Here is a 57,671-nt window from a genome sequence, read left to right on the forward strand (position 1 = left end):
ATGCGGCGAAGGGTCGCCAGGCAGGATCAGAAGGTTGCGGCTCTTTTAGAACCGTCCGTGATATCGGGGTAGAACCCCAGCTGCTTCAGGGCCAAGTAGCCTTCATTGAGGAGAACTACCGTTTCCTGGAAGGTAAGCTGGGCGCCTTCAGCGAATCTTTCAGCTTCGCTCTTCTCTGATATGTACGATTGCAGCATCAGACCGCCCCCCAGAGTCAGGACAGAGCTGAGCACGGAAGAAACAACTGCAACAATTATGCTGGACCTTAGCGATACGTCGGACATCCTTGACTCCTGAAGCGGTGATTCTGTGCGGATGAATCGCTTACACGATTGTCGATGATATCGACTGACCAGCGCCGGCTGAACGCCGCCCTACGCTCACCCTCACCGAACCCGGTTCCGACTGCACTCCGACGCCGCCCGCCACAGCATCACCCGCAGGCTCCCCAGACGACCTTCGATGACTGCTTCAGACGCAGAGTCCCTGCACAGCAAAGTGGCGGCGGTCACCCTCGGCTTCTGGGTGATGAAGATCGCCGCCACCACCCTCGGCGAGACCGCTGGCGATCTGCTGTCGATGACGCTCAACCTGGGCTACGTGGCCAGCTCGGCCATCCTGCTCACGGTCTTCGCCGGCCTGCTGGCCGTGCAGCTGTCGGCGCGGCGCTTTCACCCCGTGCTGTTCTGGTCGGTGGTGTTGGCCACCAGCACCGCCGGCACCACCCTGTCCGACCTGCTCGACCGCACGCTCGGCCTGGGCTACGCCACCGGCGCCAGCCTGCTGGCCGGCTGCCTGGCGCTGGTGCTGTTGGCGTGGCGCCTGTCGGAAAAGTCGATCTCGGTCAGCAACATCGCATCGCGCCGCGCCGAAGGTTTCTACTGGACCGCCGTGCTGTTCTCCAACACGCTCGGCACCGCCCTGGGCGATTTCCTCGCCGACGATTCCGGGCTCGGCTTCACCGGCGGCGCGCTATTGATCGGCAGCCTCATCGCGCTCACCGCACTGGCCACCCGCATCAAGGGCATCAACCGGGTCATCCTGTTCTGGATCGCCTTCGTGCTCACCCGCCCGTTCGGTGCCACCTTCGGCGACCTCCTCACCAAGCCACTGGAAAAGGGCGGCTTGGGCTTCGGCACGGTGGGTGCGTCGTTGGTGCTGTTCACCATTCTCGCCACGCTGGTGGCGCTGCCGATGCTGCAACGACGGGCACAGCCCGCCAGCTAGCGCGCCGTCCAGCCCCCGTCCACCGGCAGCGCCGTGCCGGTAATCTGCGCCGCAGCGTCCGAGGCCAGGAACACCACCATCTCGCCGAGCTGCTCGGGCGTCACGAACTGCAACGAAGGCTGCTTCTCAGCCAGCAGCGCGCGCGCGGCGGATTCCTGATCCGTGCCTTCGCGCTCGGCCAACGCGGTGATCTGCCGCTCGACCAGCGCCGTCCGCACCCAGCCCGGGCAGATCGCATTGGCGGTGATGCCGGTGCCCGCGTTCTCCAGCGCGGTCACCTTGGTGAACCCCACCACGCCATGCTTGGCCGCCACATAGGCCGACTTGTTCACCGAGCCCACCAGCCCATGTACCGACGCAATGTTGATGATGCGGCCGGCGCCCCGCTGCTTCATATGGGGCAAGGCGGCCGCCGTTGCATGGAACACCGCCGAGAGATTCAGCGCGAGGATCGCATCCCACTTCTCGATGGGAAATTCCTCGATCGACGCGGTGTGCTGGATACCTGCATTGTTCACCAGGATGTCGATGCGCCCCATCTTCGCAACGGCGTGGTCAATCATTCCGCGCACCGCCTCGCCACGGGAAAGATCGGCGCCATCATGCGCCACCCGTATGCCGAACTCAGCTTCCAGGTTGGAACGGATGCGTTCGATCTCCGACGCATCGCCGAATCCGTTCAACACGATATCGGCGCCTCGCCGCGCCAGCGCGGTGGCAATGCCAAGACCGATACCGCTGGTGGATCCGGTAACCACCGCGACCTTTCCACTGAACATGGGCGTGACTCCATCGAGCGTAGGCCGCCAGTGTAGCGGTTAACACGGTCTTTGCTGAATCAGCAACGGAATGTGACTTTTGTCCACCTGCCAACGCGTTTAGCATGCGCGCCGCTGAATCTATGGAAGCATCCATGCCGTCTGTACTACTGCGCGCACGAATCCACGGCTACCACGCCAGATGCAGATATGAATGCACCATCACCCAATCCTATCCCGGCATATTCGAGATACTCGAAGTGGTGATCGAGGGCCACCCACCTTTCGCTGGAACAGGACGCCGCTTCCCGACATTGGACTCTGCCGTGGAGGCGGGACGCGCACTGGCGCACCTGCTGATCGACGACTGATCTTCACGGCCCGTGCCATTTCATCGAATCACCCCGGCGATCGACCCGTTTCCTGCTCAACCTGCTCCCACCCGCACTCCGGCACGATCTCGCCATCCCGGTCGGACACCGCAACCCAGTGCGCCACCACTGCTTCTCCTGCCCAGGCTCCTCCGCCAATGCGTATACCGGGAGTCAGTGTCACGTTTGCGCGCGCGAAGTGTCCGGCACCCGCACAGAGAATCGCACGGGTCGGAGCAGATTCCGTTACCAGCGCCAACAGCGCAGGGCTCACCAACGCCGGATCCAGTGCTATCAACTGATCATCGGAAAGCACGCCGGACGTCATCGAGGTAGCCGCCGTGGGCGCCAGCGCGTTGACCCGGATGCCATATCTCGCGCCTTCGATGGCAAGCGTCTGCATCAGACCCACCAGTGCCATCTTGGCCGCGCCATAGTTCGCCTGGCCAAAGTTCCCGAACAATCCCGACGATGATGTCGTCATCACGATCCGCCCATAGTTCTGCGCCCGCATGATGTCCCAGACCGCCTTGCTGCAGATCACCGCACCCATCAGATGCACGTCCATCACCTGACGGAAATCATCCAGGCTCATCTTCGCAAAGCTCCTGTCGCGCAGGATTCCGGCATTGTTGACGAGGATGTCGATCCTGCCCCAGCGCGCGAGCGCATCGGCCACCATCGACTGCACGGATGCTTCGTCCGTGACTGAGCCGCTGCAGGCAATGGCTTCCCCCCCGGCCGCTACCACCGCCTCCTGCACCGCTTCGGCAGCGTGTACGTCCAGATCGTTGATCACCAGACGCGCCCCTTTCCCGGCAAGGTAAAGAGCGTGACTACGGCCCAGGCCCTGTCCTGCTCCCGTCACGATGGCAACGCGTTCATCCAATCTCATTGTGCTGGTCTCCTCCCGCCCTGTTCCGTTCCCGGGCCGATGCGTACTCTGCCCGCAGCCGGTTCTTGTCGATCTTTCCAGTGACAGCCAATGGCATGCGCTCAAGCCGGTACACCGCGTCGGGAATCCACCATGACGCGACGTGGTCGCGCAGCGCGGCCAGCAATGCGTTGTCGTCCAGCGACGCTTCTCCGGAAACCTCTACAATCAGTATCGGCCGCTCGCCCCACCTGGGGTCCGGACGTCCAATGACGGCGGCCAGGGCCACGCCCGGAACTGCGCCCACCAGTGCTTCGATCTCGGCCGGATTGATCCACTCGCCGCCCGATTTGATCAGGTCCTTGGCGCGGCCGGTAATGGAAAGATTGCCCTTGGCGTCGAGGCGTGCAAGGTCACCGGTGGCAAACCAGCCCTCCGCATCCACCGCATCCTCCTTTTCACCAAAGTAGCGCTGGAGCACAGCCGCACCGCGTACCTGCAGGTGTCCCTCCACGCCACGCTGCGTTGGCAAAGGCTGCCCAAACTCATCAACCATCCGAAGATCCAGACCGAGCGCCGGTCGCCCGGACTGTGCCGCCGAACCCGCCCCCTCCGGCGGCGCCAACGTGCCACAGGGAGAAAGTTCGGTCATGCCCCAGCTGGTCTGTACCACCACATCCAGGCGCCGCTCCAGCCGCTCCATCAGCGCGGGCGCCAGCGGCGCACCACCTACGATGATGCGCTGCAGAGAGTGAAGGGCGAGATCTTCTGCTTCCACATGCTCAAGCAGCGCCAACCAGACAGTCGGCACCCCTACCCCCACTGTTACCGCCTCCGACTGGATCAGGCGCGCAAGACGCGCACCCTCAAGATGACGACCAGGCAAGACCAGGCGTGCGCCAACCGCCGCAGCGGCGAACGGCAGCCCCCAGGCATTGGCATGGAACATCGGCACGGCCAGCAGCACGCTGTCCTCACCCGTGATCGCCATCATCTCGGCCTGCAGCACGCGCAACGTGTGCAGGTAGCTGGAACGATGGGTGTACGTCACGCCCTTGGGCGCTCCCGTCGTCCCGGAGGTGAAACACAGCCCGCTCGGTGAAGTCTCGGGAAAGTCCCCCCACTCCGCCGGCTCAGTGACATCACCCAACAGACGCTCGAGCGCCTGCAGGTCCACCGGTCCGGCCGCAGCAGCCGGATGACTGGCCTGATCCAGCATCCAGATACAACGGATGTCGGGAGCCAGCGCCGCAATCTGCTGCGCCTGCGCGAGCAGATCCGCACTCGCCAGCAGGATACGTGCCCCCGACTGGATCACCATCGCCGCCAGCTGCTCTGCCGTCAGGCGGGGATTCAGTGTGTGGCACACCGCGCCGATGCCCATGATCGCGAACCAGGCTTCAAGGTGTCCCTGGGTATTCCATGCAAGCGTAGCCACCCGTTCACCACGATTTACCCCATGCAGCTGCAGCAGCCTCGATACCCGCCGGCTGCGAGTGCACAGGTCCGCATAACTGGTACGGCTGACCGTCCCATCCTCATGCGCCGTCGATACCTCGACCGTACCGCGCCACCTGGCTGCATGCAGCAGGAACTTGTCCAGGGTCAGCGCAAAGGGCTGCATGTCTCCGTCACACGTCCAGGGCGTCGTCACGGAACCTCCGGGGAACGCTCACGGCGCAGGCGGTGGGCCAGCACCAGGAACAGCACTGATGCCAGGACAAAGAAGGGCGCCAGCGTATAGAACGCCATCTGCAACGAGTTCCCAGGGCTGGTCCCCGAAAATGCATCGCTGGCATGTCCCAGGTAGGTCGGTCCCAGCCCCAGGCCGATCAGGTTCATGATCAGCAGCAGGATCGCTCCGGAGAGTACGCGCTGGTTGGGCTGCACCTCCTCCTGGACCAGAGCCACACATGGGGTGAGATAGAAGAAGCCGAGAAACATCGGTGGGGCCAGCATCAGCAGTGAAAGCTGCCAGGTAGGGGCCCAGACGAAGCCGATGAAGAAGGGCAATGCCAGGATCATGGCCACACCCGGCAGCACGCCATAGACCGCCCTGGATCGCTTCTTGAAGGCATCCAGCAGGCGGCCGGAGGCATACATGCCGCCACAGACCGTCACGCCCACCACCAGTGCGTAGAAGATCGCCACCTGCTGAAGCGTCATGCCCTTCTCGCGCATCAGGAACAAGGTCGCAAACCCCATGATGGCGTAGGTTACGAACTGGTTTGCGGCCGCGCCCAGTGCGGCAATCATCAGGTTGGGCGTGGTCAGGAACATCCTGCACGTGGACCAGAAGCGGGCGGGCTCGGCGCGTTGCACAGGTGCATTCGCAGCCACTGCAGGCCTGGCATCAAGCCCGCCCCGCTCGGGTTCCTTGACGACCACGTACACGAACACAGCCGCGACCACCCCCACCACGCCCAGCACGATGAACGCCAGCCGCCAGTCGTATGCGGCAGCGATCCATGCACCGAGTGCTACACCCAGCGACTGGCCGATCGCGGGCCCCAGGTTGAACAACCCAAGTGCCCGACCGCGCAGGTGTGGTGGGAAATAGTCGGTGATGATCGCGTAAGAAGGCGGCACGCCACCGGCCTCGCCCACACCGACCATCATCCGTGCCATCACCAGTTGCGGATAGCTCGATGCCATGCCGCATGCCGCAGTGGCAGCGCTCCAGAGGCCGCAGGAGAACGCGAGCACCTTGACCCGATTGGTCCGGTCCGCCAACCATCCGACCGGAATGGCAAGGATGCAGTAGAACAGCGCAAAGTAGAGGCCACCGATCAGACCGAGCTGGCCATCACTGACTCCCAGCTCGTCCTGGATGGGCTTGGCCAGGATCGAAAGAAGCTGACGATCCAGGAAGTTCAGCATGTACACGAAACACAGGATACCCAGAACCCACCATGCCCCTTTTCGGGGCGCAGCATGAGCTCCCTGCTGCAACGCGATCGACGGATCCTTCATGTCATCTCCACTGTCCGCTACCCACGATTGGATCCGGTTGCCGGGCAGCTGGCCCGGTCCCCGTCATAGTTCAACGTTCAACTGCAGGCCCAGGATCGTGGCGCTGCTCACGTCGCGGCCGCCCGGGTGCCTCACGTGCTGGATGTTCGGCATGAGCTCGATACCGCGGGCCACGGCAATCCCGTAGTTCACTTCAATGGGAATCTCATGCCGCTGCACGCCAACGGCGCCCACCCGCTCCGGCAGATCAAGGGCGAGCCGCCGCTGGGCCGATGTCAGCTCGGAACTGATCGACGCGCGCCCGATCGCCACGCCGATACGATCGTTCGGCCGTGATGCGAACGGTGCGCGATATGTCGCACCGAGACTGATCACCTCACCGATCCGGGTTACCCGCTGATCGCCGCGGATCACGCTACCAAACAGGCGCAGTCCTCCTCCCGCATCATTGCGCGTGAGCTGCTGCTCGAAGCTGGCGTAGAGCGCGCGATCGGTATCGTGTGATCCGACCGCATCTGCAGTAGTGCCGGCGGGATACCCCGCTCGATTGACGAGCAGTGCCAGGTCGCTGCTGTTGCGGGCAACGCCAAGGCGGTACGAGCCTTCCTTTCCGCTTCCGGATGCGGGCCTGAACTCGACTTCGGCCACCAGCAGCGTCCCGTTGTCATCGCCGGAGGTGCCCAGCCTCAAGCCCTGCTCCTTCGACAGGTTCTGCGGATTGGCGTCGTACCCTCCAACCCTGAAGAACCATCGGGCGTCAGGACTGAATGTCACCTGCGCACCCAGCGCACTCAGCGGCGCGCCAAACCAACGGTCGCTGATGCGATTGGACACACCGGCATTGCAGAACGTCAGATTCTGGAAGGTGCAGCTGGCACCGAAGAAATCCGCTCCCGGGTGGATCCGGCCCACCTTCAGGCTCAACCGATCATCCAGCCAGCGCTGGGTGATCGAAAACTGGCGCAGGCGTGTCACGGTGCCGCGGCCGTAGATGAACTGCGGTCCCATCAACGCGCCAATGCCGGCCTCGCTGCTCACCGAAGCGCCGTTGCGGTTGGCCACTTCAATCTGGAACTCCGCCCCCTTCCAGCCCCACAAAGCTTCCAGGTCGAAGATGCCGGCAGCGAATATCTGATCGGCATAGGCCGTTGCGCGACGATCACCACCGCTCACGTTATGCGCGCTTTGATTGATGTACTGCAGCCGGAGCTGTACGCCAGTCTCCGCCAGCGATTTCCGGGCCCCGTTCCAGTCGCCGCTGAGGTATCTGCGTGCGTCGAACTCCGCGGCCATCGCAGGCGCTGCCAGCGAGCCGAGCGAGGCCATGACGATTGCAGACGCCCTGGATCTGATCTTCATCGGATGGTCCATCGTTTCTGGTGGATGAGTCGCGGTAGGGCCGCCGGTATCGGCAAGCCGCTGTCGTCCGTACCGAAGGCGTGGCTAGCGCTTCGTGCACTCCCCGGCATCACGCCAGTTGAAGGCGTTGACCGCGAGCGTGGAAGTCGATGGGTACTGGCAGACCGTCTTCCTCTCCTGCGCATGCACGTTCCATGGCAGGCGGATGCCATGGAAGAGCCCCTCCCAGAGCACCCCGGGAACCGTCGCAAGCGCGTACCGGTAGCCAAGCTGCTGCACCTCCGGCGCCTGTGCGTGGTCATCCACCCAGCGATCCAGCACACCAATCAGATCGAAATCAGGGACGTAGCCATAACCGTGATCGAAGCCCGGGATCTGGTAATAGCGAGCAAACTCATCCCATTCCGGCGTCAGCGCCGCGAAACGGTTCCAGTACAGATCCGTCTTGCTCGCAGGCACGATCTTGTCACTCGTACCCTGCACGATCAGCAGCTTGCCGCCGGCTGCGCCGAACGCCATCAGATCGTCCGCGGGCTGCCAGGCCAGATCCACCATTTGGCAGAAGTTGTCCAGCTTCTCATCCAACGTCGCGCCGGGTGCGGTTGGCTTGACCAGATCGCGGAAACCCTTTGACCGGACAGTCAGTCCATTGCAGCGCTCGCCCGTTGTGGTACCTGCGGTCACGTCCCAGGCTGGCGCCACGGAAATCGCACCGTTGTAGTCAGCGCCAAACCGGGAAACCGCTTTGAGCGCCTCCCTGCCGCCTGTCGAGATGCCCACAAAGTAGGTTCGTGCCGGCCGGGCAAGCGACAGCTGCTGGAGAATGGCCGTGGTGGTATCGCGGACGCGCTTGATGTGCTCACCGGCGTAGTTCTTCACTGCTACTTGCTGAGCCACTGTGTAGCCAGGTGCGGGGAGCTTCGCAAAGGCCAGGGAACTGCTCTTGCCTCGATGTCCCGAATCGCTGGTCACCAGCGCATAGCCTTTGCCGAGCGGCGCAACACCTCCAGACCAGAAATTGAAGTTCTGCAGAACCGATCCCGGATCTCCAACCTCACCATTGAACAGTCCGCCACCGAACTGGATGAGCTTTCCTTTCAACAGCCCATTCCAGTCGAGGGGCACAAGCAGCCTGAAGCTGATGCTGGGCACTTCGTGCCGGGGACTGGCAACCGCTGGATCGCGAACACTCTCCGGCAGAATGACGCCGACGATGTCACACGCTGCAATCGAGCCCACATCCGCCTTTCTGGCAGAGGTGACATAGGTACCACCGGTCCTGAGTTCCCGCGATGGAGAGGTATCCATCCGGGCAATCATCGCCTCGGTCAGAAATGCGGATTGACCACCTACCGCCACCCCGGTCCCTCCCCGGATGTCCTTGGCATTGAACACCACCTTGTTGGGATCATCGTTGAGGTGACGATGAATCTGGATCGATCCCGCGCGTGCTGATGCGCCCAGATCGTCGCACGCCCTTGCCAGGTCCGACGCCGCCGATCGATCACTCCAGCAGGCAATTCCCACCAGAAGTGCAATCCCAAGCGACCGGGAGATCACGTGTGTTGGACGCGCGCCAACGTGCACTTCAAGGATCATCCTGCTGTCCTCCGCAACGAACCGCATGGCAACCCCGCGGTGGTGGAAGAACGCTAGCCGGGCCCCAGGCGCTGCGCAATTGTGCAGATGTTGCGATTCATTTCAGTGCGCTCCCGTACAGCCCAATGCCGCATCGCGCGCCGTCACTGCGAGCCGCCACCATCCTCGAACGCTTGGCACAGGCCAATGCGCTGCGTACCGGTGCAACGACACACTTTTTCACGATCTTTCGATTGGCGGCAGATTCGAACTGACATACACAGGCACTTCCGCAGATATCGGATGCATGCACGTGAAGCAGTGGGCAAGCGCGTTGTTGCTGTCGGTTCAGCGCAGGGACGCCGTCACCGGCGCTCGGCGATTCCCGTCTGCTCCGAGGCAGTGCTGAATGAGCACGCACGATCGCAACGAAGCACGCATCCGGGAGGAGATCTGCCGGGTCGGCACTCAACTTTTTGATCGAGGCTATACCGTAGGCGTGGCCGGCAACATCAGCGCGCGGTTGGACGACGGTTGGTTGATCACCCCCACCGACGCCTGCCTTGGCCAACTTGATCCGGCGGCACTTTCCAAGGTTGACCGCTCAGGCAACTGGCTCTCCGGGGAAAGGCCTTCCAAGACCCTGGTCCTGCACCAGGGCATCTATCTCGGCAATCCCAACGCCGGCGGCGTCGTGCACACCCACTCCACACATCTGGTGGCCCTCACCCTCGCCGAGGTATGGCGCGAGCACGAAGTGCTGCCGCCCGTCACGCCCTACCAGGTCATGAAGGTCGGCCGCATACCGCTGATCCGCTACCAACGCCCCGGACACCCTGCCGTTGCCCAGGAGGTTGCTGCGCTGGCCAGACTGGTTCGTGGCGTACTGCTCGAGCGCCTGGGACCCGTGCTGTGGGGCCCCAGCGTGAGTCATGCCGCGTATGCGCTGGAAGAGTTCGAGGAAACCGCGCGGCTGTGGCTGATGACGCGTCCAAGGCCAGAGCCACTGGATGCCATCGCGCTGGCCGATCTACACGCCACGTTCGGGGTGCGATGGTGATCTCCGCCTCGCTCGGCCCACGCCATCCAATACAGCCCAGAGCCATGCTGCCCTTCGGAGACACTCGATGAGCCATCCGGTCACCGCCACTCCATCCTCGGATGCGGACATCCACATCGCCACACGCGCCTACGCGAAGGTCTTCTGGCGGTTGGTTCCGTTCCTGATGCTCTGCTACGTGATCGCCTATCTGGACCGGGTCAACGTGGGCTTTGCCAAGCTGCAGATGTCGCAGGACCTGGGGTTCAGTGAGGCGGTGTTCGGCCTCGGCGCAGGCGTCTTCTTCCTCGGCTACTTCCTGTTCGAGGTACCCAGCAACCTGCTGCTGCAACGTGTCGGAGCACGCCTGTGGATCGCCCGGATCATGGTGACCTGGGGCATCCTGTCGGCGATGTTCATGTTCGTTGAAACGCCAACGGGCTTCTATATCCTGCGTTTCCTGCTGGGTGTCGCAGAAGCGGGCTTCTACCCCGGCGTGATCCTGTACCTGACGTACTGGTACCCGGCGCAGCGTCGAGCGCGCATCATCGCACTTTTCATGTCAGCCATTCCGGTGGCCGGCATCTTCGGCAATCCGCTGTCCGGTTGGATAATGGAAGCCTTCCAGGGCGTCCACGGCCTGCAGGGCTGGCAATGGATGTTCGTGATCGAAGCAATACCCGCCATTGCCATCGGCTTCGTGACCGTGGCCTATCTGGACAACGGCATTGGCAGTGCAAAGTGGCTGAAAGAAGATGAGAAGCGCGTACTGGCCCACGCAATCGAAGTCGATCAATCGCTTTCGGGTACCCAGCAGCATTCATTGCGCGGGATCTTCACCGACAAGCGTGTCTGGTGGATGTGCCTCATCTACTTCACCTTTGTTGCCGGGCAGTATGGCCTGACGTTCTGGATGCCCACCCTGATCAGGTCCACTGGTGTGAGCAGCGCGCTGCACATCGGCCTGCTCAGTGCCATTCCTTTCCTCTGCGCCATTGTGGTGATGAACTTGCTGGGCCACAGCGCCGACCGTCATCGTGAACGTCGCTGGCACCTTATCGTGCCTGCACTGGCCGGTGCGGTTGGATTCACCGCCGCCGCTTCCTTCGCCGACAACACGGCCCTGTCGCTGGTCTTCCTGTCGCTGGCAGCGGCCGGCGTGCTCAGCTGCGCCCCACTGTTCTGGTCGCTGCCCACGGCCTTCCTCTCTGGGACCGCAGCCGCCGCAGGCATTGCCCTGGTCAATTCGGTGGGCAATCTGGCGGGCTTCGTCAGCCCTTACATGATCGGCTACCTGAAGGACGTGACCCACTCCACGCAGACCGGCATGCACGTGCTGGCCGGGCTGCTGGTGCTCGGCGCGATCGCCGTCTGGCTGACACCGGCACGTCTGGTTAATCGTTGACCTCTCCCGCTGGACAAGGAACACGTATGCCACGCCTGGCCGCGAACCTCAGCACCCTGTTCACCGAGCACCCATTCCTGCAGCGCTTCTCCGCTGCGGCAAGCGAAGGGTTCCAGGGCGTGGAGTTCCTGTTTCCCTACGAGCACGCGGTGGCCGAGATCCAATCACGATTGCAGGAGCATGGACTGCACCTGGTGCTGTTCAACACACCTCCCGGCGACTGGCACGCCGGTGAGCGCGGACTGGCGTCCCTACCAGGCCGCGGAGACGATTTCCGCCGGGGCGTGCAGCAGGCGCTCGAGTATGCCGTCAGGCTCGGCAATCGCAATCTGCACGTCATGGCGGGCCTGCTGCGCAGCGACCAAGACCCGGACGCGCACCGGGCCATCTATCTGGAAAATCTCGCACATGCCGCGTCAGAAGCCGCAAGCGCCGGCATCACCGTACTGATCGAGCCGATCAACCCGCGCGACATGCCCGGCTACTTCCTCTCCCGGCAGGCCGAGGCCCACGCCATCCGCCGCGAACTCAATGTCGACAACCTGAAGGTGCAATTCGACAGCTACCACTGCCAGATCGTCGAAGGCGACCTGACCATGTCCCTGCGCCGGGATATTGCCGGCATCGGCCACATCCAGATCGCTGGCGTCCCGGATCGCCACGAACCCGACCTGGGCGAAGTGAACTACGCCTACCTGTTCGAGCAGCTCGACACGCTCGGCTACCCGGGCTGGGTCGGGTGCGAGTACCACCCCAGAGCCGGAACGCGCCAGGGCTTGGGGTGGGCGCGCCCGTATCTGCGGCTCACGGGTACAAGCCCGGCGGCGGATACCCCATTGCCATCCCATCGAGGTTCCATCACATGAAAGTACTCATCACCGGCGGGGCCGGCTTCCTCGGCCAGCGCCTGGCTCGCAGGTTGCTCGCGAAAGGACACCTCCGGATCGACGGCACGCAAGTGCCCATAACCCGCATCGACCTGCTCGATGTCGTCCCGGCCGATACTCTCGGCGAACTCCGCGTCCGGGCTCGCGTCGGCGACATCGCCGACCAATCAACACTGCGCGACGCCATCGATGGCAATACACGGATCATCTTCCACCTGGCCGCCGTGGTCAGCGGCCAGGCCGAAGCAGACTTCGATCTGGGCATGCGCATCAATCTGGATGCATCGCGCCACCTGCTGGACGCCTGCCGCGACGCGGGCCATCGACCCCGGGTGATCTTCACCAGCTCGGTGGCCGTCTATGGTGGCGCCTTGCCCGATACCGTGCGTGACGACACCGCACTGCGCCCACAGTCGTCCTACGGTACGCAGAAGGCCGTCGCCGAACTGCTACTGGCCGACTACACCCGGCGCGGCTTCGTCGATGGCCGCGTACTGCGCCTACCCACCATCAGCGTCCGCCCCGGCAGGGCCAATGCAGCGGCGTCCTCGTTCGCCAGCGGCATGATCCGCGAACCGCTCAACGGAGAGCCCGCCGCCTGCCCGGTCCATCCCCAAACCCGCCTCTGGCTGCTGTCCCCCCGCAGTGCCGTCGCCGCATTGATTGCAGGCAGCGAACTGGATGCGGCGCGGCTCGACAACGGATCGCCCATCAATCTTCCGGGCGTCAGTGTCACCGCGTGCGAAATGGCGCAGGCGCTCCGCATCGTAGCGGGCGACGCCACCGCCGACCGTATCCGTTGGCAACCGGACGAGCGCATCGAACGGATCGTCGGCAGCTGGCCCGGACGCTGGGACACCACGCGCGCCCAAGCACTGGGATTGCGCGCCGACCCAGACTTCGAGTCCATCATCCGCGCCTACATGGATGACGACTTCATGCGTTGATTGCCTGTCTGCTGCCCAGAAGGTCCCTCCTCTGCCGAGTCCCATTCAACATGCGCCACGCCCCTTCCAATCGCACCGACGGAATCTCCGGCGGTGCGGCCATGCCACGCATCAAACTCGGCGGAATCGCCGACGATTTCACCGGTGCCACCGACCTGGCCAACAACCTCGTACGTGCCGGCATGCGGGTGGTGCTTGCACTCGGCGTGCCCGACAGTCCCCTCCGGGAAGCTACCGACGCAGTCATCATCGCGCTCAAGACGCGCAGTGTACCCGCCAGCGACGCCGTCCAGCAGTCGCTTGACGCTGCACAGTGGCTGCGCACCCAGGGTGCAGATCAGCTCTACTTCAAGTACTGCTCCACGTTCGACAGCACACCGCAGGGCAACATCGGGCCCGTCATCGACGCATTGATGCAGTACCTGGGTGCGGAGTTCACCATCGCTGCACCCGCGTTTCCGGACAACCAGCGCACGGTGTTCAAAGGGCATCTGTTCGTGGGTGACGCGCTGCTGAGCGAGTCCGGCATGCAGCATCACCCGCTTACGCCGATGACCGATGCCAACCTCGTGCGCGTGCTCGGTGCGCAGACCCAGCGGCGGGTTGGGCTGCTACCGCATTCGATCATCGCCGGTGGCAGCGCAGCCATACGCGAGGCGCTGTGCAGACTGCAGGCAGAGGGCGTGGAGATCGCCATCGTCGATACCCTGGACAACCAGGATCTTGAACGGCTGGCACCGGCACTGAAGGATCTTCCACTCATCACCGCGGCGTCCGGAATTGCCCTTCACCTGCCCGCGAACTGGAACCTGCAGCCCGAAGGTACCGCACTGCCCGCGCGCGCAACGGGACCGTGCGCCCTGCTGGCCGGAAGCTGCTCCAAAGCCACACGTGGGCAGATCGCCACGTTCATCGCCGCCGGGCATCCTGCGCTTGCGCTGGATCCACTGCGCATTGCCACAGGCGAAGACGTCGCGAGTGAAGCCCTGCGCTGGGCCATGCAGCATGCCGGCCACACGCCTGCTCTGATCTATTCAACCGCATCTCCCGAGGATGTACGCCGCGTACAGGCCCAGGACGGCACAGGACAGCTTGGCGCCCTGATCGAAGCCGAGATCGCCCGGATCGCCTGCGGCCTGGTCAAGCGCGGCGTGCGTCGGCTGGTGGTGGCTGGCGGCGAGACGTCCGGCGCCGTCGTACAGGCGCTTCGGCTTGAACAGTTCCAGGTCGGCGAGCAGATCGACCCCGGAGTTCCCTGGTGCACCGGCTATTCGGCAATCGCGGGAACGTCGATCAGCATCGCGCTCAAATCCGGCAATTTCGGCTCACCGGAGTTCTTCCTAAAAGCGTTGGGCTGCGAGCCCATTCTTCCGGCTGCCAGATGAATACCCGCAGCGGGCCTCGGGCCAGGGCAATGTTCCGACAATGTTGAGTCACCAGCGTCATACCTGCAGGAACCGGGTGCCTGCGTACTCCCCATCCAACGTGGCACACACCTCCCAGGAGATCCGAACATGACCAGTACTTCCGCGCCCCGCTTCCGTGGTCTGGCGATAACGTTGGCACTGCTTGCTGGCATCGCGGCAGCCGGCAATGCCAGCGCACTGTCAAAGAAGGACAAGCACACCATCGCCGGTGCGGTGGTAGGCGGCATTGCGGGCCACATGCTCTCCAACGGCGACCCTGCAGCCACCGTCGGCGGCGCCGTAGCGGGCGGTGCCATCGGCAACCTGTCCACGTCGCATGGCAATGATCGTCGCCATGACCGCTACGATCGCCGCGACTACCGCAGTAGCCAGCATGACCGTGGCCATGATCGCCGTTGGCAGCGCGATCGCCACTACGGCAACCGCCACCATGGCCGGGGCCACAGCCAGCGGCAACGCAACCACGGGCGCTAGTGGTGTTCCTGGCCGACGTGAAAGGTGTAACAGACGGCCGGGGAGATTCCTGGCCGTCTCTGCAAGCAACATCGTGCCAAAGATTACAAATGTGATTTTTTTGAATGCAGCGCACATTCACGCTAGCCTGCCTGCGCCGTCAGAACAATCAACACCGGCGGGAAATCAGGCAGACACGATGCTAGGCAGCTGTCCACGCCCGACCTCCTGCGAGCAGGACAACCACTCCGTCAGGCGTCTGTGCCGACGATGAAGCGCGCCACACCTCTGTCACCGGGCATCACGACCATCACATGACAAGAAAGAACAGTGCCAAGGCACATCACCCCATATCTTCGCTTCTCCCACCACGCAGCATCGCCCTGCTGCTTGGCGCATGGAGTGTCGTGGTCGTGTTCACGCTCTGGGGGCCGGGCTGGATGGGAGCAGGACTCACACCGGCCATCGCGGGCGGAATCTTCCTCGCACTATTCGCCACGATCCTGGCCGCATCGTTCGGCGTGGTCGGCGAGGCCGATCATCTTGCCGAGGCACTTGGTGAGCCCTACGGAACGTTGATCCTCACACTTGCCATCGTGCTCATTGAAGTCGTACTCATCGTCTCGGTGCTGCTGGGTCCCGGCGACAACCCGACTATTGGCCGCGACTCCATCTTCGCGGTCATGATGATCATCATGAACCTGGTACTGGGCGCCTGCCTCATCGGTGGCGCCCGCAATGGTGATCAGGAGTACAACGCACAGGGTGCCATTACCTACCTGTCGATGATCATGGTACTGACCGGCATGACGCTGATTCTGCCGAAGTACACCGGCACCGGGAACACCTTCACCAATGCTCAGGCGATAGGCATCACGGCCATTACCGTATTTGTCTACGTCGTCTTCCTCTGGATGCAGATGAGGAGCCGAAGGCACTACTTCATCCAACCGCCCATTGGGCAGATGATGGTCATGCCGGCAATGCGTGGAGAGCTCCGCGGACCGGCCACGCCGAAGGCTCCGGTGAGCGCGGCTACCCGGCGTACCCTGCTGGCGCGTTCCATCCTTCTGGTCAGTCTGATCCTGCCTATCGTGTTGCTGGCGCACCACCTGGCAGTGGTCACCGACTACGGCATCGCCGCGCTTAACGCACCGGCCGCAGCGGGTGGCGTGCTTATCGCCATCATTGTCTTCACTCCGGAGTCGATCACCGCCATCAAGGCAGCGATGAACAATGAAATGCAAAGGGCCATCAATCTCTGCCTGGGCGCCTTCGTATCGACCGTGGGGCTTACCGTGCCCGCCATCCTGGTCATTGGCCTGCTCACCGGAAAGCAGGTCATCATGGGCATATCGGACATGGAAGTTGCGCTGCTGGCGATCACCTTGTTCCTGACTGCACAGACACTCAACGGCCAGCGCACGTCTCCCATCCAAGGCTTCCTGCACATCTCCGTGTTCTGCCTGTTCGGCCTACTGCTGTTCCATTCGTAACCGCATCGCACGTGCTCCATAGGGAGCACATACCGTTCGAGCCCCCTGCCCAAGGCCACGGCATTCCGCCAGAGCCACATGTCCGGGTGGCTAGCCGGCATTCGGGTGGGTTTGCGTTGGCGCTATAGTCAACGCACTCCACCATGGATGGCCCGATGAACCCTTGGAAGGCCCTGCTGCCCGCCGTTGTTGCCGCACTGCTCGCCCCTGCCACCAGCCTGGCTGCGCCGCCCGCGCAACCGGCCACACCACTCACCACCGGCAGCGTGCGGGTGGATATAGCGACCGGCCGCGTGGAAGGCGATGTCTGCGTGTCCAATCGACCTGCCGATTCGCTCGGCACCTTCGTGCTCAACTCCGGCCTGAACGTCGCGCGGGTGACCGATGCCGATGGCACGCCGCTGGACTTCGAAGGCTGGTACGCCCCCGGCGTGGATGGCGAGGCACGCGTGTACACCGTGGCCAAGCCACCCGTCACGCTCTGCGTGCAGTATGTGGGCGCCTTCCCGGTCTACGCCCGGCACGATGCCCCAACCGACTTCAAGGGCCTGATGGCCTTCAACGGCGACAGCGCGCGCTTCACCGAACAGTCCGCATGGCTGCCGCAGGCGTTCGACCCCAAGGCCCGCGTGCGCAGCAGCGAAAGCCGCTACGACCTGCAGGTGGATTGCGCCGGCTGCCGCTTCCTGTATCTCAACGGCAGCCCGGCCATCGAAGGTGCGCAGAGTCGATTCCGCAGCGACAACGCGCGTCCGATCCTGCTGTTCGGCGGCAGCGGCCCGATCACCCGCACCGCGCAGGTCACCATCCTCAACGAGACCCTGCCCACGGCGAAGGTCGATGCACTGTCCAGCACGGTGCAGAAGATCGCCGACGTGCACAGCCGCTACCTGGGCGTACCACTGGTCGACCGCCCCACCTTCCTGCGCATGGTCACGCTCAACCAGATCGAGCGCGACCGCGAGGGCAGCGAATGGGGCTTTGCCACCTGGCCGACCATCGCCATGAGCGGCAGCATCGGCAACGTGGCCGATTCACTGCTGGCCGGTGGCGAGAAGGCCGAGCGGCGCGTGCAGTACATCGCCCACGAAATGGGCCACTACTACTTCGGCACGCTGAACCGTCCGCAGGGCCCCTACTTCTGGGTCCTGCTGGAATCCAGCGCTGAATTCCTGTCGATCAAGGCGCTGCGGGAGATCGGTGGCGATGCCGCGGCGGATCGCTACATCGCGCGACTGCAATCGGTCATCGACAAGCAGGACAAGCCGTTGCCCGCGTTCGATGCCATCGACGGCAACTCGGATCTGGGTGAGATGTATCGCTACGTCTATGCCCCCTTGCTGTTGCTCTCGTTGGAGAAGCAGGTGGGCGAAGCGAAGATGCAGGCCTTCATGCGTGGGCTGCTGGCCTCGCCTTCGCCGAGGAACTGGGCGGAGCTGCAAGGCATTGCGATGAAGGCCGGCATCGATGCCAAGGTCTGGGAGCATTGGCGGGCAAGCTGTGTGGCAGGTGGCAAGTCAAGCTGTTGACCCACGCCACGCGTGCATTCCCCCCCCTTAACGTCCGCACATCTGAATCATTCAGATCCGTGTCCAAGTGCACGGTGCCAACGCACCCTATCGATGTCGCAAATGACATTGGACTCGCCGAGGCATGCACGGATATTCTCGAATCCGCATGGATATTCAAAAGAGGTGGCAGTCATGGCTTTCGCCTCCCCTCCTGTTCCGGCGAAGCTCCGGGAAATGCTCAAGGACTATCCAGAGCACATCGAACAGCTACAGCAAGCTCTCATTTCAGTGAGCCATGGGCGACAGAGTTACGCCCCATCCTTTGATGGCCGCAGTATGGTTATTGGAGGACTGTTTCACAGGCTATTTCGCCGAAGCACGAGGTGAACTAGCAACTGCCGAAGCTTCAGGCGACCCGAAGGCAATTGCACAGTCCCAATAAAAGGAAAAGCTCAGTCCTTTGCGATATCCAGCAACATTGGCATGGTCAGACTCAGCGATCTCAGGAAGTACATCGAGCTTCATTCAAGAGGCGACTAGCGGAACCTTCTGATAGTCGAATGGCCATGGGGGCATTGAACTTGCCATTACAAGTGCAGATACTCATGGAAGCGCGTCAGGCCGCTGAATAGGTACCTACCATGCCGCAATCCCACCCTCCCGTTCCGGCGAAGCTTCGAGAGATGCTCAGAGACTACCCAGAGCACATCAAGAGCCTGCAGGAAGCGCTCAATTCGGTGAGCAACCGACGCATAAAGTCCCTGCCGCCATTTGAGGATGCAGTGTGGAAGTTGGAGGACTGTCTCGACGGATTCATCAATGACGCTCAAGGTGAGCTGACTGCAGCTCGGGCATCCGGTAATACGCAATCCATTGCAGCGGCTGACGATAAATTCAAACTAATGTTCCGAGCGCGCTCCGGCAACGGCGGAATGAAAGGCCTCCATGAACTATACGAGTATTTCAAGGGATCGGGAGAACAGCCCTAAGTGGATACTCCCCATCCGCGATTGAGTCCAGAGGAACATTCTGCTCGCCTCAGGGATGTCATCCTTCCGGAATCTCGTTTGGACCAAGTCACAAGCCAGCTGATGCCTCGAGCCATCGTTCTGGCCGGGCAACCTGGCGCGGGTAAGGGTGGACTGGTCACCGCTGTTGAGTTTGAGCTTTCCGATGACGTTGTAAAGGTCGATCCTGACGAGCTTCGCGGCGCTCATCCTGATGCTCGACTCCTGCGCCAGCAGCACCCGTACACGTGGGCCGGCCACACACATGAAGACGCCAGCCAATGGGCCAAGGAGCTTCGTTCGGCAGCAGTAGAGGGGCATAGGAATCTTATCCTCGACACCACGCTTGGCAATGGTGACAGCGCGGTCTCATTGATCAAGGACCTTCAGGCGAATGGCTACGACGTAGAGATTCGAGGCGTCGTGGCGCATCGGCTGGAAAGTGAACTTGGCGTGGATGCCCGCTTTTCCAACTCTCTGGATAACAGAGGCTTCGGCCGCTATGTCCCCGAAGACGTGCGCAAACACGTTTACGATGCCCTGCCCGGAAATCTGGACAAGGTCCAGGCCGAGACCGGCATCCAGATTCGGCTCTACGGACGCGAAGGCGCTCAGGTCTACGACAGCCATAGCGATAGCCGCCCACCGGGTGCAGCGCTGGAAGCCGAACGCGAAGCTCGCCTGAAAGACCCTCGAATCACCCAAGCACTGCGCGATGGCTGGCGCGCACAAGGCCGTTGGCACGCCGAACTTACGGACACCCTGCCACTCAACGAAAAGGTCGGTCCATCAACAGCGGCAGCCGTTTTCGATGAGCGCGCAACGCTCAAGGTTGTTGAAGGTATAACGCCCAACATCCAGGAAGCAGGCGGCATCGACCACACCATCCGCGTGCGTCCAAACATGGTGCGGGGCGCCGTCATCGGTGGCGGCGCAGCGACGGTCGTTGAAGCCGCCACGGAAGGAACAAAGATTGCCGAACTATACGCGCGCGACAACCGGGCGGGCGCGGGAGCCGCGCTGCTGGACTTCGGAGCACGTAGCGTCGGCGGTTGGACCGGCGCGGCAGTGGGCGCCAAGGTCGGTACGCTGCTGGGCATCGAGTCCGGCCCCGGCGCCATTGTCACCGGCATCATCGGTGGCGGGTTAGGCGCCTGGGGTGGCAGTGAGATCGTAGATTGGATCGAGAAGTACCAGATCAACAATCAGGCCGACAGCACCGGCAGGGTCTGGACGTTTGACCCGGCGCATCCCGAAAAGGGCTGGATGCACAGCCAGCGGGAGATCGTGGGCTCCGTCGGCACCCTGGCCGATCGCCCGATCTACGGCGCGACCACGCAGCTGACCGCCGATGCCGAATTGACCCAGCAACTGAACTACCAGGCCTCAAGCCGGGCCGTCGGGCTGCGGCTGTCCGAGCCTGATCAACCGATCAATCCCTTCAGCATCGCCGGCGACGCCAGCGATACACCCAGCGCACTGCCACGCTCCTGGGAGCGCAATCCGGAAACCGGCGAATGGCGGCGCGAGGTCGTCCATCAGGTCCTCGAACACGGCATCAAGAACACCACAGTCGAAGTAGCCGACGCCACCAAGGCGGCCCAGCTTGATGAAGCCGCACAGGGCATCATGGCCTTCAACGCCGCCCGAAGCTCGACGGCCTTTGCCAAGCAGTACGAGCAGGCCTACACCGCACAGGGCTGGTCCCAGTACGGAGCGATTCCTGATGAAGTGATCTGGGCCCGGGACCATCCCGATCACGTACTGGCATCCGATGGACGCACCTATCAGCATCAGGGCGATGGTGAGTGGCTGCATGACGGCTGGATCTACGATTCGCTGGCCGAGGGCAACATCCGCGACGAGTTGAACGGAACCTACTCGCAGATCCGCGCCATCCAACAGATGGAGGCGCCCGTACCCGGCGCCCACGAACGCAGTATCGAGGCACTGACCGTCAACGAGCGCGAAGCCCGCGACCAGGCCATGCAGGAAGCCAATCGACTGGGTGTCGCTGCACCGCAAGCGCAGCAGGTTGCCGCCGCTGCCGTGGCTGAGGTTCGCGGCGAGCACGCCGAAGAACGGCTGACGCCACAAGCCGTGATCGATGCGCACAGCGCTGAACGCGCTGCACTGTCGCCCAACACATCACCCTTGGTACAGGAGCATCGCGCTCCTGCGCCTGCAGCGCCGACGCCTTCGGATCGTGTGGAATCCGTGCAGGAACCGGCTCGCCGCGAAGGACCACGACGGGAGCCGATCGCGGCCGCTGCAACGCAACCTGCACCGGATGAGTCAAGCGAGCGGCAAGCGCATACCGAGGCAAATCCTCCTGCGCACCCGATGCCGGCAGCCCCTGTGCCGTCACGCGGCATTCCCTCCGCTGAGCGATCTCCCGCACAGCCAGAAGTGAGTGCATCATCTACGTCGGATGTCGGGCACCCCGCTCCTGCGCAGGAGCCCGTTGCAACTCACACCCACTCCCCGACCCCGTCGATTCAGACCGAAGTGGCTGTTACTGCTCGTCTCCACGAAGCCGAAGCAACACCAGCGCCAGTCCAGCTTGAGCCAGACGTTCCAGCCCCCCTCGCAGCAGCCGAGCCCGCTGTGCCCCCGCTGATAACAGACGCCGCGCCCAAGGTCTCGGAGCACGAGCCTCCTTACACGCCACCACCCGTCGAAACAGAGGCAGCACCACCATCAAGCGCAACGGCCCAGTGCGAACTCAAAGCGCCACCCGCCCCCCTGCTGCCTACCCAGCCTGAGCATCCCGATCACGCCCTCTACCAACAGGTGCGCGAAGGCGTAGCCACGTTGGATGCAAAGCACGGCCGCACGTTCGACGAAGCCAGCGAGCGCATGACTGCCAGCCTGCTGGTGCTGGCAAAGGACAACGACCTGGACCGCGTCGACCACGTACTGCTGAGCAATGCCACGGCAGACAAACCCGCCGGTCACACCCTGTTCGTAGTCCAGGGCGAGCCCAGCGACCCCGCACACCAGCGCGCCGCGATGCCGACTGAACTGGCCGCACAGACCTCGGTCGAAGAATCCATGCAGCAGTTCGACGCCGTCAGCCGCGAAGCGCATCAACGTGCCATCGCCAACCAACTTGAGCAGCAGCTGGAAGATCAGCGCGTGCAGCACGATATTCAGGCCCGCGCCGCCAGCATGGGCTGAGTGGGCAAGACACGTGCGAGATCATTCGCAACAACCCACCCTCCTGGCCCCTCTGTTTGCCAATCGGCGCCACTGATATCGCCGCACAATCAGAAGAACAGACTCGCTCGCTCAACGGTCGCGAGCGGGTTTGCCTTCCGCACCGCCTCCAGAAAGAGCAGGAAGTCGCGGTTGAACAGCGTCAGGTTGTTGGTGAACGTCACGCACTTTTTACCCGATGCTCTGCTGAAGCATACCTGCCAGACATAGCGCGCATAGATGACGTCGGACGTTCGAGTGACTGAGGTGATCTGCGAAAGCGGAACTGCCGTGGGTACCGGGCCCCGCTGCAGGTAGAAGCATTCTGTATCAAAGAAGTAGTGCTCCCGATCCTCTTTCCCATCCACCATCACCAAGGTCATGGACGTGCCGGAGATCCGGCGCGGGGGATTCAAACGCAACCCTGATCCCAACGCCGAACGGGCTCTCGCTGACATTTGCCGAAGGATGAACCAAAGGATCACCAACGGAAGTGCCGCAAGGACAACAAAGCCTACGGTCTTCAAAACAGTTTCCAGCGTGCTGGGCACACAGATCTCCAGGATGAACTTTCAGGCGATGCCCAAGTAGATCCACGCCATGCGTGGATGACTCTCCCTCAACGCCTTTTCACTTCCAATGATCCGGCCCCAAAAACGGCAGGCTCAACACAAACACCGGAACCGCCACCGGCACCAACGCTGCACCCAGCACCTTTCCGGCCGCCGTCCCAACCCCCGGCTTGTCCGTATCGTCCGGCCGGATCCGCTCAGCCCGCGCGGTAATCGACTGCGGCAGCTTCGCCTTCGCGGCCAGCGCCGCAGCGTCCGGCAATTGCACCCGCTCGCCATCACTCTCGAACAGCGCGCTGTAATAGCTGCCGCCCTTCCTGGAAAGATTGCAGTCCGGGTCGGCCGCCAGTTCGTAGCGGCTCCGGGCTTCAAGGATGTACGGTCGGCGCGTCAACTCGTCGATGGCCTTGGCCACCCGCGGGCTGATCTCCAACCGCTCCAGCTTGAACTGCGCCGCCTGTTCCGGCGTCACCTGCTCCGGCCGCAGCAGCAGCGCGTAGCTGCCATGCACCTTGGTCCTGTCGGCTGGCACGCGCCAGTCCTCACGGATGTACATCTGCGCGCAGACCACGGCCTCGCGCAGCGGGCTGTCCATCAGCGCGCGGTAATCACGGAACGGCGCCGCATCGAAGCGCATTGGCTCTTCATAGACAGGCAACAGGTACAGCTTGCCGTCGTCCGCGACGAAGGCACTGGTGATCTCGCGACTGTAATGGTGATACTCCGGCCCGCTGGCACAACCAGACAGCAGGGTCAGGCAAAGGGCGGAGAGAATAAAGAGGACGGACGTTCGCATGTCGTAGTAAATGGCTTCCCTGGGTAACCGGCCTCGCCCATAAGAACGAAGCCGATCCACCATGGTGCCACGGCACCGCATGCGATGCAGTACCCGCCCTACTTCAACCGCTCAACCAACCGCCGCCCCACCTCAAGCGCAGAAGCCGGGTTCTGCCCAGTAATCAGCTCGCGATCCACCACCACATGCCCAGTCCACGGCGTGGCGTTGCTGCTGAACTTCGCACCCGCCCGCTCCAACGCAGTCTGCGGGTAGAACTTCATCCCGCCACCGCCAAGCAGCGGCTTGGCCTGCTCTTCTTCCTGGTTGCTGATCACCGTCATCTGGTAGCCGCTGTAGATCCACTTCGGCGTAGCCGGCATCGCACCCGCCTCCAGCTTCGCCACGAAACCATCTGCATCCGGCAGCGTGGACAGCAGCGCGATCGGCCCGTGGCAGACCAGCGCGGTGGTCTTGTTGCGCTGGTGGAAGTCGGCCAGCAGCCGGCCCAGCGCCGGGCTCTTCAGCAGGTCCTGCATCGGCGCGTGGCCACCGGGAATGTAGACCGCATCGAAACGCGCGTAACCCTGCTGCTCGATGCGCGCCAGGCTGACCACCGGGGAAGCGGTCGGCGAGGTCAGCGCCAGCTTCTCCAACAGATCCTTGTGCACCTTCAACTGCGCAGCATCGTTGCCGAAGTACGCCGGCGTCACCGAGGACGCATCCACCGTCGGCGCCCGCCCCTGCGGCGTGGCGAAGGTCACCTCGTGGCCCGCGTCCAGCAGCAGCTTGACCGGCTGCATCAGCTCGTTGAGATAGAAGCCGGTGGACAGCACCTTGCCGTCCTTCAGGTCCAGGTGGTTTTCGTCGGACAGCACCACCAGCACGTTGGCGGCATGCGCGCCGCTGGCGGCCAGGGTCAGGGCCAGCGCTGCGGCCAGCCGGGTCATCAGGTTCATGGGGAGCTCCTATCGGGGAATGGCCGCCACTTTATTCATCGCCCCAGCGGCGATAAATTGGCCCCATCGCAAAACATCTGTTCCCCGGAGAGCAAAATGAGCCGCAAGTTCGACTACCTGGGCGACGTGGAGGTGTTCCTGGCGGTGGTCGAGCACGGCTCGTTCACGGCCGGCGCGGTGGCGCTGTCCACCACGCCCTCGGTGCTGAGCCGCGCGGTCACCCGTCTGGAAGCGCGGCTGGGCCGCCAGCTGCTGCAGCGGACCACCCGCCGCGTGGGCCTGACCGACGCCGGGCGGCTCTACCGGGAACAGGTGCGCACCGCCTTCGGCCTGCTGGACGACGCCGAGCGCGACGTACTGGCCCAGGACGATGCGCTGGCCGGCCGCGTGCGCCTGAGCGTGCCCTCCACCTATGGCCACTACCGGCTGCCGCCCGTGCTGGCGCGCTTTGCGCAGCAGTACCCGCAGGTGCAGGTGGAACTGAACATCACCAACCGCAACGTGGACCTGGTGGCCGAAGGCTTCGACCTGGCCATCCGCCTGGGCCAGCTGCCGGACAGCGGGCTGGTGGCGCGCAAGCTGGAAGACGCGCCGCTGTTGCTGGTGGCCGCGCCGGACTACCTGCGGCGCCGGGGTGCGCCGCAGACGCTGGACGACCTGCAGCAGCACCTGTGCCTGCCCTTCGTGATGCCGCGCACCGGGCGGCTGGCGCCGTGGATCTTCCGCGACGACGGGCGCGACGTGGACTGGCTGCCGCGATCGTCCATCGAGACCTCCGACGATGTGCTGGGCGTGGTGTCGCTGGCCGAACAGGGGATCGGCATCTGCCAGAGCTATGAGTTCATCGTGCGCGAGCGGTTGCTGCGTGGACAGTTGGTGGAAGTGTTGCCGCAACTGCGTGGACGGTCGCGGCCGTTCTCGGTGATCTTTGCGCCGCATCGGCGGCAGTCGGCAGCGGCGCGGGCGATGATCGAGTTGCTGGTGGGGAATGCGTCGGACATCGCGGACGGCGTTGATTGAGGTTTCCGATGGTCCCTGGCGATGTCGGCTTTGGCCCGATCTTCGGGCGGTGCGGCTAATCAAACAGCGTTGCCATTCGCTGCGGGCTAAGAACTGTTGCAAAGAACGCCGTCGCGCTATGCGCTTGCGGCATGGGCGATTGCGCCACTTTGATTCGCAATCAGCAGAGCATCTGCACGAATGCGTCTTGTGGCGTCGCGTGCTGCACGAAGGGCGCGTGCAACAATAGTTCTTCGCTCTCGGATTCAGAGATTCCTTCGGGAATTTCTATTGGCATTCGAAGCGGCGGCGTAAACACCATGGCGCGCCACCGACAACGGGTGGCCGGGCCTGCAAACCCGAACTGTTAGTTGTTTACGCTTACCCGTCGGCACCGTCCTTAACCGGTGCCGGCGGGTAATCCGTCGGCCTTTCTGGCGGGCGGTGCGTGGGGGCCTTCGGGTCCGCCGGGTACTGACAACTATCGTCCGGTTTGCAGCCACGCATCGTCCGCCACCCCGCTACGCGGTGGCGCTGTTAAGCACAGCCACGGAAGCCGACGCCATGAACGAATCCGACACCTTCTCTTCGTACACCGTTGTTGAGCCCATCAACGACGACACTCCCCTGCCCGACCTGAACTCCCTGCTCGGCATTCTCAAGCGCATGCGCGGCTGCGAAGGTGCTGATGGGCACCCTTGGCCAGAAACCGACGTATCACCCGGCCGCCGCGTGAGTCTGGCGAAGAGCGAGCGCGCAATGGTGGGAGCGCTGACGGTGCTGGAGCTGCTGCATGCGGCGGACCGCTGCCGCGTGGCAGCGGACCCGGAGCGGCATCTGGATGAGGGGGTTGTTGATGGGTTGTTTCTGGCTTGCCGAGGGTTGATTGAGTGGGCGTGCCGGGAGGTTAGGCCGGAGCAGCTAGACCGATGACACGAAAAATCCGAACGCGCAACCAAAATTCATTATGAATTAACTAAATTCGACTTAGGAGGGACCGGCTTCCAGATATTCCCTCCTTGATCATGCAGTACTCCAATGATGTTCAACCCACTCTCGGTCAATTGCCGAAACTGAAAAGTAAGTGGATGCCTAGGGGCGAGGCTTCCGACAACCGGGCGCATTATCACTGCACTAGCCACCCCTCCCCCACTCATCTCAAACGCCTTCTTTCTAAACTCACTATGGATGGCAGGATGACCCTTGATCCACCACCCAACTTCATGTTGCTCATTGACCACAGGGAAAGCGAAATTTGGATTTGGCTCCATTAAATGGGATGCTTCAATAGTGATCTCAATCATGCCATCCGCCAACAAGATTCTCGAATTACTAAGATTCGAGAATTCACGATGTTCAGGAGCAAATGACACACCGCCCTGAATAACCCCAACGATCTGGGAAATTGCCGCATCGGCCCCTATCGTGAACATATCAATGAACAATATTTGCCTTAGCACAGCGGGCATATCGCTATCATCGACTCTAATCGGCACAACTCGTGTAGTACCTTTCGTCGCCGCATACAAAGCGTTTTGCCACTCCAGCTTCACCATGCCACTTGCAAGACTTCTTTCAGATACAAAGAAAAAAACAAACTCTGGAGCTTCGAGCCCTCTACTCATTTGATCAATAATTCCTTCACCAGGACTAATCGACCAAGAGTCATAGAAGACTTCATTCCGCCCAAATATTTCGGCCAATTTCATTGCAATCGGCTCGACCACCGGCTTGTCATAATAATTATGACTAAGGAAGATCCTATTACCCATTTGGCAAACACCCCTCAACCAGTAAAAAATACCTATTGATTACAACCATTAACCTGGAAAGACAGAAGACAACCAAGCAAGAGATCAAGCCTTGCAACACCGGACAAATAGCTCTCAGCTTGCACTTCCTTCCAAGTGCGACTGCAGAAATGCGGCTAGATCAATGTACGCAAATGCTGAACTCTTCGACGGCTCGAAATCTACCGCATGTGTCACGTCATTTCTCAAGCGACGAAGCTCGTGATATAAGGCCACCTGACCTTCCGTAATTATATTCGCTTGAGCAAGTGGCTCAGCCAACCTTGCTGCGGGGATGTAACTACTCTTTACCGCAGATGGCACTTTTCTTTTTAGCACCATCCTAGCCGCAGCCTCCACGCGAATCCATGATTCAAGAATTGCTGATCGCGGATGAAGCCGCGCAAGCTGAATCAGAAAATCTTTGGATGCGGTATCCACTTCCTGAGCTGCAATTGAATCACCTGATGTGCGCGCAGCGAGCTTTAGCTGCTCGACATCACGCTCAAACTCCGCCTCAACCGGGCCTGCCTTAATTTTCCTCAATTTCGGCGCAATTTTCACAATCTCACCCTTAAATACCAGCACAGAAATAGCCACTACCACAGGCCAAGCTAACGACTTAATAATGCTGGCAATGAAGGTTAGACAATCCATGATGCTGGCACCTTGCGATCCTAGTGGTTGATTTGAATTTCGGCTTGATGTCCATCGATCATCGCACTCTAGCGCGCATCACCCTTAAATGCACCGTGCCCTTCCAAGAAGGCAAGCACAATCACGGGCATGGCCGCCTGATGAGGATTCCACCGCGCCTTCTTGCGCGCTTGATTGGCTCACGACGAGAGGAAAACAAGAATGTCGAAGATGTTTTTATCCTTCGTCAAGATTGGAATGTACTCCGGGAGCTTCCAATCATTCCGACCTTCTCTACAGCGTAGATGATTACTCAATCGCAAGAAGCCGCCCGCAAACGAAGGGCGCCTCTCGGCGCCCTCGTTCTTTCAACTCATTCCCACTCAATGGTCGCCGGCGGCTTCCCCGAGATGTCATAGACAACCCTCGACACCCCCCGCAACTCATTGATGATCCGGTTGCTCACCGTACCCAGGAACTCATACGGCAGATGCGCCCAATGCGCCGTCATGAAGTCGATCGTCTCCACGGCCCGCAGCGCAATCACCCACTCATAAGCCCGCGCATCGCCCACCACGCCCACCGACTTCACCGGCAGGAACACGGCAAACGCCTGGCTGGTCTTGTCGTACAGGTCCGCCTTGCGCAGCTCATCAATGAAGATGGCATCGGCCTTGGCCAGCAGTTCGGCGTACTCGCGCTTCACTTCGCCCAGAATCCGCACGCCCAGACCCGGGCCCGGGAACGGATGGCGGTAGACCATGGTGCGCGGCAGGCCCAGCTCAACGCCCAGGCGGCGCACTTCGTCCTTGAACAGCTCGCGTAGCGGCTCCACCAGGCCCAGCTTCATGTGCTCCGGCAGGCCGCCCACGTTGTGGTGGCTCTTGATCACATGCGCCTTGCCGGTCTTGCTGCCGGCCGACTCGATCACGTCCGGGTAGATGGTGCCCTGCGCCAGCCACTTGGCGTTCTTCAGCTTGTTCGACTCTTCGTCGAAGATCTCAACGAACAGGTTGCCGATGATCTTGCGCTTGGCCTCCGGGTCGCTCACGCCTTCCAGCGCGTTGAAGTAACGGTCAGCGGCGTTCACACGCACCACCTTCACGCCCATGTGCTCGGCGAACATCGCCATCACCTGGTCGCCTTCCTGCCAGCGCAGCAGGCCAGTATCCACGAACACGCAGGTCAGCTTCTCGCCGATGGCCTTGTGCAGCAGCGCAGCCACGACGGACGAATCGACGCCGCCGGAGAGGCCCAGGATCACTTCGTCATCGCCCACCTGTTCGCGCACGCGGGCGATCTGGTCGTCAATGATGTTGGCGGCGGTCCACAGGGTCTGGCAGCCGCACACGTCCACCACGAAGCGGCGCAGCAGCGCCTGGCCCTGCAGGGTGTGGGTCACTTCCGGGTGGAACTGCACGCCGTACCAGCGCTTTTCTTCGTTGGCCATGGCGGCCACCGGAATGCGGTCGGTGGTGGCCGTGATGGTGAAGCCCGGCGGCGCAACGGAGACGTGGTCGCCATGGCTCATCCAGACATTCAGCTTCGGCTCGCCGCCGTGGTCGCTCAGGCCCTTGAACAGTGCATCCGGGTTGATCACGTTCACTTCGGCGTGGCCGAATTCGCGCTGGTCAGCGGCTTCGGTGGCACCGCCCAGCTGCGCGGCCAGGGTCTGCATGCCGTAGCAGATGCCGAAGATCGGCAGGCCGCTGTCGAACACTTCCTGCGGCGCGGCCGGCGCACCCGGCAGCGTGGTCGATTCCGGGCCACCGGACAGGATGATGCCCTTGGCGCCGAACGCGGCGATCTCGGCCGGGTTGTGGTCCCACGCCCAGATTTCGCAGTAGACGCCCAGCTCGCGGATGCGGCGGGCGATCAGCTGCGTGTACTGCGCGCCGAAATCGAGGATGAGGATCTTGTCGTTATGGATGTTGGTCATGGTGCCGTTCCAGTGGTGTTTTTCGCAGCGCCCGGCGCTTCAAGGCTCTGCGTCAGCGTGGCGATGAACGCCTCGCGTTGTTGAATATGTGAGGTGTCTTCCTCATCCCAGCGCAGCATCAGCAAGCCATGCGGTGCATTGGGGTTGGAGCGGTCAGCGCGCGGCAGCTCGGCGATTTCCTGCACTTCGGTGCCGGGCACGATGCGCCGTTGCAGCGCTGCCATCGAGACGCCCGACTCCGCAGCGCCCCAGGACGCCCAGCGCACGCTCATGCGTGCGGGCTCCAACGGACCGAGCACCGGCGTCAGCACCGGATCATCCGGCCCGTGCAGCAGCTCGGTAATGCATTGCAGCGTGACCTGCAGCGGACGCTCGCCTGTGCCCTTCAGCAGCCAGCGCTGCTCGCCAGCGGCCTGCACCTGCCAGCCCTTCGGCAGCGAGAACGCGTTCTGGCACGCCTGCACGTTCTGCAATTGCGAAACCGCCGCGCCCGGAGACCCGGAGCGCGGCGGCGGTTCGGACAACGAACAGCCTGCCATCAGCAGGCTGCCCGTAATCGCAAGAGCAGTTCGCAAGCGCATCAGGCGCGGTAGTTCGGCGGCTCTTTGGTGATGGTCACGTCGTGGACGTGGCTCTCACGCTGGCCGGCGCCGCTGATCTTCACGAACTTGGGCTTGCTGCGCATGTCTTCGACGGTGGCGCAGCCCACGTAGCCCATGGTGGCGCGCAGGCCGCCCATCAGCTGGTGGATGATGCCGCCCACCGGGCCGCGGTACGGCACGCGGCCTTCAATGCCTTCGGGCACAAGCTTGTCGGCGGTGGCGGCGTCCTGGAAGTAGCGGTCCTTGGACCCCTTCTCCATCGCGGCCAGCGAGCCCATGCCGCGGTAGCTCTTGTACGAACGGCCCTGGAACAGCTCGGTTTCGCCCGGCGATTCCTCGGTACCGGCCAGCAGGCCACCGATCATGATGGTGGAGGCACCGGCGGCCAGTGCCTTGCCGATGTCGCCGGAGTAGCGGATGCCACCGTCGGCGATCAGCGGGATGCGGTCCTGCAGCGCTTCGGCCACCAGGTCGATCGCGGTGATCTGCGGCACGCCCACGCCTGCCACCACGCGGGTGGTGCAGATCGAGCCCGGGCCGATGCCCACCTTCACTGCGTCCGCGCCGCTGTCCAGCAGCGCGAGCGCGGCTTCACCGGTGCAGATGTTGCCGCCGATGACCTGCACGTTCGGGAAGTTCTTCTTGACCCAGCTGACGCGGTCCAGCACGCCCTGCGAATGGCCGTGCGCGGTATCGACCACGATCACGTCCACGCCGGCAGCCACCAGCGCTTCCACGCGACGGTCGGTATCGCCGCCCACGCCAACGGCCGCGCCGACCAGCAGGCGGGTGGCGATGTCCTTGGCAGCGTTCGGGAAGTCGGTGTTCTTCTGGATGTCCTTGACGGTGATCAGGCCACGCAGGGCGAAATCATCGTTGACCACCAGCACCTTTTCGATGCGGTTGCGGTGCAGCAGCTGCAGGACTTCGTCAGACGCGGCGCCTTCCTTGACCGTGATCAGGCGATCCTTCTTGGTCATTATGTGGCGGACCGGATCGTCCAGCTCGGTCTCGAAGCGCATGTCGCGATGGGTCACGATGCCGGCCAGCAGGCCGTCGCTGCCCACCACCGGCACGCCGGAGATATTGTGCGCCTGGGTCAGGGCCAGCACGTCGCGGATGGTGGTTTCCGGGCCGACGGTGATCGGGTCGCGGATGACGCCGGCCTCGAACTTCTTGACCTTGGCCACTTCGGCGGCCTGCTGCTCCACGCTCAGGTTCTTGTGGATGATGCCCATGCCACCCAGCTGTGCCATGGCGATGGCCAGGCGTGCTTCGGTGACGGTATCCATGGCGGCGGACAGGATCGGAAGCTTGAGCTTCAGGTCGCGCGTCAACCGCGTTTCGAGGTTGACGTCCTTGGGCAGGATGGTCGAATGAGCGGGGACGAGCGAGACGTCGTCGTAAGTGAGTGCTTCAGCCTGGATGCGCAGCATCGGCATACCCGAGATGTGGGGAAGCGCGACATTTTACCCTGTTTTCGCGCCGTGTGGCAGGGGGTAGATGCGACGCAGTGTCGCGCGGGCGGTGATTGGTTCAGGGGGCCGGCTACTGCTTTGGTGGGTGCCAACCTTGGTTGGCACGATCCGTCCGGCACCAGTACCCAGATGGGCCGATGGCCCCGATGGACGTGTGCCAACCAAGGTTGGCACCCACCTTAAGAGGATCACTCGGGCCAGTCCTGGAGCGCCTTTGGTAGGTGCCAACCTTGGTTGGCACGATCCGTCCGGCACAGATGTCCCAGATGGGGCCATGGCCCCGATGGATGTGTGCCAACCAAGGTTGGCACCTACCAGGAGCGGGTCATCGGCCTGCCGGCATTGTGCCGACCAACGTTCGGCACCCACCCCAAAAGGTCAGCTCAGCGCTTCCGCCGCTTCCAGGGTGTTCTGCATCAGCGTGGCCACGGTCATCGGGCCCACGCCGCCCGGCACCGGGGTGATCCAGCTGGCCCGCTGGGCAGCCGCTTCAAACCCGACATCACCCACCAGCCGGCCGTCGTCCAACCGATTGATACCAACATCGATCACCACCGCGCCCGGCTTCACCCACTCGCCCGGCACGATGCCCGGGCGGCCAACAGCAACCACCAGAATGTCGGCGTTGCGCACGGCCTGTTCCAGCACGTCCTTGGGGGTGAACTTGTGGCAGCTGGTCACGGTGCAGCCGGCAATCAGCAGCTCCAGGCCCATCGGGCGGCCGACGTGGTTGCTCACGCCCACGATGGTGGCGTTGCGGCCGCGCACGGGCTGGTCGGTGTGGCCCAGCAGCGTGGTGATGCCACGCGGAGTGCACGGGCGCAGGCCGAACTCACGCAGGGCCAGGTGACCGACGTTTTCCGGATGGAAGCCGTCCACGTCCTTGCGCGGGTCGATGCGCTGGATCAGCCGGCGCGCATCCGGGATACCCGGCAGCGGCAGCTGGATCAGGATGCCGTTGATCTTCGGGTCGGCGTTGAGCTGGTCGATCAGGTCGAGCAGCTCGGCCTCGGTGGTGCCGGCCGGCAGGTCGTAGTCATAGGCTTCGATGCCGACCTTCTCGGCCGCGCGGCGCTTGTTGCGCACATACACGGTCGAGGCCGGGTCGCCCCCCACCAGCACCACGGCCAGGCCAGGGCGGCTGCCACCGGCGGCGACACGGGCATCGACCCGCACCTTCAGGCTGTCGAGCAGGTCCTCGGCGATACGGCGGCCATCGAGGATGCGGGCAGGAAGCTGGGGGGCGGAGTCGGTCATCGGGTGCGGGCGTGGGGCGGCGGGGACGCTATTGTCCCCGATTCAAGCCCCCTCGCCCACCGGGAATGCGGGCCGCCGCCGCTTCGTTAGTGCCGGCCGCTGGCCGGCAACCTCATGAACGCAGGACGCATCGTGCAGTTGCCGGCCAGCGGCCGGCACTACCATGCTTCAGATCATTCCTCTTCTTCTTCCGGCACTTCATCCGCATTGAGCGTGCGTGCCTTGCGCTTGGGCGCGGTAAACGGCGTCGGCGTCGGCACACCCGGCAGCGCGCTGCCGAACACCATGTGCGCGCCGGCCCTCAGGCTGCCACCGGCCATTTCCAGCTCGAAACGCTCGGCATCGCGCTCGCGGATCTGCTCGGCGATCTCGCGCGCATCGTCTTCGTCCGCGCCCAGCTCCACCAGTGCCGCCTGCCCGAACAGCAGTGCCGACTCGAAGGTTTCGCGGATCTGGAAGTCCACGCCGGCATGGATCAGCCGCAGCGAATGTTCGCGGTCGAACGAGCGCACCAGCAGCTTGGCCTGCGGGAACTGATGGGCCACCAGTTCGACGATGCGGTCGGCATCCTCGGCATTGTTCACGCACACCGCAATCGCCCGCGCACTGCCCGCGCCGGAGGCATGCAGCACGTCCAGCCGGGTGCCGTCGCCGTAATAGATCTTGAAACCGAAGCGCTCAGCGTTGTGGATCATCTCCACATCGTTGTCGATGATGGTCACGTCCACGTCGCGGGCCAGCAGCGACTGGCTGGCCACCTGGCCGAAGCGGCCGAAGCCGATCAGCAGCACGCTGCCGGACAGGCCATCGGCGGTATCTACGCCTTCCAGGCTGACGGTCGGCGTCGGCGCCACGCGCTTGTAGACCAGCACCACCAGCGGCGTCAGCGCCATCGACAGCACCACCACGGCGGTGAAGTTGGCATTGATCTCCAGATCGATCACGCCGGCCGATGCGGCGGCGGAGAACAGCACGAACGCGAACTCGCCGCCCTGCGCCATCAGCACGCCGCGATCCAGCGCCTGCGCGTGATCGCTGCCCATGATGCGCGCCACCATGTAGATGCACAGCGCCTTGGCCGCCATCAACGCCAGCACCAGCCCGAGGATCAGCTGCCAGTGCGCGGCCACCACGCTCAGGTCCAGCGCCATGCCCACGCTGAGGAAGAACAGGCCGAGCAGGATGCCGCGGAACGGCTCGATGTCCGCTTCAATCTGGTGACGGAAGGTCGATTCGCTCAGCAGCACGCCGGCCAGGAACGCGCCCATCGCCATCGACAACCCGGACAGCTGCATCAACAGCGCCGCGCCCAGCACCACCAGCAGTGCGGCGGCCGTCATCACTTCGCGTGCCTTCGATTCGGCCAGCACGCGGAACAGCGGATTGAGCAGGAAGCGGCCGACCAGCACCAGGCCGACGATGGCACCCACGCCGATCGCCACCGACATCCAGCGCGAGCCCTCGCCATCGGCACTGCCGGCAGCCGGCGCCATCCACGCGACCAGCGCCAGCAACGGCACGATCAGCAGGTCTTCGAACAACAGGATCGAGACGATCTTCTGCCCCGACGGCAGCGCGATGTCGCCGCGCTCGGCCAGCAGTTGCATCACCACCGCGGTGGAGGTGAGCACGAAACCGGTCGCGCCGATGAAGGCGATCTGCCACGGCAGCCCGAACAGCTTGGCGATGCTGGTCAGCACCAGCGCGCAGGTGACGATCTGCAGCGTGCCCAGCCCGAAGATTTCCTTGCGCAGGCTCCACAGGTGCGAGGGCCGCATCTCCAGGCCGATCACGAACAGGAACATCACCACGCCTAGCTCGGCGGTATGCAGGATCGCCTGCGGGTCGGAGAACCAGCCCAGCCCGAACGGTCCGATCGCCAGGCCAGCGGCGAAGTAGCCCAGCACCGAGCCCAGGCCGGCCCGGCGGAACAAAGGCACCATCACCACCGCCGCGCCCAACAGGGCGACGACCTTGACCAGCTCGCTGGTCGCTGCTTCTACCGCCATGCGGTGTGTTCCCCAGAATCGAAATCGGACTCAACGATAGAGCAATGCCGATGACGGCAATAGCATGCATGTTGCGTTTGATTGTATTGATGGTGGAACGACACAGGGGGCAACTCCATAGGTCATCCCGAAACCGCGCGTGCCTCGGTAGGTGCCAACCTTGGTTGGCACGAGAGTGCCGACCAAGGTCGGCATCTACCAGAGCGCCCCGCCCACTCTCACCCACCCCGACAGAACGCGGCGTAATCGATATACCCCGGGAACGGCACGCCCGGTGCGCACACCGGGCAGTGCGGGTCCGGCCGGATGCCGGTCTCGCGGAAGTGCATGCCCAGCGCATCGAAGCGCAGCAGCCGGCCGACCAGCGGTTCGCCGATGCCGAGCAGCAGCTTCAGCACCTCGGTGGCCTGCAGCACACCGGCCAGGCCGGGCAGCACCCCCAGCACACCGGCCTCGGAACAGTTCGGCGCGAACTCCGGCGGCGGCGGCTCCGGGAACAGGCAGCGGTAGCACGGTGCCACGCCGCGCTGGCGGCCGGCGTCGAACACGCTTACCTGGCCGTCAAAGCGCTCGATGGCGGCGTACACCATCGGCTTGGCGTGCTTGATGCAGGCGTCGTTGAGCAGGTAGCGCAGCGGGAAGTTGTCCGAGCCGTCCAGCACCACATCCACGCCGTCCAGCAGCGCATCCACATTCCCGGAGATCACCCGCTCGGGCACCGCCTCGACCTCGATGGACGGGTTCAACGCCAGCAGCCGCTCACGCGCCGAATCAACCTTCAGCTGGCCGACGCTGGCCTCGGTATGCACGATCTGCCGGTGCAGGTTGCTGCGCTCCACGCGGTCGTGGTCAGCGAAGCGCAGGTGCCCTACCCCGGCCGCAGCCAGGTAGAAGCCGGCCGGCGCCCCCAGGCCGCCCGCGCCCAGCACCAGCACGCGCGACTTCTGCAACCGGCGCTGGCCGGCCTCGCCCACCTGAGGCAGCAGCAGGTGGCGCGAGTAGCGGTCGTAAAAATCGCGATCGGCGGCACTGGTCAGCGGCTGCACCAAGGGCAGCGATTGCTCGCGCCAGGCCACGGTGCCGCCCGTCACGGAAGCCACCTGGGTATAGCCGGCGTCCAGCAGGAACTGCGCGGCATCGGCCGAGCGCTTGCCGCTCTGGCAGATCAGCAGAATTTCCTGGTCGTGCCGCGGCAGATGCGCAGTCGGGTCGACCTGCAGCTCGCCCTTGGCCACGCCGCGCGCGCCCTCGGCCATGCCCCCGGCCCGTTCGTGCGCCTCGCGCACATCGATCAGCACGGCACCGTGGGCCAGGCGCTCACGCGCCTGCGCGGGGGAAAGCTCTTGGATGCTCATGCGGCCATTGTAGTGCCGAGCCCCATCCGGTAGCGCCGGGCCATGCCCGGCGAGCACAGCGGCGTGCGGACGTACCCGATCATGGAAGCAGTCTATCGCTGCGCGCTGCCCTCAGCACTCTGCCCTTGAAGCATCCGGATCAGCGCTTTCAGCCCGGGCGGCACGTGCCGATGGCCCGGGTAGTACAGCGAAAGGCCGGGAAACTCGGGACACCAGTCCTCAAGCAACCGCAGCAGGCGGCCATCGGCCAATGGCTCCAGTGCCAGGTGCTCGGGAACGAACGCAATACCGATGCCGTCAACGGCGGCGTCGACCATCAACGGCTGGTCCGTCAGCGTGATCGGCCCGGAGACGTTCACCCGCTCGGTGGTGCCTTGATGCTCGAACTCCCAGCGGTAGATCGCCCCACTTTCGAAGCGGAAACGAATGCAGTCGTGCTGATGGAGATCCAGCGGCCGCAGTGGTCGGCCACGCGCCTGCAGGTACGCTGGCGAGGCAACCGCCGCGAACCGCATGGGCGCGGTCACTGCAATCGCGACCATGTCCTGGGGCACGGCTTCGGTCAGGCGGATACCTGCATCGAACCCATCCGAAACGATATCGCCCAACCTGCCGTCACTGACGATGTCCAGGTGGACCTGCGGGTACTGGCGCAGGAACCGCGCGAGCACGGGCTTCAGCACGAGCCGTATGGCGCCTTCACTGGCGTTGATGCGGACCGTGCCACGCGGCGTGCCGACCTCAGTATCCACCGACTGCAGGGCCTCTTCGATCGAGGCCATGGCCGGACGCAGTTTTTCTGCCAGTCGCTCCCCGGCGTCGGTCAGCGAGACGCTGCGCGTGGTGCGATTGAACAGGCGCGCACCCAGCCGCTGCTCGAGCGCCTTGATCGCATGACTGATCGCCGAGGGCGTGATGTTCAACTCGGCCGCCGCGCTGCGGAAGCTCCGATGCGCTGCAACCGCCAGGAACGCCGTGAAGGCGGCCAGATCGCCTCCGCTGGATTGTTGAATACGATTCACCATATCGTGAAATATTGGAGAGATTGTCTTGATAGTCAACCGATTCTACGCTCCGGGTTGTCCGCGGGCACACGCCCTCGGCGCTCACCCACCGGGACAGGATCAAGACGATGAAAACGATGAAAGCGGTTGTGATGACCGGACCGAATGCGCCGTGGCAGGTACAGGACGTGCCGATGCCCGTGATCGAACCGGGCCAGGTGCTGGTCAAGGTCCACGCATCGGGCATGTGCTACACGGACGTGTGGGCAACCCAAGGCTATGGCGGCGACATCTACCCGCAGACACCAGGGCATGAAGTGGTCGGCGAGGTCGTGGAAGTGGGTGCAGGCGTGCACACGCGCCGGGTGGGCGATCGCGTGGGCACCCCATGGGTCCAATCCGCGTGCGGCCGATGCCCCTATTGCCGCGAGAGCCGCCCCTTGTCCGGGCAGACCGCGATGAATTGCGATGCGCCCCGCACCACTGGCTTCGCCGCGCAGGGTGGACATGCACAGTACATCGCCATCTCTGCCGAAGGCACGGTACTGCTGCCTGACGGCCTGTCCTACGTGGACGCAGCGCCGATGATGTGTGCCGGCTACACCACCTGGAGCGGGCTGCGTGATGCGGCGCCCCAGCCACGGGAGAAGATCGCGGTACTTGGCATCGGCGGGCTGGGCCACGTCGCCCTGCAGCTGTCCAAGGCCTGTGGCTTCGAGACCATCGCCATCACCCATTCTGCAGACAAGCATGCGCTCGCCCTGCAGCTGGGCGCCGACCAGGTCGTGGCCAATGGCAAGGAGTTGAAGGCCATCGGCGGCACCGATGTGCTGCTGGTGACTACCAATGAATTCAGCTCGGCCGAAGAAGCGATGACTGGCCTGCGTGTCGACGGGCGCGTTGTGCTGTGCGGCCTGGACTTCAGCCAGCCCTTCTCGATCTCGTCCGAAGGCGTGCCGTTCCACATGATGCGCCAGCGCGTGATCGGTGCCACCCATGGTGGCCAGCACTACCTCAGTGAAGTGCTGCAGCTTGCCGCCGCCGGCAAGGTGAAGCCGATGGTCGAGACCTTTGATCTGGACCGGGCGTCCGAGGCGTATGACCGCCTGTCGTCAGGAAGGATGAGGTTCCGTGGCGTGCTGTTGCCGTGGGGCCACGCCTGAGAGCGGGCGCCCGATGCAGCCGGGCATGGCCCGGCGCTACCGGCATCTGCAACGAAAAAGGCGGCCCTGCGGCCGCCTTTCTCTGCATCACTTGCCCTTGACGTGCTTCATCAAGCGCCGCTTGGCCTTGACCTGCCGCTCGGTGAGGACGTTCTTCTTGCCCTCGTACGGGTTGGTACCCTCGCGGAAGATGAAGCTCACCGGCGTGCCGATCAGCTTGAAGCGCTTGCGGAAGAAGTTCTCCAGGTAGCGCTTGTACGACTCCTGCAGTTCCTTCAGGCGGGTGCCGTGCACGATGAAGGTCGGCGGATTGGAACCGGCCGGGTGCACGTAACGCAGCTTGGAGACGTGGCCGCGGATGGTCGGCGGCGGATTGGTCTCGTAGGCCACTTCCAGCGCCTTGTTCACTTCGCTGGTGGTGAAGGTCTTGTTCGCCGATTCGTGCGCGCGGTGCACCGCACGGAACAGCTCACGCAGGCCCGAACCATGCTTGGCCGAGATGCGCACCGACTCAGCCCACGGCACGAAGCCCAGGCGAAGCGACAGCATGGTTTCCGCCTGCTCGCGCTGGTACTCGGTCAGGCCATCCCACTTGTTGATGGCGATCACCAGCGCGCGGCCGGCATCGAGCACGGCACCGAGCACGGTGGCGTCCTGGTCGGTCACGCCTTCGGTGGCATCGAGCATCAGCACGGCCACTTGGCACTGCTCGATCGACTGCATGGTCTTGACCACCGAGAACTTCTCGACGACCTCGTCCACGCGCGAGCGGCGGCGCAGGCCGGCGGTGTCGATCAGGCGGTACTCGCGGCCATCACGCTCCAGGTCCACGGCGATCGAGTCGCGGGTGGTACCCGGCACGTCGGAGGCAATCATGCGCTCCTCACCGAGGATGCGATTGACCAGGGTCGACTTGCCCACGTTCGGGCGGCCGACAAAGGCAATGCGGATGCGGTTCGGATCGTTGTCCAGCTCTTCGCCGCTGCCTTCTTCCGGCAGGCGCTGCACCACTTCTTCGAGCAGGTCATCCAGGCCCTGGCGATGCGCGGCCGAGACGGTCAGCATTTCGCTGAAGCCGTAACGGGCGAATTCCGAACGCACGCTGTCCTCGTCGGTGCCGTCGATCTTGTTGATCAACAGCAGCGTCGGACGCGACAGCTTGCGCAGCCAGGCCAGGATCTCATCGTCCATGGCCGAGCTGCCGTCACGGGCATCGACCACGAACAGGATCAGATCAGCTTCCGCAGCGGCGGCACGGGCCTGGCGCGTGGTAGCGCCGGCCAGGCCTTCTTCCTCTTCCGCGATGCCGCCGGTGTCGACGACGAGGAAATGATTGTCCTCGTCGAGACGGCAGACGCCGTAGTTGCGGTCGCGGGTGACGCCGGGCTGGTCGTGGACCAGGGCGTCACGGGTGCGCGTAAGCGCATTGAAAATAGTCGACTTGCCGACATTCGGCCGTCCAACCAGGGCGACCAAAGGCAGCATCGCGATTACTCCATTTTTAATTTGCCAACCGGAAGGCGGTCAGCTTGCCATCCACGTTCTGCACCAGCAGCACCCCGTCTACGACGATTGGCTGGGCAAGCAGGGCGTCACCGCCGCTCTTTGCCCGTGCAGCCATCGCCCCATCGGCGGTCTTCAACCAGTGCACGTATCCCTTGTAGTCACCGACCACCACGTAGTCGCCGTGCAGCGCCGGGCCGGTCAGCGAACGACGCGCCAGCTCGGTCTGCGACCACATTGCTGCGCCGGTCGCCTTGTCCAGGCCGAACACGCCGCCCTTGTTGTCGGTGACGAAAACATTGCCCGACGAAACCGCCACGCCACCCGCGCCGCCATGGTCGCGCGCCCACAGCGGGCGACCGGTCGGGCCTTCGATGGCCATGGTCTGGTTCTTGAAGCTGCTCACATAGAGGGTGTTGCCCTCCAGCACCGGGGCGCCATCGACGTCGGCCATACGCTCCAGCTCGGTACGGCCTTCGCCGTTGCCGAGGCTCTGTTCCCACAGGGTGCGGCCATCCTGCATGGCAAGCGCGGCAACCGCGCCTTCATCCTTGCCGATGAACAGCACGCCCGGACCGGTCACCACCGGCGCGTTGCCACGCACGGTCAGCGCCGGCAATTCGCTCGGGTTGAACCACTTCTGGGTGCCGTTGCCGACATCGAAAGCGGTCACACGGCCATCATTGCTGCGCACGAAGACCATGCCCTGGGCAACGGCCGGCGCGGCAATGACTTCACCCGGAACACGGGCGCGCCATTTCTCGCTGCCGTCGTTGATGTCCAGGGCGATGACCTGGCCATCGAGCGTGCCGATCACGACCAGGTTCTCACCGACACCCGGGCCACCGGACAGGCGCAGCTTGGCCTTCTTCTTTTCCTTCTTCGGCTCCCAGGTCCAGACCTTCTTGCCGGTCTGCAGGTCGATGGCGTGGACGCCACCGGTGATCGCCGCGGCGAACACGTGGCCGTTGGCCACTGCCGGGCCCTGGCGCACGCCGATGCGGCGCTCGCCCTTGCCGAGGTTGACCGACCAGGCCTTGTTGACCTTCACGGAGGGCTCGAACTTGACCAGTTCAGCCGGCTCCTGGGCCTTCTTCGCTGCCGCGTCCTTGCCGGCGAACCAGCCCTTCACGGTGCTGCAGCCAGTCAACGCCATGCCCATCAGGAGCACGGTGGCGACGCGGGTGATCATGACCTTCTGACTCATCAAACCGACTCCGCAGGGGCGGCGACCGTGCCGCCAGCATCCATAACCTTGGTTTCCAGCAGGCGCCGCTGCGGCGCTGCCACGTCCAGCGTCTTCAGCGCCTTCTCGTACTGTGCACGGGCGTCATCGCGCTTGCCCTGCGCCATCAGCGCGTCGCCATGGATCTCCAGGCTGCTGCTGTCAGTGGCGCTGCCGAGCAGCTTGATGGCCTCGTCGCTCTTGCCGGTAGCCACCAGCAGGCGGGCCACGCGCTGGTCGACCACGCGCTGCAGGTCGCCTTCGACCTTCACGGCGCGCAGGGTGGCCAGCGCTTCTTCGTTCTTGCCGGCGTCGACCTGGGCCTTGGCCAGCTGCAGCGCCGCGAGGTCGCCGTAGATGCTGGACGGGCCGGCTTCGAGCGCCTTGACCGCCTTGGAGGCGTCGTCAAGCTTGTTCTGCTGAAGGCCGACCAGGGCCTTCTGGTACTCGACATTGGCCGAGGCCAGCTTGCCGCCCTGATCCTTCTGGTACCACTGCCAACCGGCAATGGCACCGATGGCGATGACTACGCCACCGAGGATGCTGGCGCCATTCTTCCGCAGCCAGCTGCGGACGCGTTCACTTTGTTCGTGCTCGTCGAGCAGATCGTCGATCGCCATGCGTACTCTCGCCCCGCCCGTCGGGAGGGACCATTGGGATTAATCGAAGGTGGTGAAACCGCGCCTCAGTGCGAAACCGGGACTACGGAGCCTTCAGAGGATACCTGAAAGCGTGCCACGTTGGCTCGCTGGTAGGGGGTCAGATCGACGATAGCGCCATTCTGCTGAACCTGGACCGCCGAGGCATTGCCCAAGGTAACGCGGGCAACCTGGCCCGGGGTGAAGCTGCGGCTCTCGCCGGACTTGATCAGCGCCTTCTCGACACTGGTACCGTCCGGGCCGCCGATATCGACCCAGCTGTCGCCATTGAACTGCATGTCCAGCATATTGGCCGCGGCAGCAGCCGGGGCCGAACGCGGCACAGGAGCCAGCGAGGCCACGTACGGGGTTGCCGCCGGCTTGCTGGCCGGAGCAGCCGCCACTTCGACCGGCGTGGACGGCTCGATGCCTGCTGCGGACGGGGTCACCGGCACGGCGGCCGGCAGCGCATCCAGCGACGCGGTATTCGGCGCCGGGGTGGCACTGCCATCGAAGTGGCCACGGGTGGCGAACCACACCGGCACGGCCAGCACCGCGGTGATACCGACATAAAGCACGCGCCGCCCGAGGTTCTCGGCGATACGGCGCGCACGCGGGGTATGGGTATGGCTGACCAGGGTGGGCGGGACCACCGGCCCGACCTGGGCCTGCTCCAGCAGCTGGCCCACGTCCACATCCAGCAGGCGCGCATAGCTGCGCAACTGGCCGCGCACGAACACGGGCGCGCCGAGCTTCTGCCATTGTTCTTCTTCCAGCGACCTGACCACCTGGATCGGCATGCGCAGGCGCGAGCCGACATCTTCGAGGGTCAGTCCGGCCGCCTCACGGGCCTGGCGCAGGCGGGTGCCGCAGCCGGCCGCAGTCTCGAGAGCGCTCACAGTCTGGTCATCAATCACAATGCATCAACCCTGGAGTTAGGAGCCCGCTTCCTGCGGAAATTCCTGTCGAATCCGCTGAATATAGCGATCAGATGCCGCCCGATCACCCAGCCGCGCTTCGATTTGAGACGCAAGTTGTAACACGGAACGCGTTGCGGGTGCAGCTGCAATCCTACGTTCGGCGAAGGCCCGGGCCTCCATGTAGCGGCCCTGGCGGAAGCTCAGCTGGGCCATCGCCTCCAGCGCGACCGGGTTGCCGGGCAGCACCGCCAGCGCCGCGCGCAGGTCGCGCTCGGCACGTTCGAGCTGGCCGGCATCCAGCGCGCAGCCGCCGGCGTTGGCCCGGGCCTCGGCCACGGCGGGATAGCCCGGGGCATTCAACGCGCGGTCGAACCACACCAGCGACTCGGCCGGCCGACCCTGCTGGCACAGCCAGGCGCCGTAATTGTTGAGAAGATCGCCACGCTGCGGCGCCAGCTCGGCGGCCCGCCGGAACATCTCGCCGGCCTGCTGGGTACGGCCACGGCGCTCGTCGATGCCGGCCAGCAGCACCAGTGCATCAGGCGATTCGGGCGCCAGCTTCAGCGCCTCGCGCGCCTTGCGCTCGGCCCCGCCGAGGTTACCGACCTGCATGTCGCGGGCCGCCAGTGCCAGCAGGTCCTGCAGGCGCACCTGGCGCCGCACGTTGTCCGGATCACGAACCGAGTAGACCGGTGCCTCACTGGGGCCCAGCTTGGCCTTCGGACGGGACTTGCAGCCGGTGACCGTGACGGCCAGCACGCCTGCGATCAGGACCAGCCAGAGGCGGTCAGGCCGCGGCATCGCTCCCCTTCCCCGCCTGCAGCGTCTTGTTGAACTCGGCCTGGCGACGGGTACGGTCCATCACCTGGCCCTTGAGCTGGCCACAGGCGGCGTCGATGTCGTCGCCCCGGGTGCGGCGGACCATAGTCAGCACGTTGCTGTCGAGCAGGATCTTCTGGAAGGCGCGGATATGCGCTTCTTCCGAACGCTCGTAGCGGGTGCCCGGGAACGGGTTGAACGGGATCAGGTTGACCTTGCCCGAATCCTTGGCCTGCACCGCGTTGTCGAACTGGCGCATCAGGCGCGCCAATTCACGGGCATGCTCGGGCTTGTCGTTGATGCCCTTCATCAGGGTGTATTCGAAGGTGACCGATTCGCGGCGCTTGTTGGCGCGCAGGTAACGTGCGCACGAAGCCATCAGCTCGGCGATCGGATACTTCTTGTTGAGCGGCACCAGGGTCTCGCGCAGCGCATCGTTGGGCGCATGCAGCGACACCGCCAGCGACACGTCGCTTTCGGTGGACAGGCGGTCGATCTGCGGCACCAGGCCGGAGGTCGACAGGGTCACGCGCTTGTTGGCCAGGCCGTAGCCCAGGTCGTCGCGCATCACGCTCATGGCGCGCACGACGTTGTCGAAATTCATCAACGGCTCGCCCATGCCCATCATCACCACGTTGGTGAGGCGGCGCATCTGGTGCGGCACGTTGCCCAGGTGGCGCGCGGCAACCCACACCTGGCCGATGATCTCGGCGGTGGTCAGGTTGCGGTTGAAGCCCTGGGTGGCGGTGGAGCAGAACGTGCAGTTCAGGCCGCAACCGACCTGCGAGGACACGCACAGCGTGCCACGGGTCTTGTCGGGGATGTACACGGTCTCGATGGCGTTCTTGCCATCCACGCCCATCGCCAGCAGCCACTTGTGGGTGCCGTCGGCGGAGGGCTTGTCGAACACGATGTTCGGGACGAGGACCTCGGCATGCTCCTGCAGCTTGGCGCGCAGGACCTTGCCGAGGTCGGTCATCTCATCGAACTCGGTGACGTAGCGATGGTGGATCCACTTCATCACCTGATGGGCACGGAACTTCTTCTCGCCAAGAACCTCGACGAAAAACTTCTCCAGGCCCGCGCGATCGAGGTCGAGCAGGTTCTGCTTGCCAGCCGTGGGTGCCGACTTCGGCAGCGGCTGGATGGCGGGTGTCTGTACGACCTCGTTCACGGCATTACTCTCAGCGCGAAACGACTTCGGTGGCGGCGAAGAAGTAGGCGATTTCAATCGCTGCATTCTCGACCGAGTCCGAGCCGTGGGCGGCGTTGGCATCGATGGATTCGGCGAAGTCGGCGCGGATGGTGCCTGCGGCGGCTTCCTTCGGGTTGGTGGCGCCCAGCAGGTCGCGGTGGGCCAGGACGGCGTTCTCGCCCTCCAGGGCCTGGATCATCACCGGGCCGGAGATCATGAACTCGACCAGCGCGTTGAAGAACGGACGCTCGCGGTGCACGGCGTAGAAGCCTTCGGCTTCACGGCGCGACAGCTGCTTGTACTTGGCGGCCACGACCTTCAGGCCAGCCTTTTCGAAGCGGGCGTAGATTTCGCCGATGACGTTCTTGGCAACGGCGTCCGGCTTGATGATCGAAAGGGTGCGCTCCAGCGCCATGGGATGTCTCCAATGGAATCGGGCCGCTGATGGCCCGAAGGGTAACAAAAAAAAAGCCGCGTCGAAACGCGGGCTTAGCCTGATAAACGTGCGCGGATTGTAAGAGATATCGCGGCAGGGTGGTAGTGCCGGCCGCAGGGGTCGGATCCCCGCAGGGGCTCTGACTCCATTCCGGGGCCAGCACCGGGGTCGGAGCCCCGGGGGGGATCCGACCCCAGCCACCACCCCATTCACCCACCTGAGCGGATTCTGACCATCCGGTCGATTTTTGCTGCACTGCAAAATGCCATACGCTACCGTCTGGTTCTAGTATCAAACAATCGTTTGATTAAGGTCCGCCCGCCCGATGGCCAAGCCCGCCCACTTCTCGACCAAGGACCGGATCCTCGGCGCCGCCGAGGAGCTGTTCGCCCAGCACGGCTTTGCTGGCACCTCGCTGCGCCAGGTCACCAGCCAGGCCGACGTCAACATCGCAGCGGTGAACTACCACTTCGGCTCCAAGGAAAACCTGGTCAACGAGGTCTTCCGCCGCCGCATGGACGAAATGACCGGCGCCCGCCTGTCGCAGCTCGAGCGCGCCCGCGCCGAGCACCCCGGCCAGCTGCGCCCGGTGCTGGCCGCCTTCGTCGAGCCGGCCCTGGCCATGGCCCAGGACCGGCAGAGCGGTGGCGCCTTCGTGCGTGTGATCGCGCGCGCCTATGCCGAGAAGAACGACAACCTGCGCAAGTTCCTGTCCGACCATTACGGCCATGTGCTGCGCGCGTTCGGCAAGGCCATCGCCGAATGCGTGCCCGGCCTGAGCAAGGAAGAGCTGTACTGGCGGCTGGATTTCCTGGCCGGTTCGCTCACCTATGCCATGGCCGACTTCGGGCTGATCAAACGTCCCGCCGGTGTCACCGAAGCGGCGCATCGTGCCCATGCCGCCCATGAACTGATCCATTTCGCCGAGGCCGGGTTCCGCGCCGCCGCACGCAGCGGCAGCGCCCTGCCCGCCTCCATTGATTCCACCCAGTAACTGCTGACCAACAAAGGCCCTACACCATGTCCAATTCCCTGCTAGTCCGCCGCGCCGCCGTGCTGGGTGCCGGCGTCATGGGTGCCCAGATCGCCGCCCACCTCACCAACGCTGGCGTCGACACCGTGCTGTTCGACCTGCCTGCCAAGGAAGGTCCGGCCGACGGCATCGTGCTGAAGGCGATCGCCAACCTGGGCAAGCTGAGCCCGGCGCCGCTGGCCAGCAAGTCGCTGGCTGAAGCCATCACCCCGGCCAACTACGAAGGCGGCCTGGAACAGCTGAAGGACTGCGACCTGATCATCGAGGCCATCGCCGAGCGCATGGACTGGAAGCAGGACCTGTACAAGAAGATCGCCCCGTTCGTGGCTGATCACGCGGTGCTGGCCTCCAACACCTCGGGCCTGGGCATCAACAAGCTGGCCGACGTGCTGCCCGAACAGCTGCGCCACCGCTTCTGCGGCGTGCACTTCTTCAACCCGCCGCGCTACATGCACCTGGCCGAGCTGATCCCGGCCACCACCACCGACGCCTCGGTGCTGGAAGGCCTGGAAGCGTTCCTGGTCACCACCCTGGGCAAGGGCGTGGTGTACGCCAAGGACACCCCGAACTTCATCGGCAACCGCATCGGCGTGTTCTCGATCCTGTCCACCATCCACCACACCCAGCAGTTCGGCCTGGGCTTCGATGAAGTGGACGGCCTGACCGGCCCGCTGGTCGGCCGCCCGAAGTCGGCCACCTACCGCACCTCCGACGTGGTCGGCCTGGACACCATGGCGCACGTCATCAAGACCATGGGCGATACCCTGCCCAACGACCCGTGGCATGAATTCTTCAAGTCGCCGAAGTGGCTGGACGCGCTGATTGCCAAGGGCGCACTGGGCCAGAAGACCGGCGCCGGCATCTTCCGCAAGGTCGGCAAGGACATCGTGGTGCTGGACCTGGAAAAGCAGGACTACCGTCCGGCTGACCGCGCCGCCGCACCGGAAGTGGTCGAGATCCTGAAGATCAAGAACCCGGCCGAGAAGTTCGCCAAGCTGCGCGAGAGCCAGCACCCGCAGGCGCAGTTCCTGTGGGCGACCTTCCGCGACCTGTTCCACTACAGCGCCTACCACCTGGCCGACATCGCCGAGACCGCGCGCGACGTGGACCTGGCCATCCGCTGGGGCTACGGCTGGTCGCTGGGCCCGTTCGAAACCTGGCAGGCTGCCGGCTGGAAGCAGGTCGCACAGTGGATTGCCGATGACATCGTGGCCGGCAAGAGCATGAGCAACGCCCCGCTGCCGGATTGGGTGTTCGATGGCCGCGATGGCGTGCACGCCGCCGAGGGCAGCTACAGCCCGTCGCGCAACGCCAAGCTGCCGCGCTCGTCGCTGCCGGTGTACCAGCGCCAGCGCTTCCCGGATCCGCTGCTGGGCGAGAAGTTCGCGCCGGGCGAGACCGTGTTCGAGAACGACGGCCTGCGCATGTGGCACGACGGTGATGGCATTGCCGTGGTCAGCTTCAAGACCAAGATGAACACCGTCTCCGACCACGTGCTCGACGGCTTGCAGGAGTGCGTCACGCGCGCCGAGAAGGACTTCCAGGGCCTGGTGATCTGGCAGCAGAAGGAGCCCTTCTCCGCCGGTGCCGATCTGGCCGGCGCGCTCGGCCTGCTGCAGGCCGGCAAGGTCGACCAGTTCGAAGCGATGGTGCACAACTTCCAGCGCACCAGCCAGCGCATCAAGTACTCGCTGGTGCCTGTGGTGGCTGCGGTGCGTGGCCTGGCCCTGGGTGGCGGCTGCGAGTTCCAGATGCACAGCGCCAAGACCGTGGCCTTCCTGGAAAGCTACATCGGTCTGGTCGAGGCCGGCGTCGGCCTGCTGCCGGCAGGCGGCGGCCTGAAGGAACTGGCCGTGCGTGCCTCGCAGGCCGCTGGCCCGGGCGGTGACGTGTTCGCCGAACTGAAGAAGACCTTCGAGACCGTGGCGATGGCCAAGGTGTCCAACTCGGCGGTCAACGCCCAGGAACTGGGCCTGCTGCGCAGCACCGACAAGGTGGTGTTCAACAGCTACGAGGCGCTGTACATCGCCAAGGCTGAAGCACGTGCGCTGGCCGAAGCGGGCTACCGCCCGCCGCTGCCGGCACGCCGCATCCAGGTCGCCGGTGACGTGGGTATCGCCACCTTCAAGATGATGTTGGTCAACATGCTGGAAGGCCGTTTCATCAGCCCGTACGACTACGAGATTGCCGAGCGCATCGCCACCGTGCTGTGCGGCGGCAAGGTCGACCGCGGCACCCTGGTCGACGAAGAGTGGCTGCTGACCCTGGAGCGCAAGCACTTCGTTGAACTGGCCCAGCAGGAAAAGACCCAGGCCCGCATCGCGCACATGCTGAAGACCGGCAAGCCGCTGCGTAATTGATTGATGGCGGGTGCCGGCCACGGGTCGGCATCCCTCTGCCTCTGGTAGGTGCCCACCTTGGTGGGCACACCGGCAAAAAACTTCGAGAGATCACTGCAATGACCAAGCAAATCCAGGACGCCTACATCGTCGCCGCCACCCGCACCCCGGTTGGCAAGGCGCCCAAGGGCATGTTCCGCAACACCCGCCCCGACGACATGCTCGCCCACGTGCTGCGCAGCGTCGTGGCGCAGGCGCCGGGCGTGGACGTCAACCGCATCGATGACGCGATCATCGGCTGCGCGATGCCCGAAGCCGAGCAGGGCATGAACGTGGCCCGCATCGGCGTGCTGCTGGCCGGCCTGCCGAACACCATCGCCGCGCAGACCGTGAACCGCTTCTGCTCCTCCGGCCTGCAGGCCGTGGCGCAGGCGGCCGACGCGATCCGCCTTGGCAACGCCGACCTGATGCTGGCCGGCGGCACCGAATCGATGTCGATGGTGCCGATGATGGGCAACAAGATCGCGATGGCCCCGAGCGTGTTCGACAACGACCACGTGGCCATCGCCTACGGCATGGGCATCACCGCCGAGAAGGTCGCTGAAGAGTGGAAGGTCTCGCGCGAAGACCAGGACGCGTTCGCCCTGGCCTCGCACCAGAAGGCCATGGCCGCCATCCAGAACGGCGACTTCAAGGACGAGATCAGCCCGTACGAGATCGTCTCGCACCAGCCCGACCTCGCCGACGGCAAGCGCATCATCACCCGCAACAAGATTGCCGACACTGACGAAGGCCCGCGCCCGGATTCCTCCGCTGAAGGCCTGGCCAAGCTGCGTCCGGTGTTCCGCAACGGCCAGTTCGGCGGCACCGTCACTGCCGGCAACTCCTCGCAGATGAGCGATGGCGCCGGCGCCGTGCTGCTGGCCTCGGAGCAGGCGATCAAGGATTACGGCCTGACCCCGCTGGCGCGTTTCGTCAGCTTCTCGGTGGCCGGCGTGCGTCCGGAAGTGATGGGCATCGGCCCGATCGCCGCGATCCCGAAGGCACTGAAGCAGGCCGGCCTGACCCAGGACCAGCTGGACTGGATTGAGCTCAACGAAGCCTTCGCCGCGCAGTCGCTGGCGGTGATCCGCGATTGCGGCCTGGACCCGAGCAAGGTCAACCCGTTGGGCGGCGCGATCGCCCTGGGCCATCCGCTGGGCGCAACCGGCGCGATCCGTACCGCGACCCTGCTGCACGGCCTGCGTCGTCGCCAGCAGAAGTACGGCATGGTGACGATGTGCATCGGCACCGGCATGGGCGCAGCGGGTATTTTCGAGGCACTGTAAGGTTCAAGGCGCTGCCGGCTGCAGTGTCGGTTTGCTGTGGGGCCCGGGTGGGTGAGACTGCCCGGGACACGCCGTGAACCCCCCTCCGGGGTCCGGCCCAGCCGCTAGCGGCTGTGCGTTCGGGCGCTTGCGAAGCAGTGCTTCGCAACCAAAGCGCCCTCACCCTTGGGGGCTCGATGGCGCCATCCATGGCGCCAACGGTCCCGGTCAGCCTCACCCACCCGCGCCATCCATCATTCCGCGCGGCGGAGGGGGGAGCAAAGGCAGGATCAAGAGCTGGGGTCAGAGCCCTTTGCTACGCAAAGGGATCCGACCCCGACTCGACGCTCGCGGAAACGAAAAAGGCAGCCATCGGCCGCCTTTTTTGCTTTTGCTCTTGCCCTTGATTCCGCCCTTCCCGTCCGCGCCCGCAGGAAACCTGACAGGCGGGGCGGGTGGGCCTTTGCAGGACCGTTCGCCGCATGGATGCGGCGACCGAGCCCCCATGGACGGGTTTACGGCGTGTCCTGCAAAGGCCCACCCGTCCCGCCCATCACGTATCAATCAAGGCGCCGCGAACGGAGCGCTTGAAAACACCTTATTCCGCCAACATCGCCGCCAGCTTCTCGCGTGCCGGGCCGGCCAGCTTCGGGTTGTCCAGCGCGAAGCGAATCGTCGCCTCCACCAGCCCCAGGTGCGTACCGCAATCGAAACGCGTGCCCTCGAAACGATAGGCATCCACCTCTTCGGTCTTCAGCAGCTGCGCGATCGCATCGGTCAGCTGGATCTCGCCGCCGGCACCACTGCCCGTCTGCTCCAGCAGTTCGAAGATCTTCGGGCTCAGCACGTAGCGGCCGACCACGGCCAGGTCGCTCGGTGCGTCCTCCGGCTTCGGCTTCTCCACGATCTGAGAGATACGGCCCTTGCGGCCATCGAACGCATCGGTGGCGACAATGCCGTAGCTGGCGGTCTTGTCATGCGGCACGTCTTCCACCGCGATCACGCTGGCGCCACTGACTTCGTTGAGGTCGGCCATCTGCTTCAGCGCGCCATCGCCACGGTTCCAGATCAGGTCGTCCGGCAGCAGCACCGCGAACGGCTCGTCACCGATCACAGCCTTGGCACACAGCACCGCATGGCCCAGACCCAGCGCTTCAGCCTGGGTCACGAAGATCGCACGCACGCCGTTGGGCAGCACATGGCGGATCATCTCCAGCTGTTCCAGCTTGCCGGCACGCTCGAGCTTCTGCTCCAGTTCGTAGGCCTTGTCGAAGTAATCGGCCACCGCATGCTTGTAGCGGTTGGTGATGAACACCAGCGTGTCGCAGCCCGCTTCGATCGCTTCATCAACCGCGTACTGGATCAGCGGACGATCAATGATCGGCAACATTTCCTTCGGCACCGTCTTGGTTGCCGGCAAAAAGCGCGTCCCGAGCCCTGCCACTGGAAAAACTGCCTTGCGAATTCGCTTGCTCATTGGTGCCTGTTGGCCTCACGTGCCGGAAAGGGCACGACTTTAGCGGATGAAATGTAAGCATCCTGTTCGATGGGAGAGAACTCCGGCATCGTCGCGAACAGGATCTCCTGGATGCTGGTGGTGTCGTAGCTGCACACCGCCTCGCGCAGGCGCGGGACATTGCCCAGCACCACATCGCGCGCGAACGTGCGCACACCGGCCTCGAGAATCTTCGGGTGCGCGGTCGAACGATAGTCCTCGTCCGAATAGAACAGCGTCTCGTGCAGCTTCTCGCCCGGGCGCAGGCCGGTGTAGATGATCGGAATGTCCTTGTACGGCTGCTTGCCGGCCAGGCGGATCATCTGTTCGGCCAGGACGCGGATCGGCACCGGCTCACCCATGTCAAGCGTATAGATCGCACCATGCGAGGCTGACGCGGCGGCCTGCAGAATCAACTGGCAGGCCTCCGGGATGGTCATGAAGTAGCGGCTGACCTCCGGGTCGGTGACAGTAACCGGTCCGCCGCGCAGGATCTGCTCGCGGAACAGCGGCACCACGCTGCCGGCCGAGGCCAGCACGTTGCCGAAGCGCACGGTGACGAACCGGGTATGCGTGGACCTCTGGTCCAGGCTCTGGCAGATCATCTCGGCGTAGCGCTTGCTGGCACCCAGCGCATTGACCGGATCAACCGCCTTGTCGGTAGAGATGAACACGAAATGCTCGACGTGCGCCTCAAGGCAGGCACGAGCCACGTTCTCGGTGGCCAGGATATTGTTTCGCACCGCTTCGCGCAGCTGACGCTCCAGCACCGGCACATGCTTGTAGGCAGCGGCATGGAACGCGGTATCGACCGGATGCAGCGACAACGCGTGGCGGATCACCGCTGGGTCGCCACAGTCGCCCAGTACCGCTTCGACCTCGACATCGGGGAAGCTGCGGCGCAGCTCGCCTTCAATGGTCAGCAACAGCAGCTCGCTGATCTCCAGCAGGATGATGCGGCCGGCGCCGTGGCGCGCACACTGGCGGCACAGCTCCGAGCCGATCGAGCCACCGGCACCGGTGACCATCACCGTACGGCCGCCCAACCAGCCGCGAATCAGGTTCCAGTCCGGCATGATCGGCTTGCGGCCGAGCAGATCCTCGATCGCCACTTCCTTCAACTGCCCTGGCAGCGACTGGCCCTGCAGGATGTCGCTGAGCTTGGGTACGGTACGGAAAGGCACGCCGGTGCTTTCGCAGATGGCGACGATCCGCTGCATGCCCGCTGCATCCAGCGACGGAATAGCAATGACCAGCAGCTTGGCCGCCGTCTCGCGGACCACCGCCGGCGCGTCGTCCAGGCCGCCCAGGATGGGCAGCCCCTGCAGCTTGGCCCCACGCAGGTGGGGCGCATCGTCCAGCAGGCCCACCGGTTCGAAGTTGCCCGACCGGCGCAGGTCGCGGACCAGGGTCTCGGCCGCCTGGCCGGCACCGAGGATCAACACGCGCCGCGCGGACGAATCCGACTGCAGCGACTGGTAATCCTTCCAGGCCCGGTACAGCAGCCGGGGCGCACCCAGCAGCGCCGACAGTGCGAACGGATAGATCACCAGCACCGACATCGGCACGCCATCGAAGCGCTTCCACATCAGCACCAGCACGATGGCGACCATGCCGATGAAGCTGGCCTTGAAGATGTTCAGCAGGTCGCTGACGCTGGCGAAACGCCACAGCCCGCGATACAGGCCAACGCGCCAGAACACCAGGCCCTGCAGCAGCAGTACCAGGGTGGTGTCGACATTCCACAGGGGAAGCGCGGGCGCGTTGGGAAGGATCGAGTAGCGCCCCGCATGGAGCAGCTGCCAGCATGCCCAGACCATGAAGAGGTCGTGGCAGACGATGGCCGAACGCGGCATCAGGCCGAGGATTCTGTCCCGCCAGGGTGAAGCCATGAGTCAGATAGTTCCTTGTCGGTGACGCAATCCATTGCGCAGGAGGAGCCAAAGGACGCTCAGCGCAATGAACCACGCGATCGCCACGACAGCCTCCCACCTCGGCTGCAAATTCGAGCAGACATTAAGCACTGTAATACTGAACAGGCCCAAAGCAAAGTACATCCCTGTCACCTGAGCGTGGCTGGCTCCTGCCTGGACCGCCCTCTGGTAGACGTGCTGGGTATGGGGTTCCGTCCAGCGTTGCCCGGAAATGATGCGCGCCAGCAGTGTGAAGCCTGCGTCCACAAGGAACGCCGAGGCCGGAACCAGCAGCAGGATCCAATTGATGTCGGTACGCACGCTGGCGATCGCCAGAACCACCGCCACGGCATACCCCAGCGCGCCACTTCCGACATCACCCATGAAGATCCGTGCCCGCGGAAAGTTGAACGGCAGGAATCCCAGGCAGGCCAGGCCCAGCGCCACGGCCGCGAGCGAATAGGGCCAGGGCAGCACCGGCGCCAGGCCCAATGCGACCACGATGGCCTGGCTGGCGGCAATGCCGTTGATCCCATCCATGAAGTTCCAGATGTTGATCAGCGAGGCAGTGAACAGCAGCACCAGCATGGCCAGCAGCCAGCTGCCACCATTCACCTTGACCAACGCAGCCAGCAGCGCGGCGGCGATGAAGTGCACCAGCAGCCGGCGCATGGCCGGAAGCGGCTTGTGATCGTCCCACCAGCCGATGCCCGCGACCAGGACCAGGCCGAGACTGGCAACCAGCAGGCTGGGCGTTGCTTCGGGCCAGGCCCACATCGCCACGCACGCCGTAACGAGCAGGCTGATGACGATGGCGATGCCGCCACCGCGCGGGGTTGCCACGCTATGGCTGCGGCGTTCGCCGGGCTGGTCCATCAGCTGCCGGCGCAGCGCGTAACCGCGTGCCGCCCAGGTCAGCGCCGCACTCAGCAGGGCCAATCCCAGCAGCGCCCCCATCACAAACCACGGCATGGATCAGAGCACCGCGTAGTTCAGCAGTGGCTTGACCGTGCCCCACTCTTTGCAGCTCGGGCACTGCCAGTGGTGGGTGCGCGCGCCGAAGCCGCAGCGGGTGCAGCGGTAAGCGGGGTTGCGGACCAGCAACTGGTCGGTGATGTGCTTGAGGTCGTGCAGGGTCGCCGTGGAATCGGCGCCTTCGGCCAGGGTCAGGTCGATCAGCGCGGACTCGCCACGTACCGAAGGACGATCCTTGAGCTGGCGGCCGAGGTAGGCACGGGCCGGGGCCACGCCCTCCTGCTCTTCCATCAGGCGGGTCAGCGCCAGCACCGGAGCGATACCACGATAGTGCTCGGTCATTTCCGAGAGGAACGCACGCGCACCGCCGAGGTCACCGACCTTGCGGTAGTTGGCCATCAGCGCAGGCAGCAGCTCGGGCAGGTACTCGGGATCGTTGCGGGCCGCGCGCTCGAACGCGCGCACGGCGGCTTCGGCGTTGCCGGCATCCGTTTCCAGGCGGCCCTCGATGATGCCGGCACGCACCGACATCGCGTCGGCCTGGTAGGCGCGGGCAATCGCTGCCCTCGCCTCTTCCAGCTTGCCGGCGCCGCGGAAGCGCTCGGCCAGCTCGCACTCGAACTGGCCGATCAGCTTGCCCATCGGCTCGCCGGTCACGTCCTCGAAGCGGGTGGCATTGTCGATCGCCTTTTCCCAGTCACGCTCAGCCTGGTAAATGCCGATCAGGTGCTTGAGCGCCTGCGGAGCACGCTGGTCCAGCTGCGCCAGTTCGGTGAACACGGTCTCTGCGCGGTCCAGCAGGCCGGACTTCATGTAGTCCTCGCCCAGTGCCAGCAGCGCCTGCACGCGCTGCGCGTCGCTCAGGTCGTGGCGGTTGACCAGGCCCTGGTGCAGGCGGATGGCGCGATCGACTTCACCACGGCGGCGGAAAAGATGGCCCAGCGCGACCTGGGTCTCGAAGGTTTCCTTGTCCAGCTCGGCGATGTGCAGGAACAGCTCGATGGCCTTGTCCGGCTGTTCGTTGAGCAGGTAGTTCAGGCCGCGGAAATAGGTGCTGGACAGGCGGCTGACCTGGTTGTCACCGTGGCGTTGCCCGCCACGCCGGCCGATCACCCATCCGGCCAATGCGGCCAGCGGAACGAACAGGAAAAACCACAGCCACTCGGTGACGAAATCCATCTTCGGTCAGCGTCCATCAAAAGATTGCGGGGGAACCACCGGCGCCGACGTGGCGGCAACGGACTTGTTGGCGCGGCGCAGCTGGCTGTAGAGCGGAATGACCACGCTCACCAGCACCAGGCCGGCGCCGACGATCACGCCGATCAGCAGCGCGGCAATCAGCGCCACGCCGACGGACGTATTCAATTGGGTGAACAACAGGTTGATCGACATCGCGGTCATGTTGACCGCACCAATGATCAGCCCAAGGATCAGCACCGCCAGCAGGACCAGCAGACGAAAAACCTTCATGCGACAGCTCCAGTGGCAGGAGACCGTAGCTTATCCGACTCGCGGCTCGATTCGCACGCGGTGGCGCGACGGCGGGGCGGGCTCAGGCCGGATCGGCGTCCAGCGGCAGCACACTGCTGACCCGCTCGCGCAGTTCCTTGCCCGGCTTGAAATGGGGGACGTGCTTGCCCGGAAGGGCCACCGATTCACCGGTCTTCGGGTTGCGGCCCAGGCGCGGCGGACGGTAGTGCAGCGAGAAGCTGCCAAAGCCACGGATTTCGATGCGATCCCCGGCAGAGAGGGAACCGCCCATCATTTCCAGCAATGACTTGACCGCCAGATCGACATCATCGGCCTTCAGGTGCGCCTGCCGGCGCGCAAGGATTTCGATCAGTTCGGATTTGGTCATTACCGGCTCACATCAGGGGCATCTCAGCCTGAAACGGCCCGGGCAGTGCCCGGGCCGTCCAGGAAACAACGAACAGCGTAAGGCCGATTACTCGGACTTGTTGCCGCTCAGCTGCGCACGCAGCAGCGCGCCCAGCTGGGTGGTGCCGCTGGCAGCCGAAGAGGACTGGTATTCCTCCAGCACTTCGCGCATTTCCGCGTCGTCCTTGGCCTTGATCGACAGCTGCAGGGTGCGGCCCTTGCGGTCCATGCCCACGAACTTGGCTTCGACCTTGTCGCCGACCTTCAGGTGCTGGGTGGCGTCGTCAACGCGCTCGTTGGCGATGTCGCGGGCCGAGACGTAACCTTCGATGCCGTCAGCCAGCTCGATGATCGCGCCCTTGGCGTCGACTTCCTTCACCACGCCCTCAACCTTGGAGCCCTTCGGATTGGCAGCCATGTACTGGCCGAACGGATCCTGCTCCAGCTGCTTGACGCCCAGCGAGATGCGCTCACGCTCCGGATCGACAGCCAGGACAACCGCGTCCAGGGTGTCGCCCTTCTTGAAGTTGCGAACGATGTCTTCGCCAGTGGTCGCCCAGCTGATGTCGGACAGGTGAACCAGGCCGTCGATGCCGCCGTCCAGGCCGATGAAGATGCCGAAGTCGGTGATCGACTTGATCTGGCCCGACACCTTGTCACCCTTCTTGTGGGTGGCAGCGAAGGTTTCCCACGGATTGGCGGCAACCTGCTTCATGCCCAGCGAGATGCGGCGACGCTCCTCGTCCACGTCCAGGACCATGACTTCAACTTCGTCACCGACCTGCACGACCTTGGACGGGTTGACGTTCTTGTTGGTCCAATCCATTTCGGAAACGTGCACCAGGCCTTCGACGCCCGGCTCGATCTCGACGAACGCGCCGTAATCGGTGACGTTGGAGACCTTGCCGAACACGCGGCTGTTGGCCGGGTAACGACGGGCGATGTTA

At 64.1% G+C, this 57,671-nt stretch carries 51 protein-coding genes (1 of these 51 running past the window's edge); 18 read left to right on the forward strand and 33 right to left on the reverse strand.

The genetic code is table 11. From position 1 onward, the window contains the following. Window positions 1-26 precede the first annotated feature (26 nt). Window positions 27-284, reverse strand: a complete 258-nt coding sequence (locus AC07M7_RS10730; protein WP_495207357.1) for a hypothetical protein — start codon at window positions 282-284, stop codon at window positions 27-29. Window positions 285-462: 178 nt separating this feature from the next. Between AC07M7_RS10730 and AC07M7_RS10735 the strand changes: the two genes are divergently transcribed. Further along, window positions 463-1,227, forward strand: a complete 765-nt coding sequence (locus AC07M7_RS10735) for a COG4705 family protein (protein WP_495207358.1) — start codon at window positions 463-465, stop codon at window positions 1,225-1,227. Here the strand turns inward: AC07M7_RS10735 and AC07M7_RS10740 are convergent. Further along, window positions 1,224-2,006, reverse strand: coding sequence for a 3-hydroxybutyrate dehydrogenase (locus AC07M7_RS10740; RefSeq protein WP_480982472.1), 783 nt, complete (start codon window positions 2,004-2,006; stop codon window positions 1,224-1,226). The two genes, AC07M7_RS10735 and AC07M7_RS10740, sit on opposite strands and share 4 nt — an antisense overlap. A gap of 104 nt (window positions 2,007-2,110) precedes the next feature. On the opposite strand from AC07M7_RS10740, the gene AC07M7_RS10745 reads away from it, so the two are divergent. Further along, a complete protein-coding gene (locus tag AC07M7_RS10745) occupies window positions 2,111-2,356 on the forward strand; it encodes a hypothetical protein (protein WP_136638692.1) in 246 nt (81 codons plus the stop codon). Window positions 2,357-2,384: 28 nt separating this feature from the next. Here AC07M7_RS10745 and AC07M7_RS10750 read toward each other — a convergent pair whose 3' ends face one another. The 5 genes from AC07M7_RS10750 to AC07M7_RS10770 form a co-directional block, all read right to left on the reverse strand. Then, window positions 2,385-3,251, reverse strand: a complete 867-nt coding sequence (locus AC07M7_RS10750; protein WP_136638691.1) for an SDR family NAD(P)-dependent oxidoreductase — start codon at window positions 3,249-3,251, stop codon at window positions 2,385-2,387. Beyond that, complete coding sequence (locus tag AC07M7_RS10755) at window positions 3,238-4,884, reverse strand: AMP-binding protein (protein ID WP_495207359.1); 1,647 nt, start codon at window positions 4,882-4,884, stop codon at window positions 3,238-3,240. The genes AC07M7_RS10750 and AC07M7_RS10755 overlap by 14 nt, the downstream gene beginning before the upstream one ends. Further along, complete coding sequence (locus tag AC07M7_RS10760; protein WP_495207360.1) at window positions 4,881-6,203, reverse strand: spinster family MFS transporter; 1,323 nt, start codon at window positions 6,201-6,203, stop codon at window positions 4,881-4,883. Before AC07M7_RS10760 ends, AC07M7_RS10755 begins: the two co-directional genes overlap by 4 nt. A gap of 63 nt (window positions 6,204-6,266) precedes the next feature. Next, window positions 6,267-7,562, reverse strand: a complete 1,296-nt coding sequence (locus AC07M7_RS10765) for a carbohydrate porin (protein WP_495207361.1) — start codon at window positions 7,560-7,562, stop codon at window positions 6,267-6,269. 84 nt (window positions 7,563-7,646) lie between these two features. Beyond that, entirely contained in the window at window positions 7,647-9,161 is a 1,515-nt protein-coding gene (locus AC07M7_RS10770; RefSeq protein WP_495207362.1) for a tannase/feruloyl esterase family alpha/beta hydrolase, read from the reverse strand. A 388-nt stretch (window positions 9,162-9,549) separates the two neighbouring features. Between AC07M7_RS10770 and otnC the strand changes: the two genes are divergently transcribed. From otnC to AC07M7_RS10820, 10 genes are all read left to right on the forward strand, one after another. Continuing rightward, window positions 9,550-10,200 carry a 3-oxo-tetronate 4-phosphate decarboxylase gene (otnC, locus tag AC07M7_RS10775; RefSeq protein ID WP_495207363.1) on the forward strand — a complete coding sequence of 217 codons (651 nt, stop codon included), beginning with the start codon at window positions 9,550-9,552 and terminating at the stop codon, window positions 10,198-10,200. Between the two features lie 166 nt (window positions 10,201-10,366). After that, window positions 10,367-11,584, forward strand: coding sequence for an MFS transporter (locus tag AC07M7_RS10780; protein ID WP_495207446.1), 1,218 nt, complete (start codon window positions 10,367-10,369; stop codon window positions 11,582-11,584). A 26-nt stretch (window positions 11,585-11,610) separates the two neighbouring features. Then, window positions 11,611-12,450 carry a 2-oxo-tetronate isomerase gene (gene otnI, locus AC07M7_RS10785; RefSeq protein ID WP_495207364.1) on the forward strand — a complete coding sequence of 280 codons (840 nt, stop codon included), beginning with the start codon at window positions 11,611-11,613 and terminating at the stop codon, window positions 12,448-12,450. After that, window positions 12,447-13,418 (forward strand): D-erythronate dehydrogenase, encoded by a 972-nt coding sequence (denD, locus tag AC07M7_RS10790; RefSeq protein WP_495207365.1) that lies wholly within the window; start codon window positions 12,447-12,449, stop codon window positions 13,416-13,418. The genes otnI and denD overlap by 4 nt, the downstream gene beginning before the upstream one ends. A gap of 101 nt (window positions 13,419-13,519) precedes the next feature. Next, the gene (gene otnK, locus AC07M7_RS10795) at window positions 13,520-14,803 is read left to right on the forward strand and encodes a 3-oxo-tetronate kinase (protein ID WP_495207366.1); all 1,284 of its coding nucleotides are present in this window, start codon (window positions 13,520-13,522) and stop codon (window positions 14,801-14,803) included. A 129-nt stretch (window positions 14,804-14,932) separates the two neighbouring features. Then, complete coding sequence (locus tag AC07M7_RS10800; RefSeq protein WP_136638682.1) at window positions 14,933-15,319, forward strand: glycine zipper 2TM domain-containing protein; 387 nt, start codon at window positions 14,933-14,935, stop codon at window positions 15,317-15,319. Window positions 15,320-15,612: 293 nt separating this feature from the next. Beyond that, complete coding sequence (locus AC07M7_RS10805) at window positions 15,613-16,794, forward strand: calcium:cation antiporter (protein WP_495207367.1); 1,182 nt, start codon at window positions 15,613-15,615, stop codon at window positions 16,792-16,794. 155 nt (window positions 16,795-16,949) lie between these two features. Continuing rightward, entirely contained in the window at window positions 16,950-18,323 is a 1,374-nt protein-coding gene (locus AC07M7_RS10810; RefSeq protein ID WP_495207368.1) for a M1 aminopeptidase family protein, read from the forward strand. A 623-nt stretch (window positions 18,324-18,946) separates the two neighbouring features. Next, the gene (locus AC07M7_RS10815) at window positions 18,947-19,294 is read left to right on the forward strand and encodes a hypothetical protein (protein ID WP_495207369.1); all 348 of its coding nucleotides are present in this window, start codon (window positions 18,947-18,949) and stop codon (window positions 19,292-19,294) included. Further along, window positions 19,295-22,492, forward strand: coding sequence for a zeta toxin family protein (locus AC07M7_RS10820; protein ID WP_495207370.1), 3,198 nt, complete (start codon window positions 19,295-19,297; stop codon window positions 22,490-22,492). 89 nt (window positions 22,493-22,581) lie between these two features. On the opposite strand, the gene AC07M7_RS10825 is transcribed toward AC07M7_RS10820, so the two are convergent. The 3 genes from AC07M7_RS10825 to AC07M7_RS10835 all read right to left on the reverse strand — a co-directional run bounded on the left by AC07M7_RS10825 (window position 22,582) and on the right by AC07M7_RS10835 (window position 24,816). After that, window positions 22,582-23,061, reverse strand: coding sequence for a hypothetical protein (locus AC07M7_RS10825; protein ID WP_495207371.1), 480 nt, complete (start codon window positions 23,059-23,061; stop codon window positions 22,582-22,584). A 79-nt stretch (window positions 23,062-23,140) separates the two neighbouring features. Then, complete coding sequence (locus AC07M7_RS10830; protein ID WP_495207372.1) at window positions 23,141-23,878, reverse strand: hypothetical protein; 738 nt, start codon at window positions 23,876-23,878, stop codon at window positions 23,141-23,143. A gap of 98 nt (window positions 23,879-23,976) precedes the next feature. Continuing rightward, the gene (locus tag AC07M7_RS10835) at window positions 23,977-24,816 is read right to left on the reverse strand and encodes a type 1 glutamine amidotransferase domain-containing protein (RefSeq protein ID WP_495207373.1); all 840 of its coding nucleotides are present in this window, start codon (window positions 24,814-24,816) and stop codon (window positions 23,977-23,979) included. Between the two features lie 96 nt (window positions 24,817-24,912). On the opposite strand from AC07M7_RS10835, the gene AC07M7_RS10840 reads away from it, so the two are divergent. Both AC07M7_RS10840 and AC07M7_RS10845 read left to right on the forward strand, forming a co-directional pair. After that, the gene (locus AC07M7_RS10840) at window positions 24,913-25,836 is read left to right on the forward strand and encodes a LysR family transcriptional regulator (protein WP_495207374.1); all 924 of its coding nucleotides are present in this window, start codon (window positions 24,913-24,915) and stop codon (window positions 25,834-25,836) included. 543 nt (window positions 25,837-26,379) lie between these two features. Further along, on the forward strand, window positions 26,380-26,748 hold the full coding sequence (locus AC07M7_RS10845) for a hypothetical protein (protein WP_495207375.1): 369 nt from the start codon (window positions 26,380-26,382) through the stop codon (window positions 26,746-26,748). 32 nt (window positions 26,749-26,780) lie between these two features. On the opposite strand, the gene AC07M7_RS10850 is transcribed toward AC07M7_RS10845, so the two are convergent. The 9 genes from AC07M7_RS10850 to AC07M7_RS10890 all read right to left on the reverse strand — a co-directional run bounded on the left by AC07M7_RS10850 (window position 26,781) and on the right by AC07M7_RS10890 (window position 37,894). Continuing rightward, on the reverse strand, window positions 26,781-27,587 hold the full coding sequence (locus AC07M7_RS10850) for a toll/interleukin-1 receptor domain-containing protein (RefSeq protein ID WP_495207376.1): 807 nt from the start codon (window positions 27,585-27,587) through the stop codon (window positions 26,781-26,783). Between the two features lie 114 nt (window positions 27,588-27,701). Continuing rightward, window positions 27,702-28,262 (reverse strand): hypothetical protein, encoded by a 561-nt coding sequence (locus tag AC07M7_RS10855; protein WP_495207377.1) that lies wholly within the window; start codon window positions 28,260-28,262, stop codon window positions 27,702-27,704. A 352-nt stretch (window positions 28,263-28,614) separates the two neighbouring features. After that, a complete protein-coding gene (gene guaA, locus AC07M7_RS10860; RefSeq protein WP_108771505.1) occupies window positions 28,615-30,180 on the reverse strand; it encodes a glutamine-hydrolyzing GMP synthase in 1,566 nt (521 codons plus the stop codon). After that, a complete protein-coding gene (locus AC07M7_RS10865) occupies window positions 30,177-30,653 on the reverse strand; it encodes a hypothetical protein (protein ID WP_495207447.1) in 477 nt (158 codons plus the stop codon). Before AC07M7_RS10865 ends, guaA begins: the two co-directional genes overlap by 4 nt. A gap of 107 nt (window positions 30,654-30,760) precedes the next feature. Beyond that, window positions 30,761-32,218, reverse strand: a complete 1,458-nt coding sequence (gene guaB / locus AC07M7_RS10870; protein ID WP_447781214.1) for an IMP dehydrogenase — start codon at window positions 32,216-32,218, stop codon at window positions 30,761-30,763. A 420-nt stretch (window positions 32,219-32,638) separates the two neighbouring features. After that, entirely contained in the window at window positions 32,639-33,517 is an 879-nt protein-coding gene (folD, locus tag AC07M7_RS10875) for a bifunctional methylenetetrahydrofolate dehydrogenase/methenyltetrahydrofolate cyclohydrolase FolD (protein WP_478475277.1), read from the reverse strand. Window positions 33,518-33,690: 173 nt separating this feature from the next. Continuing rightward, complete coding sequence (locus AC07M7_RS10880) at window positions 33,691-35,526, reverse strand: monovalent cation:proton antiporter-2 (CPA2) family protein (protein ID WP_495207378.1); 1,836 nt, start codon at window positions 35,524-35,526, stop codon at window positions 33,691-33,693. A gap of 218 nt (window positions 35,527-35,744) precedes the next feature. Continuing rightward, complete coding sequence (gene moeB, locus AC07M7_RS10885; RefSeq protein ID WP_495207379.1) at window positions 35,745-36,881, reverse strand: molybdopterin-synthase adenylyltransferase MoeB; 1,137 nt, start codon at window positions 36,879-36,881, stop codon at window positions 35,745-35,747. A gap of 92 nt (window positions 36,882-36,973) precedes the next feature. Continuing rightward, window positions 36,974-37,894: a LysR family transcriptional regulator gene (locus AC07M7_RS10890; RefSeq protein WP_429000991.1), complete on the reverse strand. Its 921-nt coding sequence runs from the start codon at window positions 37,892-37,894 to the stop codon at window positions 36,974-36,976. Between the two features lie 119 nt (window positions 37,895-38,013). Here AC07M7_RS10890 and AC07M7_RS10895 point away from each other — a divergent pair, with 119 nt between their 5' ends. Next, complete coding sequence (locus AC07M7_RS10895) at window positions 38,014-39,048, forward strand: alcohol dehydrogenase catalytic domain-containing protein (protein ID WP_495207380.1); 1,035 nt, start codon at window positions 38,014-38,016, stop codon at window positions 39,046-39,048. Between the two features lie 87 nt (window positions 39,049-39,135). Here the strand turns inward: AC07M7_RS10895 and der are convergent, their stop codons facing one another. The 7 genes from der to ndk form a co-directional block, all read right to left on the reverse strand. Further along, complete coding sequence (gene der / locus AC07M7_RS10900; RefSeq protein WP_046986537.1) at window positions 39,136-40,533, reverse strand: ribosome biogenesis GTPase Der; 1,398 nt, start codon at window positions 40,531-40,533, stop codon at window positions 39,136-39,138. 16 nt (window positions 40,534-40,549) lie between these two features. Further along, window positions 40,550-41,758, reverse strand: coding sequence for an outer membrane protein assembly factor BamB (gene bamB / locus AC07M7_RS10905; RefSeq protein ID WP_495207381.1), 1,209 nt, complete (start codon window positions 41,756-41,758; stop codon window positions 40,550-40,552). Beyond that, entirely contained in the window at window positions 41,758-42,396 is a 639-nt protein-coding gene (locus AC07M7_RS10910) for a YfgM family protein (protein WP_046986536.1), read from the reverse strand. The genes bamB and AC07M7_RS10910 overlap by 1 nt, the downstream gene beginning before the upstream one ends. Before the next feature lie 65 nt (window positions 42,397-42,461). Then, window positions 42,462-43,331, reverse strand: a complete 870-nt coding sequence (locus AC07M7_RS10915; RefSeq protein ID WP_495207382.1) for a RodZ domain-containing protein — start codon at window positions 43,329-43,331, stop codon at window positions 42,462-42,464. A gap of 18 nt (window positions 43,332-43,349) precedes the next feature. Then, window positions 43,350-44,135: a type IV pilus biogenesis/stability protein PilW gene (gene pilW, locus AC07M7_RS10920; RefSeq protein ID WP_428708998.1), complete on the reverse strand. Its 786-nt coding sequence runs from the start codon at window positions 44,133-44,135 to the stop codon at window positions 43,350-43,352. Beyond that, a complete protein-coding gene (rlmN, locus tag AC07M7_RS10925; RefSeq protein WP_065723019.1) occupies window positions 44,122-45,327 on the reverse strand; it encodes a dual-specificity RNA methyltransferase RlmN in 1,206 nt (401 codons plus the stop codon). The genes pilW and rlmN overlap by 14 nt, the downstream gene beginning before the upstream one ends. A 10-nt stretch (window positions 45,328-45,337) precedes the next feature. Continuing rightward, entirely contained in the window at window positions 45,338-45,763 is a 426-nt protein-coding gene (gene ndk / locus AC07M7_RS10930) for a nucleoside-diphosphate kinase (protein WP_008265389.1), read from the reverse strand. Window positions 45,764-46,109: 346 nt separating this feature from the next. Here ndk and AC07M7_RS10935 point away from each other — a divergent pair, with 346 nt between their 5' ends. The 3 genes from AC07M7_RS10935 (at window position 46,110) to AC07M7_RS10945 (ending at window position 50,484) form a co-directional block, all read left to right on the forward strand. Then, on the forward strand, window positions 46,110-46,778 hold the full coding sequence (locus tag AC07M7_RS10935; RefSeq protein WP_046986532.1) for a TetR/AcrR family transcriptional regulator: 669 nt from the start codon (window positions 46,110-46,112) through the stop codon (window positions 46,776-46,778). A 26-nt stretch (window positions 46,779-46,804) separates the two neighbouring features. Further along, on the forward strand, window positions 46,805-49,177 hold the full coding sequence (locus tag AC07M7_RS10940) for a 3-hydroxyacyl-CoA dehydrogenase/enoyl-CoA hydratase family protein (protein ID WP_495207383.1): 2,373 nt from the start codon (window positions 46,805-46,807) through the stop codon (window positions 49,175-49,177). Between the two features lie 98 nt (window positions 49,178-49,275). Next, entirely contained in the window at window positions 49,276-50,484 is a 1,209-nt protein-coding gene (locus AC07M7_RS10945) for an acetyl-CoA C-acyltransferase (RefSeq protein WP_046986530.1), read from the forward strand. 577 nt (window positions 50,485-51,061) lie between these two features. Here the strand turns inward: AC07M7_RS10945 and galU are convergent. The 7 genes from galU to rpsA all read right to left on the reverse strand — a co-directional run. Then, a complete protein-coding gene (galU, locus tag AC07M7_RS10950) occupies window positions 51,062-51,940 on the reverse strand; it encodes a UTP--glucose-1-phosphate uridylyltransferase GalU (protein ID WP_428708995.1) in 879 nt (292 codons plus the stop codon). Continuing rightward, a complete protein-coding gene (locus tag AC07M7_RS10955; RefSeq protein WP_046983804.1) occupies window positions 51,937-53,850 on the reverse strand; it encodes a polysaccharide biosynthesis protein in 1,914 nt (637 codons plus the stop codon). The genes galU and AC07M7_RS10955 overlap by 4 nt, the downstream gene beginning before the upstream one ends. Window positions 53,851-53,853: 3 nt before the next feature. Continuing rightward, the gene (locus AC07M7_RS10960; protein ID WP_495207384.1) at window positions 53,854-54,843 is read right to left on the reverse strand and encodes an MraY family glycosyltransferase; all 990 of its coding nucleotides are present in this window, start codon (window positions 54,841-54,843) and stop codon (window positions 53,854-53,856) included. A 3-nt stretch (window positions 54,844-54,846) separates the two neighbouring features. Next, complete coding sequence (lapB, locus tag AC07M7_RS10965) at window positions 54,847-56,025, reverse strand: lipopolysaccharide assembly protein LapB (RefSeq protein ID WP_012510791.1); 1,179 nt, start codon at window positions 56,023-56,025, stop codon at window positions 54,847-54,849. A gap of 6 nt (window positions 56,026-56,031) precedes the next feature. Then, window positions 56,032-56,316 (reverse strand): LapA family protein, encoded by a 285-nt coding sequence (locus tag AC07M7_RS10970; RefSeq protein ID WP_046983806.1) that lies wholly within the window; start codon window positions 56,314-56,316, stop codon window positions 56,032-56,034. An 82-nt stretch (window positions 56,317-56,398) separates the two neighbouring features. Further along, the gene (locus AC07M7_RS10975) at window positions 56,399-56,704 is read right to left on the reverse strand and encodes an integration host factor subunit beta (RefSeq protein ID WP_005409286.1); all 306 of its coding nucleotides are present in this window, start codon (window positions 56,702-56,704) and stop codon (window positions 56,399-56,401) included. 87 nt (window positions 56,705-56,791) lie between these two features. Continuing rightward, window positions 56,792-57,671 carry the 3' portion of a 30S ribosomal protein S1 gene (gene rpsA, locus AC07M7_RS10980; RefSeq protein WP_012510790.1) on the reverse strand. The gene runs 806 nt beyond the window's last position, so 880 of the gene's 1,686 nt are visible here — the last part of the coding sequence; its start codon lies off the right edge, out of view; the stop codon is at window positions 56,792-56,794.

The sequence above is a fragment of the Stenotrophomonas sp. GW821-FHT09E08 genome (genome assembly GCF_059416125.1).

Coding starts and splice junctions, on each gene's coding strand:
- AC07M7_RS10730 (WP_495207357.1), bottom strand. CDS start 284: ATGTCCGACGTATCGCTAAGGTCCAGCATAATTGTTGCAGTTGTTTCT.
- AC07M7_RS10735 (WP_495207358.1), top strand. CDS start 463: ATGACTGCTTCAGACGCAGAGTCCCTGCACAGCAAAGTGGCGGCGGTC.
- AC07M7_RS10740 (WP_480982472.1), bottom strand. CDS start 2,006: ATGTTCAGTGGAAAGGTCGCGGTGGTTACCGGATCCACCAGCGGTATC.
- AC07M7_RS10745 (WP_136638692.1), top strand. CDS start 2,111: ATGCGCGCCGCTGAATCTATGGAAGCATCCATGCCGTCTGTACTACTG.
- AC07M7_RS10750 (WP_136638691.1), bottom strand. CDS start 3,251: ATGAGATTGGATGAACGCGTTGCCATCGTGACGGGAGCAGGACAGGGC.
- AC07M7_RS10760 (WP_495207360.1), bottom strand. CDS start 6,203: ATGAAGGATCCGTCGATCGCGTTGCAGCAGGGAGCTCATGCTGCGCCC.
- AC07M7_RS10765 (WP_495207361.1), bottom strand. CDS start 7,562: ATGAAGATCAGATCCAGGGCGTCTGCAATCGTCATGGCCTCGCTCGGC.
- AC07M7_RS10770 (WP_495207362.1), bottom strand. CDS start 9,161: ATGATCCTTGAAGTGCACGTTGGCGCGCGTCCAACACACGTGATCTCC.
- otnC (WP_495207363.1), top strand. CDS start 9,550: ATGAGCACGCACGATCGCAACGAAGCACGCATCCGGGAGGAGATCTGC.
- AC07M7_RS10780 (WP_495207446.1), top strand. CDS start 10,367: ATGCTCTGCTACGTGATCGCCTATCTGGACCGGGTCAACGTGGGCTTT.
- otnI (WP_495207364.1), top strand. CDS start 11,611: ATGCCACGCCTGGCCGCGAACCTCAGCACCCTGTTCACCGAGCACCCA.
- denD (WP_495207365.1), top strand. CDS start 12,447: ATGAAAGTACTCATCACCGGCGGGGCCGGCTTCCTCGGCCAGCGCCTG.
- otnK (WP_495207366.1), top strand. CDS start 13,520: ATGCCACGCATCAAACTCGGCGGAATCGCCGACGATTTCACCGGTGCC.
- AC07M7_RS10800 (WP_136638682.1), top strand. CDS start 14,933: ATGACCAGTACTTCCGCGCCCCGCTTCCGTGGTCTGGCGATAACGTTG.
- AC07M7_RS10805 (WP_495207367.1), top strand. CDS start 15,613: ATGACAAGAAAGAACAGTGCCAAGGCACATCACCCCATATCTTCGCTT.
- AC07M7_RS10810 (WP_495207368.1), top strand. CDS start 16,950: ATGAACCCTTGGAAGGCCCTGCTGCCCGCCGTTGTTGCCGCACTGCTC.
- AC07M7_RS10815 (WP_495207369.1), top strand. CDS start 18,947: ATGCCGCAATCCCACCCTCCCGTTCCGGCGAAGCTTCGAGAGATGCTC.
- AC07M7_RS10830 (WP_495207372.1), bottom strand. CDS start 23,878: ATGCGAACGTCCGTCCTCTTTATTCTCTCCGCCCTTTGCCTGACCCTG.
- AC07M7_RS10835 (WP_495207373.1), bottom strand. CDS start 24,816: ATGAACCTGATGACCCGGCTGGCCGCAGCGCTGGCCCTGACCCTGGCC.
- AC07M7_RS10840 (WP_495207374.1), top strand. CDS start 24,913: ATGAGCCGCAAGTTCGACTACCTGGGCGACGTGGAGGTGTTCCTGGCG.
- AC07M7_RS10845 (WP_495207375.1), top strand. CDS start 26,380: ATGAACGAATCCGACACCTTCTCTTCGTACACCGTTGTTGAGCCCATC.
- AC07M7_RS10850 (WP_495207376.1), bottom strand. CDS start 27,587: ATGGGTAATAGGATCTTCCTTAGTCATAATTATTATGACAAGCCGGTG.
- AC07M7_RS10855 (WP_495207377.1), bottom strand. CDS start 28,262: ATGGATTGTCTAACCTTCATTGCCAGCATTATTAAGTCGTTAGCTTGG.
- guaA (WP_108771505.1), bottom strand. CDS start 30,180: ATGACCAACATCCATAACGACAAGATCCTCATCCTCGATTTCGGCGCG.
- guaB (WP_447781214.1), bottom strand. CDS start 32,218: ATGCTGCGCATCCAGGCTGAAGCACTCACTTACGACGACGTCTCGCTC.
- folD (WP_478475277.1), bottom strand. CDS start 33,517: ATGACCGACTCCGCCCCCCAGCTTCCTGCCCGCATCCTCGATGGCCGC.
- AC07M7_RS10880 (WP_495207378.1), bottom strand. CDS start 35,526: ATGGCGGTAGAAGCAGCGACCAGCGAGCTGGTCAAGGTCGTCGCCCTG.
- moeB (WP_495207379.1), bottom strand. CDS start 36,881: ATGAGCATCCAAGAGCTTTCCCCCGCGCAGGCGCGTGAGCGCCTGGCC.
- AC07M7_RS10895 (WP_495207380.1), top strand. CDS start 38,014: ATGAAAACGATGAAAGCGGTTGTGATGACCGGACCGAATGCGCCGTGG.
- der (WP_046986537.1), bottom strand. CDS start 40,533: ATGCTGCCTTTGGTCGCCCTGGTTGGACGGCCGAATGTCGGCAAGTCG.
- bamB (WP_495207381.1), bottom strand. CDS start 41,758: ATGAGTCAGAAGGTCATGATCACCCGCGTCGCCACCGTGCTCCTGATG.
- AC07M7_RS10910 (WP_046986536.1), bottom strand. CDS start 42,396: ATGGCGATCGACGATCTGCTCGACGAGCACGAACAAAGTGAACGCGTC.
- pilW (WP_428708998.1), bottom strand. CDS start 44,135: ATGCCGCGGCCTGACCGCCTCTGGCTGGTCCTGATCGCAGGCGTGCTG.
- ndk (WP_008265389.1), bottom strand. CDS start 45,763: ATGGCGCTGGAGCGCACCCTTTCGATCATCAAGCCGGACGCCGTTGCC.
- AC07M7_RS10935 (WP_046986532.1), top strand. CDS start 46,110: ATGGCCAAGCCCGCCCACTTCTCGACCAAGGACCGGATCCTCGGCGCC.
- AC07M7_RS10940 (WP_495207383.1), top strand. CDS start 46,805: ATGTCCAATTCCCTGCTAGTCCGCCGCGCCGCCGTGCTGGGTGCCGGC.
- AC07M7_RS10945 (WP_046986530.1), top strand. CDS start 49,276: ATGACCAAGCAAATCCAGGACGCCTACATCGTCGCCGCCACCCGCACC.
- galU (WP_428708995.1), bottom strand. CDS start 51,940: ATGAGCAAGCGAATTCGCAAGGCAGTTTTTCCAGTGGCAGGGCTCGGG.
- AC07M7_RS10955 (WP_046983804.1), bottom strand. CDS start 53,850: ATGGCTTCACCCTGGCGGGACAGAATCCTCGGCCTGATGCCGCGTTCG.
- AC07M7_RS10960 (WP_495207384.1), bottom strand. CDS start 54,843: ATGCCGTGGTTTGTGATGGGGGCGCTGCTGGGATTGGCCCTGCTGAGT.
- lapB (WP_012510791.1), bottom strand. CDS start 56,025: ATGGATTTCGTCACCGAGTGGCTGTGGTTTTTCCTGTTCGTTCCGCTG.
- AC07M7_RS10970 (WP_046983806.1), bottom strand. CDS start 56,316: ATGAAGGTTTTTCGTCTGCTGGTCCTGCTGGCGGTGCTGATCCTTGGG.
- AC07M7_RS10975 (WP_005409286.1), bottom strand. CDS start 56,704: ATGACCAAATCCGAACTGATCGAAATCCTTGCGCGCCGGCAGGCGCAC.